This window comes from Stenotrophomonas sp. TWI809, assembly GCF_039673205.1.
Classification (GTDB): domain Bacteria; phylum Pseudomonadota; class Gammaproteobacteria; order Xanthomonadales; family Xanthomonadaceae; genus Stenotrophomonas.
In genome coordinates, this window is the sequence record NZ_JBDJLE010000001.1 from 172,310 (window position 1) to 229,980 (window position 57,671).

Consider the following 57,671-nt stretch of genomic DNA (forward strand, 5'->3'; position numbering starts at 1 on the left):
GCCGCCTATCGCCGCGCCCTGGAATGGATCCTGGCCGATGACGCGCAGCAGATGGAGCGCGCGGCATGAACACCGCGGGGGTCCTCGACGACTACCTGGAGCAGCTGCTCGGCGACGCGATGCCGGCGCCGGCCGAGGCGCCGGTGTCCGTCGCGGGGGTCGAGGTTGATGCACTCGCCGCAGTCGACGCAGTCGAAGCAGTCGAAGCAGTCGAAGCAGTCCAAGCCGAGTCTGCCACCGGCAACGCGGGCGTCGCCGAACTAGCCCCGGCGGCTGAAGCGAGTGCCGTCGCGCCAGGCTTCGACGACCTGCTGGATGAACTGCGCAACGATCCGCTGCTGAGCGGCGCGATGACGCTCCCCACGGAGGTGCAGACGCTGGACGCCGCCCCTGTGAAGGCTGCCCTCGCGGCGCCTGCGCCAGGCTTCGACGACCTGCTCGATGAGCTGCGCAACGACCCCCTCCTCAGCGGCGCGATGCCCGCGCCCGTGGACGAATCCCGCCCAAGCTGGGACGACCTGCCAGCCGAGGTCGTCTACGAAACCGATTCCGTGGATGCAGGCACCGACGCGCCTGCGACGGCACCCTCGCCGGCGGTGGCGCCCGCCCCGGCACCGGTCGCCGCGCTGCCAACCGCCCGCGCACCGATCGCCCGGCCGATGCCTTCCATGACGCCGATGCCGCCGATGCCGGCCGCCACCAGCGTCCGCGCCGGTACCCCCTCACTGGCGCAGAGTCGCCCTGGCAGCTGGGAGGAACTACAACGCCAGGCACGCGACCCGGCCTCCAGCCCGCGCGAGAGCCGCCGCGCCAGCGAGCGCACCTCGCGCTGGCTGCGCCTGCGCTGCGGCGCCCAGGCCTACGCACTGGAGCTGCTCAAGGTCCAGGAAGTGGTCCTGCCGGTGCCGTTGCTGCCGCTGCGCGGCACCTCGCCGGCAATGCTGGGCATCATGAACCTGCGCGGCCAGGTGGTGCCGGTGATGGACCTGGGGATCCACCTGGGCAGCAGCGCGGCCGGCAACGACGCCAATACCCGCATCGTGGTGCTGGAAGAGAACGGCGAGACGATGGGGCTGCGCGTTTCGGCCGTGGAGGATGTCGCCAACCTCACCGATTCGCAGATCGAACCCCCCGATACCGCCCGCATCTGCCAGATCTCCAACGACCTCTTCCGCGGCGTGGCCCGCGGCGGCGCCCAGCCGATGATCCTGCTGGATGCAACCCAGCTGCTGAACTGACCGCCGCAACGGCTAAAGCTTCCCGGGTTATTGCCGTTATAGACCTCGGAACCGTTTGTCCGGAGCAATGATGAGCACTGTGGCCCTGGGTGATGATCTCGGTATCGAGACCAGCACCGAGCTGAAAACACGTTTGGCCCCCCTGGTGGATCAGGCCGGCGATCTGATGCTGGATGCCAGCCAGGTCGGCCGTATCCATACCGCCTCGGTGCAGGTGCTGTGCGCATTCGTCGAGGCCCGCCGCAAGGCCGGGCATCCCACCGGATTCCACGGTTGCACCGCAACCTTCCGTGATGCCGCGCGCCTGCTCGGCGTCACCCAGGCCCTCGGCCTGGATGCACCCCATGACAACCTGAAATCTGTGGAGAACGCTGCATGAGCGCACGTATCTTGGTGGTGGACGATTCGGCGTCGATGCGCCAGATGGTCTCTTTCGCCCTCACCTCGGCCGGCTTTTCCGTCGAGGAAGCCGAAGACGGCGCGGTCGCCCTCGGTCGTGCCAAGGGCCAACGCTTCAACGCGGTGGTCACCGACGTCAACATGCCCAACATGGATGGCATCGCGCTGATCCGTGAGCTGCGCCAGCTGCCGGACTACAAGTTCACCCCGATGCTGATGCTGACCACCGAATCGGCCGCGGACAAGAAGTCCGAAGGCAAGGCCGCCGGCGCGACCGGCTGGCTGGTCAAGCCGTTCAACCCGGAACAGCTGGTCGCCACCGTCCAGAAAGTCCTGGGCTGATCCCGCTTCACCCTTCCCTCCCCTCGCAACTGGACACCCCGCACCATGAGCATGGATCTGCAACGTTTCCACGCCACCTTCTTCGAAGAAAGCCGCGAGGGGCTGGATGCGATGGAAGCTGGCCTGCTGGCGCTCGAATCGGGGCAGCAGGACCCGGAGATCATCAACTCGGTGTTCCGCGCCGCGCACTCGATCAAGGGCGGCGCCGGCACCTTCGGCTTCGATGCGATCGCCGCGCTGACCCACGTGCTGGAAACGCTGCTGGACGAACTGCGCGCCGGCAAGCGGGCGCTGGAGCCGGCCGCGGTTGATGCGATGCTGGCGTCGGTGGACGTGCTGCGCGCGCTGCTGCGCGAAGCCGAACACGGCCAGGCTGCAGATCCGCAGGCGGTCGCCGAGGTCAAGGCGCGCCTGGAAGCGGTGCTGTCCGGCCACGCCGCCGCGGCGGCACCGGTCGCGGCCGCCAAGGTCGATGACACCCCGGAGGCGTGGCAGATCGGTTTCGTGCCGGCGCCATCGCTGTTCATGAGCGGCAACGACCCACTGCGCATCATCCGCGAGCTCGAGCACCTGGGCTCGCTGCAGGTCGCCGCACGTCTGGATCGCCTGCCCGGTTTCGACCAGCTTGATCCGCTCGAAGCTCACCTTGCATGGGACCTCGGCCTGGTCGGCAAGGTACCGCGCAGCAAGATCGAAGATACCTTCGCCTGGGTCGTGGACGACTGCGAACTGGACATCCGTCCGGCCGCACCGCCGAGCCTGGCCACCAGCGCGCCGGTCGAGGCCAAACCCGCCGTCGTCGCCCCTGCGGCACCGGCGGCGGCCGCACCGCCCGCCGCCGCCGCTCATGAAGCCGAGACCTCGATCCGCGTCAGCGTGGACAAAGTCGATGCGCTGATCAATCTGGTCGGCGAACTGGTCATCACCCAGGCCATGCTCAAGCAGGTCTCGCACGCGCTGGATCCGGCGCAGGCCGAGCAGCTGCTGACCGGCCTGGATCTGCTGGAACGCAATACCCGCGATCTGCAGGAAGCGGTCATCGGCGTGCGCATGCTGCCGGTGGACGCGGTGTTCCGCCGCTTCCCGCGCCTGGTCCGCGATCTGTCCTCGCGCCTGGGCAAGCACGTGCGCCTGCGCACCATCGGCGAAGGCACCGAACTGGACAAGGGCCTGATCGAGAAGATCGCCGATCCGCTCGTGCACCTGGTCCGCAACTCGATCGACCATGGTCTGGAAATGCCGGACGTGCGTCGCGAGGCGGGCAAGGACGAAACCGGTACGATCACCTTGGCGGCCTCGCACCAGGGCGGCCACATCGTGATCGAAGTCAGCGATGACGGCCGCGGCCTGAACCGCGACAAGATCCTGTCCAAAGCGCTCGAACGCGGCCTGAGCGTGCCGGACAACCCCACCGACGCGCAGGTCTGGGATCTCATCTTCCAGCCCGGCTTCTCCACCGCCGATGCCGTCACGGATCTGTCCGGTCGTGGCGTCGGCATGGATGTGGTCCGCCGCAACATCCAGGCGCTGGGTGGCGAAGTACAGCTGGAAAGCCAGGCCGGCAACGGCACCCGCGTGCTGATCCGCCTGCCGCTGACGTTGGCGATCCTGGATGGCATGACCGTTTCGGTCGCCGGCGAAACGTTGATCCTGCCCCTGGCCTATGTGCTCGAAGCCCTGCAGCCGCAGGCCGACGATGTGCGCACCATGGCTGGCGAAGGCCGGGTGCTGCGGGTGCGCGGCGAGTATCTGCCGATCCTCTCGCTCAGCGAGTACTACGGCTACGGTGGCCGTGCCATGGACGATCCGCTGGTGGTGGTCGTTGAAGGCGATGGCCAGAAGATCGCGCTGGAAGTGGACGAACTGGTCGGCCAGCAGCAGGTCGTGGTCAAGAACATCGAGAACAACTACCGGCGGATCAGCGGCGTGTCCGGTGCAACCATCCTGGGCGATGGCCGGGTCGCGTTGATCGTGGACATCGGCGGCCTCGTGCGTTCGCTCAAGGTGCCGCAGGCCGCATAACGCCGCTGCCATCGCGTTGGTCCCGACGCCGCCGCTCCCCCGGGAGCGGCGGCGTTCGTTCGTGGGCGCGCGGTCCCATGCGCATGGGCCGGAAAGTGTGAACTTCATCCACCGCCTCGCCCTCGTGGTTGCCCTGCCAACCGTTCGCCACGGTATGGCCCATCTTCCCGCAACCCTTGCAACAGCAACCATCGGCGACCGATGAACCGCAGCTGCGCTCGTGAAAAAAATGTGACGTCGCACTATCAAGTTGCAACGGATCGACGCCGCTATCCGAAGTAGCGACCACGGCAACCGGCTCGCGCCTGCGCTCCACCCTCTCCTACCCCGCTGATTCCGCCCAGCACCCCACGGCTGTGCGCCACTGCCCTGCCCGGAGTTTCAACCATGAAGTGGTTCCACGACCTGCCCATCGCCCGCAAGCTGGCGGTAGGGTTCACCCTCACCACGTTGATGACGCTGGCCCTGGGCAGCTTCGCCCTGGTCCGCCTGGGCGAGGCCAACGCACAGCTGCGCGCGATGAGTACCAACGACATTCCCTCGGTGCAGCACCTGGGCGAAGTTCGCGCGCAGCTCGGCGAGTTCCGCACCTACGAAATGGCGCAGCTGACCGTGCTCGACAAACCCGAGTCGGTTGCCGACTACGACAAGCGCATGGCCGACACCGGCAAGGTCGTCAACGTCGAGCTGGCCGCGTATGCCGCCCTGCCGGCCGGCGACAAGGAACGCCAGTTGTATGACGTGGTCGCCGCGCGCACCGCCGATTACTTCAAGGCCAACGGCCTGATAAAGGAAGCGATCGCCGCCGGCGACGGCGTCACCGCCCAGCAGATTTCCGATGAGCAGTCCCGCCCGGCACGCCGCGCCCTGTTCGCCGCGCTCAAGGAGCTGGGGGAGTTCAGCAATGGCGTGATGGCCAGCCGCATCGAGACGGCCAACGCTACCCACCAGAACAGCGTCTACGCGATCATCGGCTGCATCGTGCTGCTGTCGCTGCTGGCCGCCGTGATGGGCGTGGTCATCTCGCGCGCCATCACCCGCCCGCTGGGCCAGGCCGTGCACGCCATCCAGTCGGTCGCCCGTGGTGACCTGTCGGTCAACATCCAGGCCACCAGCAAGGATGAAGCCGGCAAGATGCTGACCGCCACCCGCGACATGACCGTGATGCTGCGCCGCTTCTCCGAGCAGACCCAGCAGATGGTCGACATGCACGCCGGCCCGGACATCAGCCACCGCATCCCGGAAGATTTCCCCGGCGTGTACGGCCAGCTGGCCGTCGGCATCAATACGGTGATCTTCGAGCACCTGGATGCGATCAAGGACGCGATCAACGTCCTCAACCAGTACGCCGCCGGCGACCTTTCGCCCAATGCCCGCCGCCTGCCCGGCAGCCGCGCGATCCTGCACGAATCAATGGATGCGGCCAAAGCCAGCCTGCTGGCGATCAATACCCAGATCCAGGCGCTCGCCCAAGCGGCCGCGGCCGGTGACTTCACCCAGCGTGGCGATGCGACGCGCTTCGACCACGACTTCCGGGTCATGATCGAGCACCTCAACACCATGATGCAGGTCGCCGATGGCAACCTGTCCCAGCTGTCGCACCTGCTGCAGTCGATCGCCAACGGCGACCTGACCGCCCGCATGCAGGGTGAGTTCCACGGGGTGTTCGCCTCGATGCGCGACGATGCCAACACCACGGTCGCCCAGCTGACCCGGATCGTCGGCCGCATCCAGCAGGCCTCTTCCAGCATCAGCACCGCAGCTGGCGAGATCGCCTCGGGCAACAATGACCTGTCGCGCCGTACCGAGCAGCAGGCCGCCAACCTGGAAGAAACCGCCGCGTCGATGGAGGAACTGACCTCCACCGTGCGCCAGAATGCCGAACACGCCCGTCAGGCGAACCAGCTTGCGATCGGCGCGCATTCGGTCGCCTCGCAGGGCGGTGACGTCGTGGGCCGCGTGGTCAGCACCATGCACGAGATCGACGCCTCCTCGCGCCGCATCGCCGACATCATCACCGTGATCGACGGCATCGCCTTCCAGACCAACATCCTGGCATTGAACGCCGCGGTGGAAGCGGCCCGTGCCGGCGAGCAGGGCCGTGGTTTCGCCGTGGTCGCCTCCGAAGTGCGCACCCTGGCCCAGCGTTCGGCCGGTGCGGCCAAGGAGATCAAGGGCCTGATCGACGAATCGGTCGGCAAGGTTGCCGAAGGCTCGCAGCTGGTCAACCAGGCCGGCGCGACCATGGGCGAAATCGTGGCCTCGGTGCAGCGCGTGACCGACATCATGGCCGAGATTTCCGCGGCCTCGCAGGAACAGTCGGCCGGCATCGAGCAGGTCAACCAGACCGTAGTGCAGATGGATGAGACCACCCAGCAGAACGCCGCGCTGGTGGAAGAAGCCACTGCCGCCGCCCGTGCCATGGAAGAACAGGCCGGTCACCTGACCGACGCTGTCGCACTGTTCAAGCTGGACAGCCACGCGCACGCGGCACCGGCCACCGTGGTCCATGCACCGGCCGCGCCACGAGCCGTCGCAGCGGCCAAGCCGCGCAGCGTCGTTGCCGCACCGCGCCGGGTCAGCCCCCGCGAACCGGCCCTGGCCAACGACACCGAGTGGCAGGAGTTCTGATCGCGCCTGCCACGTGATCACGCGCCCTTCGACACCCCGCTCCGGCGGGGTGTCGTCGTTTCGGCAGGGCCATCGCGGATCGCCGCGCTGCAATTGCCCCTACATAAATGTGAACTACTGCCGATAAACGGACAGAGCCCCGGCATCTACGCCTGCCGGCACCCGCCCAACCCAGCAGATTCCATGTCCGAAGGCAGCCTCGACGCACACGACCGCCCCCATGGCATCCACGACGATGCCACGGATGACAGGTACCTGGTCCGCAACCCCCGCCAGATCCGGCAGTTGCTGCAGGCGCTGATCGACCAGCGTTCGTTGATCAACGCCCATCTCGGCGGCCGTGACCAGTCCTTCCCCACGGCCGTCCTGGAGCTGGACGAAGACGACGACTGGCTGCTGCTCGACGGCAGCCCGTCCGAGCCCTCCAACCGCGCCGCCGAAGAAGCCGGCCACCTGCTCTGCTTCGCCCAGCTGGACCGGGTGATGGTCCGGTTCCGCCTGGACGGGCTGGAGCGCGTGCGCAACGAAGGCCATGTCGCCTTCCGCGTGCCGTTCCCGCAGGAACTGGTGCACCTGCAGCGTCGTGAACTGTACCGGCTGGAAACGCCGATCACCGATTCCCCCCACCTGCAGTTCCCGGTCAACGAAGACCGCAGCGAAGCGCTCCAGCTGCGCGTGGTCGACATCAGCGGCGGTGGCCTGGCCGTCACGGTGCCGGTGGACTGCAACGTGTTCTCCCTGCAGAAACGCTACGCCGCCCGGCTCGACCTCCCCGACGGCAGCCCGCTGCACGTCTCGCTGATCGTCTGCAACCAGTTGGCGCTCAAACTGCCCAACGGGGCGGAGATGAAGCGGATCGGCATGCGCTTCGACGACCTCCCGCGCGGCGGCGACAGCGCGATCCAGCGCTACATCTTCCGTATCGACCGGCAGCGGAGTGCGCGGAAGAACGGGGAGAGTTGATCGCTGCTTCAACGGCATGGCGTCGCCGCATCCCTGCGGCTCATGGTCCCGACTGAAGGCAGGGTTTGGGTGGGTGGAAGCTAAAGTCGCCCCCGAGCAGGCCGATATCCAGCGTGACCCCCGGTTATTCGACCGCCACGCCCGACCCAGGACCCCTCGATGAACGACAAGAACACCAACGCCGCCAGCGACGGCGGCGAATACCTCAGCTTCACTCTCGGCGCCGAGCACTACGGCGTGGACATCCTCAAAGTCCAGGAAATCCGCGGCTACGACTCCGTCACCCGCGTCCCCGATGCCCCGGATTACATCAAAGGCGTCATCAACCTGCGTGGCACCATCGTCCCCGTCATCGACCTGCGCCTCAAACTGCGCCTGGAAAATGCCACCTACGACGCCTTCACCGTCATGATCGTCCTCAACGTCGAAGACCGCGTCGTCGGCATCGTCGTTGACAGCGTCTCCGACGTCATCCCGTTGGCTGCCGACCAGATCCGCCCGACGCCCGAGTTCGGCGCCGCCGTCGATACCCGCTTCATCTCCGGCATCGGCACCCAGGACGATCGCATGCTGATCCTGCTGGATATCGAAACCCTGCTCGACAGCGCCGACATGGGCCAGGCAGCGGTCATCGACGACGTCGCCGCCTGAGACATCCGTCACAGAAAAACGGCCGTCACGCCGCTGTCGCCACCGGCAGCGGCCACCGTCGAAAAAATTGCTTCAGTTCCCCGCTGACCGGCCGATAGCTGGTTTCAGAACCCGGCTGCACTGGATCGCCCATGGCCGGGCCACCTTGCCCATATCCCCGGAGAATTTTCCCGATGAAGTCCCTGCTTGCCCTGTTCTCGGTCGCCGTGATCGCCTCTTCCGCCTCTACTGCATTCGCCCAGTCCGGTGAAATGATTCCGCCGGAAATGGCCCCGCGCTCGGTCGGCAAGGACGGCATGGTCTGCGGCAAGGTCGAGAAGGCCCGCTACGCCGAAGGCTCTGAAGGTCAGCCGACCTTCCTGTACATGGGCGGCGCGTTCCCGCGCCACACCTTCTCGGCCCGCATCGCCGGCGCCAACCGCGACAAGTTCAGCTTCCCGCTGGAATCGCTGGAAGGCAAGACCGTCTGCGTGATCGGCAAGATCGCCCGCGATGCATCGCGCGCTGAAATCGAAGTCAGCTCGCCGGCCGGCCTCAAGCTCGCCAACATCAAGTAATTGCCCGTACGCCCTGCCACGCCGGCCCAGGCCGGCGTGGTCGCTGCAACCGGCCCCGACGGCCGGACGCGTTTGCCACTGGAGACCGCACCTGCCATGCCGTGGATCAACAACCTCAAACTGATGCCCAAGTTGATGCTGACTTTCGGCGTCCTCCTGCTGGTGATGCTGCTGCAGGGCATCGTGGCCTATCGTGGCCTGCACTCACTCAACAACGTCACCACTGAACTGGCTGGCCCCCGGATGGACAGCATCCGCATGGCCGGCGAACTGCGTGGCATGGTCGGCGAGTACCGCAACTCCGCTTACCAGGGCCTCATCCGCGCCAGCGATGACGTCAAGGCCGAAGCCAAGTCCCGCGCGGCGGAGCTTCGCACCCAGATCGACGCCTCGATCAAAAAATACCCCGCGCTGATCGACAATCCCCAGCAGAAGAAGCTGTTTGACACCTTCGCCAAGGATTGGACCGACTCGCTGGCGTCCTACGACGCCGTCACCGAAATGCTCGAGCTGGACCTGCCCGACGATGCCGTGGACACCTTCGTTGGTGAAACCCGCGCCAAGCATCGCAAGGCCTCGGCCGCGCTCGAAGCCCTGATCGCCGAAGACAACCGTCTCTCGCGCGCCTCGCGCGAAGAAGCCGAATCCACCTACGCCGCCTCGGCCATGCTGACCGTCATCACCCTGCTCGGCGGCGCCGCCCTGGGCCTGGTGCTGGTGTATCTGTTTGCCCGTTCGCTGGTGGGCAGCATGCGCGGCGCTGTCTCGGTCGCCAACGATGTCGCCAGCGGCAAGCTGGACGGCCATATCGACGTCAGCCGCAAGGATGAAGTCGGCGATCTGCTGCAGGCGATGCAGCGCATGCAGCGCGACCTGCGCGAGCGCACCGAAACCGACCAGGCCATCGCCCGCGAGAACCTGCGCATCCGTACCGCGCTGGATTACAGCTCCACCGGCGTCTACCTGACCGATGCCCACCACACCATCGTCTACAGCAACCGCGCCCTGCAGCAGACCCTGAGCCAGTACGAAGCCGACATCCGCAAGGACCTGCCGGACTTCGACGCCGCCGCTTCGCTGATCGGCAAGTCGGCCGCCGCGCTGGAACATGGCAGCGAAATCGATCCCAAGACCCTGGCCCAGCTGCAGCAGCATGGCGTCAGCCGCCGCCCGATGCAGTTCGGCCAGGCCCAGTTCGCCCAGGTGATCTCCTCCATCGCCAACGAGCAGGGCGAGACCGTCGGCCACGTCATCGAATGGCGCGACCGTACCCCTGAAGCCCTGGTGGAAGCCGAAGTTGCCCGCGTGATCGCCCAGGCAGCGGCCGGCGACCTCTCCGGCCGCATCGACAGCGACGGCAAGGAAGGCTTCTTCCTGCAGCTGGCCCAGCAGCTCAACGGTCTGCTGGATGCCAACTCGGCCAGTATCGAACAGGTCTCCAACCTGCTCGCCTCGCTCTCGCAGGGCGACCTGACGGTGCGCATGCACGGCGACTTCCAGGGCGTGTTCGCCCGGATGCGCGACGACGCCAACGCCACCGCCGAACAGCTCAGCGGCATCGTCACCCGGATCAAGCACTCCAGCCAGCAGATCAACTCGGCCGCCAGCGAGATCGCCACCGGCAACAGCGACCTGTCGCGCCGCACCGAGCAGCAGGCCGCCAATCTGGAAGAAACCGCCGCATCGATGGAGGAGCTGACCTCCACGGTGCGCCAGAACGCCGAGCACGCCCGCCAGGCCAACCAGCTCGCCATCGGCGCACACAGCGTCGCCTCCCAGGGCGGTGATGTGGTCGGCCAGGTGGTGACCACCATGAGTGCGATCCAGACATCGTCCAAGAAGATCGCCGAGATCATCTCGGTCATCGATGGCATCGCTTTCCAGACCAACATCCTGGCGCTGAACGCCGCGGTGGAAGCTGCGCGAGCCGGCGAGCAGGGGCGTGGTTTTGCGGTCGTCGCCTCGGAAGTGCGCACCCTGGCCCAGCGTTCGGCCGGTGCGGCCAAGGAGATCAAGGGCCTGATCGACGACTCCGTCGGCAAGGTCAACGATGGCTCGGCCCTGGTGCAGAAGGCCGGCGCCACCATGGGCGAAATCGTCGCCTCGGTGCAGCGCGTGACCGACATCATGGCCGAGATTTCCGCGGCCTCGCAGGAACAGTCGGCCGGCATCGAGCAGGTCAACCAGACCGTCGTGCAGATGGATGAGACCACCCAGCAGAACGCCGCGCTGGTGGAAGAAGCCACCGCCGCTGCCCGTGCCATGGAAGAACAGGCCGGTCACCTGACCGATGCGGTGTCCATCTTCAAGCTCGACGAGCAGGAGATCGCCCCGGCGCCGGTCGTGGCCGCACCGCCGCGCGCCGTGCGTGCACCGCTGGCGCAGGCCGCGGTACGTCGCCCGGCCTCGCGCCCGGTGGCCACCGAACTGGCCGACGGCGACTGGCAGGAGTTCTAAGCCCCGCCACGCACCACGCGGAAAGGCCCCGATGCATGCGCATCGGGGCCTTTTTTCTGCGCGTTCCACTGCGGCGCCGCCCGCAACCTGAATACGCTCAGTCGAGCGGACTCAATCGTGGCGACCTTCGGCCGATAACAGCATTGCCGCGACATGTCTGTCGATCAAAGACCCCTGCCCATGAATCTACTCAGCCGCTGGAACCAGTCCTTCTCCAACCTGTCCGTCAGGCGCAAGCTCAACCTGCTGACCGCACTCATCGCCGTCGGCGTGATCGCGCTGGCGATCATTGCTGCCCGCATGCAGTACCTGGACCTTGCCAAAACCCGCAAGGAAGCGCTGAAGACCCAGGTTGAACTCAGCTACGGCATCCTGGCGCACTACACCCGACTGGCCAGTTCCGGTGAGCTGACCGAAGAGGCTGCCAAGGCAGCGGCGTTGCAGGCGCTGGACGTGATGCGTGCCGACAATGACAGCGCGTACTACAACGTCCTCGGCACCGACTACACCCTGTTGATGCACCCCTTCGCGCGTGACCGCGTGGGCAAGGTGCAGAAGGACTACACCTCCAAGGACGGCGTGCCGATCTATCTGCAGCAGGTCGACATGGCCAGGACCGGCGGCGGCTACACGTATTACAAGACCACCAAGCCCGGCAATGACGACCTGATCGAGAAGGTCACCTACGCCGGCATGTACGCCCCGTGGCAGTGGGTCATCACCAGCGGCGTGTATATGGACGACGTGCAGCAGCAGGCACTGGTGTTCACCGCGATCATGGCGGCGACCGGCGGCGGCGTGGTGCTGATCGTGCTGGCGCTGAGCTGGCTGATCGGCAACCGCATCACCCTGCCCCTGCGCCAGGCCACCCATGTGGCCGAGAGCATCGCCCGCGGCAAGCTGGACAGCCGCATCGGCGAACAGGCCCATGACGAACCCGGCCGCCTGCTGGAGAGCATGGCGCGCATGCAGGAACAGCTGCACGCGGTGATCAGCGGCCAGCGCGAGATGGCCAGCCGCCACGACGCCGGCAACACCGGCTACCGGATGGATGAAACCGCCTTCCCCGGCGAGTACGGCCTGATGGTGCACGAGACCAACAGCCTGGTCGGCGCGCACGTGCAGACCATGGACGAGGTGCTGGCGGTGGTGCAGCGTTACGCACAGGGCGACCTCAGCGCCGATATCGCGCGCTACCCGGGCGAAAAGGCCGCCATCACCGGCACCGTCGATGCGGTCAAGCAGAACCTGGGCAGCATCAATGGCGAGATCCAGCGCCTGGCTGCGGCCGCCGCCGCCGGCGATTTCAGCCAGCGGGGCGACACCGCCCGCTTCGATCACGATTTCCGCCGGATGATCGGTCACCTCAACGCGATGATGCAGGTCAGCGATGAGAACCTGGGCAAGCTCTCGCAGCTCCTGTCGGCCATTGCCGAGGGCGATCTGACCGCGCGCATGCACGGCGATTTCCAGGGCGTCTTCGCCACCATGCGCGACGATGCCAACGCCACCGTCGCGCAGCTGACCCAGATCGTCGGCCAGATCCAGGAGGCCGCCAGCAGCATCAACCTGGCCGCCGGTGAAATCGCCACCGGCAACAGCGACCTCTCGCGCCGCACCGAGCAGCAGGCCGCCAACCTGGAAGAGACCGCCGCCTCGATGGAGGAACTCACCTCCACGGTGCGCCAGAATGCAGAACATGCCCGTCAGGCCAACCAGCTGGCGATCGGCGCACACACGGTGGCCTCCCAGGGCGGCAATGTCGTCGGCGAAGTGGTGACCACCATGGCCGCGATCCAGACCTCCTCGAAGAAGATCGCCGAGATCATCTCGGTCATCGACGGCATCGCCTTCCAGACCAATATCCTGGCGCTGAACGCCGCGGTGGAAGCCGCCCGTGCCGGCGAGCAGGGCCGCGGCTTTGCGGTGGTCGCCTCCGAAGTGCGGACGCTGGCCCAGCGTTCGGCCGGCGCGGCCAAGGAGATCAAGGGCCTGATCGACGACTCCGTCGGCAAGGTCGCCGAGGGCTCCCAGCTGGTCAACCAGGCCGGTGCCACCATGGGCGAGATCGTGGCCTCGGTGCAGCGCGTGACCGACATCATGGCCGAGATCTCCGCCGCCTCGCAGGAGCAGTCCGCCGGCATCGACCAGGTCAACCAGACCGTGGTGCAGATGGACGAGACCACTCAGCAGAACGCCGCCCTGGTGGAAGAAGCCACGGCCGCCGCCCGTGCGATGGAAGAACAGGCCACCCAGTTGGCCGATGCGGTGGCGATCTTCCGCCTCGACAACCAGGTCGCCCAGGCGGTCAGTGCCGTGACAGCCCGTGCGGTTGCCGAGCTGGCCCCGATGCGCCGCCCCAGCCGCCCGGCACCGCCGGCATCCCCTGCCCCGCGTGCCACCGCCCCGGTGCGCACCCCGCGCAGCACGTCGGCCGATGACGGCAACTGGCAAGCGTTCTGAGTTCCCGCGGCGATCCCACGATCGCCGCGCCCCCTTCCCCTGCGAGTCCGCCCGTGTCCACGCCCCCAGCCAACGCCGCTTCACCGAACGCTCGCGAATTCGAGTTCGCCGACCGTGACTTCCGCCGCGTCTGCGAGCTGATCTACCAGCGCGTCGGCATCTCGCTGGCCCCGGCCAAGCGCGACATGGTCTATGGACGGCTGTCGCGGCGGCTGCGTGCGCTCGGCATGCGCAGCTTCAGCGACTACCTGGACCAGCTCGAAGCCCACGGCGGTGACGAATGGCAGGCGTTCACCAACGCCCTGACCACCAACCTCACCGCGTTCTTCCGCGAACCTCACCACTTCGAGAAGCTCGCCGAGGAACTGCGCCTTCGCGCCGGCCATGGCACGCTGCAGCTGTGGTCGTGCGCGGCCTCGACCGGCGAAGAACCCTACTCGATGGCGATCACGGCCTGCGAGACCTTCGGCACGCTCAAACCGCCGGTGCGCATCCTGGCGACCGACGTGGACACCCAGGTGCTGGCCACCGCCAGCCGCGGCGTGTACGCGATCGACCGGGTCGCCGGACTGGATCCGGCGATCCGCAAGCGCTACTTCCAGCGCGGTACCGGCCCCAACGAAGGGCATTGCCGGGTCAATCCAGCCCTGCGTGACCTCATCGACTACCGTCCGCTCAACCTGCTCGCCAGCCGTTACGACGTCGGTGGCCCGTTCGATGCCCTGTTCTGCCGCAACGTGATGATCTATTTCGACAAACCGACCCAGCGCGGGATCCTCTCGCGTCTCATCCAGCACATGGGCGATGACGGCCTGCTCTATACCGGCCACTCGGAGAACTACTTGCACGCCGCCGACCTGATCCAACCCTGCGGCCGCACGCTGTACAAGCGCGCGCCGGGAGCACCGGTATGAGTCTGCCGATCCGTAACGACGAGGTGATGCGCTATTTCGACAGCCGCTTCCAGGTGACCGCCGCCAAGCTGCTGCCGACCCAGTACCTCGCCGTGGATGACAACACCGCACTGACCACCACGCTGGGCTCCTGCGTGGCCGCCTGCCTGCGCGATCCGGTGCTCAAGATCGGTGGCATGAACCATTTCCTGCTGCCCGAAGGCAACGTCGGTGATGGCGCGCCCGCGCGCTACGGCAGCTACGCGATGGAACTGCTGATCAACGATCTGCTCAAGCGCGGCGCGCACCGCAAGCGGCTGGAGGCCAAGGTGTTCGGCGGGGCCAACGTGCTCAAGGGCTTCACCAGCAACCCGGTTGGCACCCGCAACGCCGAGTTCGTGCGCCAGTACCTGCAGGCCGAGCACATTCCGATCATCGCCGAGGACCTGTGCGGCATCCATCCACGCAAGGTGTGGTTCTTCGCCGATACCGGCCGCGTGGTGGTGCAGCGCCTGCCGCACGCCCATGAAGCTGAAGTGGCCGCGACCGAATCGGCCGTGCGCGCCCGCCTGTCCAAGGCCCCGGTCACCGGTGGCGTGGAGCTGTTCGAATGACCCACGGCGTGCCCTGCAAAGTCCTGATCGTCGACGACTCGGCGGTCGTCCGCCAGATGCTGAGCGAGATCCTCGCCAGCGATCCCGGCATCGAGGTCGTCGGCACCGCTGCCGATCCCCTGCTGGCGCGCGAGAAGATCAAGCGCCTGGCGCCGGACGTGATCACGCTGGACGTGGAAATGCCACGGATGGATGGCCTGGCCTTCCTGGAAAACCTGATGCGCCTGCATCCGCTGCCGGTGGTGATGATCTCCTCGCTCACCGAGCGCGGTGCCGACACCACCCTGCAGGCGCTGGCGCTGGGCGCGGTGGACTTTGTCTCCAAGCCGAAGCTGGATGTCGCCCGTGGCCTGCAGGGCTACGCCGACGAGATCATCGCCAAGGTCAAGATGGCCGCGCGCTCGCGCGTGCGCCCGCTGTCCCGGCCCAATCCCCCGCGGATCACCCTGGGTGCCGTGGCGCCGGTGGCGACACCGCGCTCCATCCAGTTCCGCACCACCGACCGCCTGATCGCCATCGGCGCCTCCGCCGGGGGCACCGAAGCCCTGCGCGTGGTGCTCGAAGGCCTGCCGGCCGATGCCCCGGCCGTGGTGATGACCCAGCACCTGCCGGCGCAGTTCAGCACCCCGTTCGCCGAGCGCCTGGACCGCCATTCGGCAATGTCGGTGCGCGAAGCCACCGACGGCGAAGCGGTCCTGCCCGGCCATGCCTACCTGCCGCCCGGTGGCAAGCACCTGCGCGTGATCCGGGACGGTGCGCGCTGGCGGTGCCGGATCGACGACGGTCCGCCGATCAACCGGCACAAGCCGGCGGTGGACGTGCTGTTCCGCTCGGTGGCCGAAAGCGCGGGCGCCAATGCCATCGGCGCGATCCTGACCGGTATGGGCGACGATGGTGCGCGCGGCTTGCTGGATCTTCGCAACGCCGGTGCCCCGACCCTGGTGCAGGATGAAGCCACCAGCGTGGTCTGGGGCATGCCGGGCAGCGCGGTGAGGATCGGCGCGGCCGAGGAAATGGTGCCGCTGGAGCGGATTGCGGAGCGGTTGATGGCGTTGGCCCGCAGCTAGCGGCGGCGGGCCGGTCGACACCTACGCCCAGTACAGCCGCATCGGGTTGTCCACCAGCAGCCTGCGCTGCAGATCCGCGGTCACTGCGATACGCGGAATGACGTCCACCAGCGTACCGTCGTCGGGCATGTGCGAGCTCAGATTGGGGTGCGGCCAGTCCGTGCCCCACAAGACCCGGTCCGGGAATCTCTCCACCAGGTGGCGCGCGAACGGCACCACGTCGTCGTAATGCGGCGGCCCACTGCGCGAGAGGCGCTCCGGGCAGCTGACCTTGCTCCACACATTGGCGTGCTCATCCATCAGCCGCACGAACTGCTGGAACGCCGGACCTTCCACGGGCTGGGTCACGTCCGGTCGACCCATGTGGTCCACCACCACGGTGGTCGGCAGTGAGGTGAAAAAGTCCCAGCGCTCGGCCAGATCGGCCGCCTCGAAGTAGACCACCACGTGCCAGCCCAGCGGCGCAATGCGCTCGATGATCGCGCGGTAGTACCCATCCGGCTTGGGATCGACCAGCCGCTTCACGAAATTGAAGCGGACCCCGCGCACGCCCGCCGCGTGCAGCTCACGCAGTTCAGCATCGGTCACGCTGTCACGCACGGTCGCCACGCCACGGGCGCGGCCGCCCGCACTGCGCAGGGCATCGACCAGGGCGCTGTTGTCGGCGCCATGGCAGGTGGCCTGGACGATCACGCTGCGCTCGAATCCCAGCAGGTCACGCAGCGCGAACAGCTGTTCCTTGCCGGCGTCGCATGGGGTGTACTTGCGCTCGGGTGCGTAGGGGAAGCGGTCGCCCGGCCCGAAGACATGGCAATGCGCGTCCACGGCGCCCATGGGCGGCACGAAGCGCGGCACGCTCGGTGCGGGGCAGAAATCCAGCCAATCGGCGTCTTTCACGAAATCACTCATCACAGGCCCCTCGCCTTCAGCTGCGCATCCAGAAGCGGATAGACCCGCCGCGCGTTGCCTTCGCACACCTTGCGGCGATCGCTCTCGGACAGGCCCAGCGCGTTCACATACCGCAGCGTGTCGTCGAAGAACTGCCCCGTTTCCGGATCGATGCCGCGGACCGCGCCGACCATTTCCGAACCGAACAGGATGTTGTCGATGTCGATGACCTTGAAAAGAAGATCAATGCCCGGTTGATGATAGACGCAGGTATCGAAGAACACGTTCTTCATGACGTGCTCGTTCAGCGGCGGCTTGCCCAGCATGTCGGCCAGGCCACGGAAACGCCCCCAGTGATAGGGAACCGCACCGCCGCCGTGCGGAATGATGAAACGCAACGCAGGGAAGTCACGGAACAGGTCGCCCTGCAGGAACTGCATGAACGCGGTGGTATCGGCGTTGAGGTAGTGCGCGCCGGTGGCATGGAAGTTGGCGTTGCAGCTGCCCGAGACATGCACCATCGCCGGAACGTCCAGTTCCACCATCTTCTCGAAGAACGGATACCAGGCCTTGTCGGTGAGCGGCAGGCCGGTCCAGTGGCCGCCGGACGGGTCCGGGTTGAGGTTGCAGCCCACGAAGCCGAGCTCGTTGACGCAGCGCTCCAGCTCGGCGATCGAATGGGCGATCGGCACGCCCGGCGACTGCGGCAGCTGGCACACGCCGATGAAGGTCTCCGGATACAGCGCCACCACGCGGGCGATCAGGTCGTTGCAGCGGCGTGTCCATTCCGCGCTGACCCGTTCGTCGCCGATGTGATGGGCCATGGTGCTGGCACGCGGGGAGAAGATGGTCATGTCGGCACCACGCTCGCGCAGCAGGCGCAACTGGTTGGCCTCCACGCTCTCGCGCAACTCCGCATCGCTGATCTCCGGGTAGACCGGCGCCGGCAGCGAGGGGTCGTGGTAATGCGCGATCTGCTGTTTGCGGAAGGCGTCGTGGCTGGCGGGGGCGGTCGTGTAATGACCGTGGCAATCGATGATCATGCAGGGGCCTCGTGGGGGATCAATCACCAGCCGAACAGCTGGGCGAAGTGGATGTCCATGCGCAGCCCGACAATCAGCGCATCGGGAATGTCGGTGGTACGGGTAGGCGCGTAGAGGGGATCGGGGTTGATGACGTACTGCAGGTTGGGCATCAGGCGGATGCCCTTGTGCACGGCCCAGCCATAGCTGAGCTCGGCGATGATCTCGTCCGCATGCGGCGCACCGTTGCCGCCATTGCGGGTACGCCGGTCGCGCAGGAAGTCGATCTGTTCGTCACTGAAGTGGGTGTTGGAGACAAACATCGCCAACGTGTCCTGCTCGCGGCCGGCGAAGGTGCCGGTCTTGACGAAGCCGGCCGAGACGAAGGTGTCGACCGGCGCTTCGTTGCCCGTGTTCACGTACGCGCGCGCAAACAGCGCGAGGTTGCGCTTGCCTGTACCCCGCCAGACCGTCTGATCGGCCATGGCATACCCGCCCGACCGCGCACCGTCCTGCACCGCGGTCGGCCTGCCGGTCAGCGCTGCGGAGGTGCCGTTGGCATCGTAGTAGGAGCTCTTGCCACCATCGCTGTTGCGGTACATGCCCAGCCGAAAGGTCCGCGGCAGACGGTCATTGGCGAAGCTGGTCTGGTAGCCGACTTCATACGCGGTGATGGTCCCGGTACCCTCGCCCACCGAGAAGTCCAGGCCGTTCTTGCCGGCCTTGTTCAAGGCGTTGTTGTAGTCGAAGGCACCGGCCTGCGCATACCAGCGGTCATTCACGTCGTAGCGCACGATCCCGGCCCAGGACGCGTTCGGGTAGGCAGTGATGCCCAGATCGGTGATCGCCCCATACGGGGTCAGGCACATCGCGTTGCTCATGAACACGCAGTTGAGCGCGGAGCTGTTGAAGTAGCTGTTCACCGGGGCACGACCGGCAATGATGCTCAGGCCGTTGTCGAAGCGGTGGCGCAGGGTCAGCCGGGTCAGGCGCCCGCCGGCCACCGGCCGCCAGGTCTGCTGGGCACTGATCGAATTGCCGATTTTCTCGCGCGCCAGGTTGCGGCCGGCGAACCAGGCCCACTGCGCATCGACGTCGGTGTTGTGGATACCCCACAGCGTGTCCAGATCAAACCTGGACTGGGCCATCACCCAGTACGAGCCTTCGGTGCCCTGCTCGACACCACCGACCGGATTGGAGGCGACGTTGCCGACCAGGTCCAACGTGAGATCGACGCCATCGGGCAGACTGCCCTTGGGTGAAGCGGACGCGGCGAACGCCGGCGCCGCCAGGCTGGCAGCCACCAGCAGGCAAAGGGTATTGCGGGGAAAACGGGACACAAGCGCCTCCTGTGCGCGGCCGCAGCCGCGCAACGGATGGATGTCGGGAGGCCGCGGCAGCGCCGCGGCGGCAGGATCAGACGGTGGCGGCAGTCAGCACGCGGCGTCTCAGCCGCCGAGTGCCGATCTGCTCGGCCAGCACCTTCTCGTCGAGCTTGCCTTCCCACTTGGCGATGACCAGCACCGCGATCGCATTGCCGATCAGGTTCACGAAGGTCAGGCCCTCTGCCAGGATCCGGTGGATGCCCAGGATCAACGCGATGCTCGCCACCGGAATCGTGCCGGTGGTACCCAGCGTCGCCGCCAGCACCACGAATGCCGCGCCGGCCACACCGGCCGCTCCCTTGGAGGTCAGCAGCAGCACCGCGATCAGGCCCAGCTGGTGCCAGATGGTCAGCTCGGTGTTGGTCGCCTGGGCCAGGAACAGCGCGACGGTGGTCAGGTACAGGCAGGTGCCGTCGAGATTGAACGAGTAGCCGGCCGGGATCACGAAACCCACCACACCTTCTTCGCAGCCCAGCTTCTTCATTTTTTCGATCAGGCGCGGCAGGACGGTTTCGGTGGAGGTGGTCGCCGCGACGATGACGATCTCATCGCGCAGGTAGCCCAGCAGCCGCCACAAGCTGGCACCGGTCCACCAGCACACGCTGCCCAGCACCAGCACGGTGAACAGCCCGCAGACCACGAAGAACTCGATGATCAGCTCGCCCAGCGACAGCAGCGAGCCCGCACCGAACTGGCCAACGGTGAAGGCGATTGCACCGAAGGCGCCGATCGGGGCGAAGTACATGATGTAGCCGATGATCTTGAACAGCGCGCCCGAGGTGGACTCGATCACCTTCATCACCGGCGCGCCACGCTCGCCGATCGAGGCCAGCGCCACACCGAACAGCACCGCCACGAAGAGCACCTGCAGCACGTGCGCTTCGGTGAAGGCGCTCACCAGCGTGTTGGGGATGATCGCCATGATGTAGGACACGATCGACTGGTCATGCGCGCTGTGCACGTAGCCCTGGATGCTGGCCATGTCGATAGTGGCCGGGTCGATGTTCATCCCCGCGCCCGGCTTCCAGACATCCACCACCACCAGGCCCACGATCAGCGCCAGGATCGTGATGACTTCGAAGTAGATCAGCGATTTCAGGGCCAGGCGGCCCACGCTGCGCATGTCGCGCATGCCGGCGATGCCATGCACCACCGTGACGAAGATGATCGGACCGATCATCATCCGGATCAGCTTGATGAACGCGTCGCCGAAGGGCTTCATCGCCGAGCCGATGTCCGGCTGCAGCCACCCCAACAGCACGCCGATCACGGTACCTGCCAGCACCTGGAACCAGAGCTGGCCCACAATGCCGAAGCGGCTCGGCCGCTTCTCTACAACGGTCATATCAACCCTCCCAGGTCACAAGAATAAGGACGTCGTGCGTATTCAGTCGAACAGCACGCCGTCGAAGAGCTTTCGCGCGGTGCGCAGTACCGCGGCGCGGGTCACCTGCCCGGCCGCGTCCAGATCCAGCACGGCAGCGGTGCTTCCACTGGGGTGCTCGATCTCCAGCGTCTGATGCGGGCCGCCGGGCAGCGCCGCGAGGGCATGCGCGGGGGAATCTGGCAGCAGACAGGCCGTGGCGACCGTCACTGCCCCAAGCACCCCGATGGAGGCGTGGCAGCGATGCGGAATGAACGAACGGACGCTGATCGCCCCGCCTGCGCGAGGCGCCGCCACCAGCATCATCTTGGGGACGGACTGGGCACTGACATCACCCAACCGCATCAGCGGGCCGGCCTGCAGGCGGATCGCCTCCAACGTGGCCCTGAGCGCCTCATCAGCGTCCAGCGTGGCGCGGTCCTCATGGCCGGTGATGCCCACATCGGAGGCGCGCAGCACGACGCACGGCATGCCGTTGTCGATCAGGGTGGTCTCCACCCCGTCGATGACATCGACAGCATGGCCGGTCGGCAGCAGCGCGCCACAGCTGGAGCCGGCGATGTCGGCGAACGCCAATGGAACCGGGGCGGCGCTGCCGGGCACGCCGTCGATGCGTGCCTGGCCGTCATACGCCACCGTGCCCTGCGGCGTCTGCACGGTCGCCGAGGCGAGCGTGCCGGTGTTGCACATGAAGATGCGTACGTCGGTCTGCTCGCCCGTGGCTGCAACCAATCCACGCTCGATGGCGAACGGGCCGACGGCGGCCAGCATGTTGCCGCAGTTCTGCGCATCGCTGACCACGGCCTGGTCCACGAACACCTGCAGGAACAGATAGTCCACGTCGGCATCCGCATGGCGGGAGGGCGCCACGACCGCGACCTTGGAGGTCAGCGGATCAGCGCCGCCCATGCCATCGATCTGGCGCGGATCGGGCGAGCCGAACGCACGTAGCAGGAAGGCATCGCGCGTGGCCGGCTCGGCCGGCAGCTCCGAAGCGAGAAAGAACCCGCCCTTGGAGGTGCCGCCGCGCATCCACATCGCGCGCACGGCCTTACTCATAGCGCAGGCCCTTGGCCGCCAGGCGCTCGCGCATCTGGTAGATGTCCAGGCCCAGCTCGCCCTTGGCCAACCGTTCGCGCTTGTCCGCTTCACGGGCCTCGCGGGCCTGTGCCTCGCGGGCCACATGCGCCGCATCCGCACGCGGCACGATGCAGACCCCGTCGTCGTCGGCGATCACCACATCGCCCGGCCGGACCAGTGCCCCGCCACAGACCACCGGCACATTGACCGACCCCAGCGTTTCCTTGACCGTGCCCTGCGCGTGGATCGCGCGGCTCCAGACCGGGAAGCCCATCGCGGTGAGGTCACGCACGTCGCGTACGCCGGCATCGATCACCAGCCCGCGGCAGCCACGCACCTGGGCCGAGGTCGCCAGCAGATCGCCGAAGTAGCCGTCGGTGCAGTCGCTGGTCGGCGCCACCACCAGCACGTCGCCCTCGCGGAGCTGCTCGATGGCCACGTGCATCATCCAGTTGTCGCCCGGCGGCACCGACACGGTGATCGCGCTACCGGCGATGCGCCCACCGCCATAGATCGGGCGCAGCCGCGGATGCAGCAGACCGCTGCGGCCCTGCGCTTCATGCGCGGTGGCAACACCGGCCTGCGCAAGCACCTGGATCACCGCCGCATCGGCGCGTTCGATAGAAGAGACTACCCGGGACATCCATCCATCCTTCGTTGACGATGGCGCAGTCTGTCCTTGCGCCGCCCAACCCCTCAAGATCGTTTTTCGAAACAGCCATTGGGTTTGGTTATAGTTGATCCATGAGCACACCTCTGGACCTGAACCTCAAGCATCTGCATGCCCTCGCCGCGGTCTACCACCACGGCGGCATCAGCGCGGCCGCACCGCACGTGAATCTGTCCCAGCCGGCGTTGACGCAGGCCATCGCGCGGCTGGAGAAACAGTTGGACGCGCCGCTGTTCGATCGCCAGCCCGGCGGCATGTCGCCGACCGAGGCGGCCGGGCTGCTGGTGCCGCGGATCGAACGCGCGCTTGCCTACATCGCGCACGGTGTCCGCGGGGCCCGCCGGGCCCAGCGCCTGCCGGCGATGCCCGCTGTGGAGCGGCGGGTCACCTTGGGCCAGCTGCGCGCCTTGGCCGCAGTGGATACCGCCGGCAGCTTCACGCTCGCGGCGAGCCGCGCGGGCGTGTCCCAACCGGCCATCTATCGCGCGGTGCACGAGCTCGCCGAGGTGATTGAGACACCGTTGATGGTGCGCCGCGGGAAAACCGTGCAGCCGACTCCCGCGGCCACACGCATGCTCCGTCTGGTCCGCCTGGCGCTGTCCGAGCTGAGCGCCGGCGTCGATGAACTTGCCTCACTCCGCTCGCAACAGGGCGGCCGGGTCGCGCTCGGCGTCATGCCGTTGGCCCGGGCCATCCTGTTGCCCCAGGTGCTTGCCCGCTTTGCGCGCGCGCATCCGGGGGCGACGGTGAACGTGATCGAAGGCCCCTACGCCGAGCTGCTCGGTGACCTGCGCGAAGGCAGCCTGGACCTGTTGATCGGCGCGATGCGCGACAAGCTGCCGGTACGCGACATCGCGCAGGAAGGACTGTTCGACGACGACCCGGTCATTGTCGCGCGCAGCGGACATCCACTGGCTGCCACCCAAGGGATCCACTTTCCACAGCTGCTCGACTACCCCTGGGTGATCGCCGCGACGGGGGCCCCGGTCCGGGCGCGCTGGGAGCGGATGTTCCGCCAGCATGGCCACGAACCCCCGCGGCTGCGCATCGAGTGTGGTTCGGTGTTGATCACCCGCGGCCTGCTGCTCGAAGACGACTGGCTCACGCTGATGTCGCGCGATCAGTTCGTGTTCGAACGTCGGGCCGGCCTGCTCTGCGAGATCGGCCGGGCCGGCGATGACCTGCGCCGCCGTATCGGCCTGACCACCCGCGCTGACTGGCACCCTACCCGGCTGCAGCAGGCGTTCGTGGAGACGTTCCGGCAGGTCTGTACCGAACGCAACGATGCAGGCGACGAGGCCTGGCCATTCCGGTTTCCGACACCCTGAGCGTCGCGCATGAAAAAACCCCCGGCGTTCACCGGGGGTTCTTGTGTTCATCCATCGACCCACGGTCGATGGCTACCGAGGCCGGGCAGCGCCCGGCACCGGATCAGGCAGCCACCGTACCGGCGACTTCCTGATAATCCTCGATCTGGTCGAAGTTCATGTAGCGGTAGATGTCCTTGCTGCTGGCATCCAGCACGCCGATGTCGGCCATGTACTCTTCCTTGGTCGGGATGCGACCCAGACGCGAACAGATCGCGGCCAACTCGGCCGACCCCAGGTACACGTTGGAGTTGCGGCCCAGACGGTTCGGGAAGTTGCGGGTCGAGGTCGAGAACACCGTCGCACCCTCACGCACCTGTGCCTGGTTGCCCATGCACAGCGAGCAGCCCGGCATTTCCATGCGTGCGCCGGCGGTGCCGAAGGTGCCGTAATGGCCTTCCTTGGTCAGCTCCGAGGCATCCATCTTGGTGGGCGGGGCCACCCACAGCTTGGTCGGGATGTCGCGCTTGCCTTCCAGCAGCTTGGCCGCCGCACGGAAGTGACCGATGTTGGTCATGCACGAACCGATGAAGACTTCATCGATGGCCGCGCCGGCCACATCCGACAGCGTCTTGACGTCATCCGGATCGTTCGGGCAGGCCACGATCGGCTCGTGGATGTCGGCCAGGTCGATCTCGATGACGGCGGCGTACTCGGCGTCGGCATCCGGGGCCAGCAGCTCCGGGTTGGCCAGCCAGGCCTCCATCTTCTCGATGCGCCGCGCCAGCGAACGGGCGTCCTGGTAACCCTCGGCGATCATCCACTTCAGCAGCGTGATGTTGCTGGTGAGGTACTCGATGATCGGCTCCTTGTTCAGGTGCACCGAGCAACCGGCGGCCGAACGTTCGGCCGAGGCATCGGACAGTTCGAACGCCTGTTCGACCTTCAGCTCCGGCAGACCTTCGATCTCGAGGATGCGACCGGAGAAGATGTTCTTCTTGCCGGCCTTGGCCACGGTCAGCAGACCGGACTTGATCGCGTACAGCGGGATCGCGTTGACCAGGTCACGCAGGGTCACGCCCGGCTGCATCGTGCCCTTGAAGCGCACCAGCACCGATTCGGGCATGTCCAGCGGCATCACGCCGGTCGCCGCCGCAAAGGCGACCAGGCCCGAGCCGGCCGGGAACGAAATGCCCACCGGGAAACGGGTGTGCGAATCGCCACCGGTGCCGACGGTGTCGGGCAGCAGCATGCGGTTGAGCCAGCTGTGGATCACGCCGTCGCCCGGGCGCAGCGAGATGCCGCCACGGGTGGAGATGAACTCCGGCAGGGTGTGGTGGGTCTTGACGTCCACCGGCTTCGGGTACGCGGCGGTGTGGCAGAACGACTGCATCACCAGGTCGGCCGAGAAGCCCAGGCAGGCCAGGTCCTTCAGTTCGTCACGGGTCATCGGACCGGTGGTGTCCTGCGAGCCCACCGAGGTCATCTTCGGTTCGCAGTAGGTGCCCGGGCGCATGCCCTGGCCTTCCGGCAGGCCACAGGCGCGGCCGACCATCTTCTGCGCCAGCGAGAAGCCCTTGCCGGTATCCGGCGGGTCCATCGGCAGGCGGAACAGATCGGTCGGGGCCAGGCCCAGCGCTTCACGCGCCTTGGCGGTCAGGCCGCGGCCGATGATCAGCGGAATGCGGCCACCGGCGCGCACTTCGTCGAACAGCACATCGGACTTGACCTTGAACTCGGCAATGACCGCGCCGTCCTTCAGGGCCTTGCCGTCGTACGGACGCAGCTCGATCACATCGCCCATGTTCATCTGCGACACGTCGAGTTCGATCGGCAGCGCGCCGGCGTCTTCCATGGTGTTGTAGAAGATCGGGGCGATCTTCGAACCCAGGCACACGCCACCGAAGCGCTTGTTCGGGATGAACGGAATATCTTCACCGGTGAACCACAGCACCGAGTTGGTGGCCGACTTGCGGCTGGAACCGGTGCCGACCACGTCGCCCACGTAGGCGACCAGGTGACCCTTGTCCTTCAGCGATTCGATGAAGGTGACCGGGCCGCGCTTGCCGTCTTCTTCCGGCTCGATGCCATCACGCTTGTTCTTCAGCATCGCCAGGGCGTGCAGCGGGATGTCCGGGCGGGTGGTGGCATCCGGGGCCGGCGACAGGTCATCGGTGTTGGTTTCGCCGGTCACCTTGAGCACGGTGATGGTCAGGCTTTCGGGCACCTGCGGACGGCTGGTGAACCACTCCGCATCGGCCCAGCTCTGCAGCACGCCCTGGGCGTTGGCATTGCCGGCCTTGGCCTTTTCCTGCACGTCGTGGAAGGCATCGAACACCAGCAGGGTGTTTTTCAGCGCATCGGCGGCGATCGCACCGACGGCAGCGTCGTCCAGCAGCTGGACCAGCGGGGCGACGTTGTAACCGCCGAGCATGGTGCCCAGCAGTTCGGTGGCGCGCTCGCGCGTGATCAGCGGATTGACTTCGCTGCCCAGGGCGATCGCGGCCAGGTACGAGGCCTTGACCTTGGCAGCGTCATCGACGCCGGCCGGCACGCGGTGGGTCAGCAGGTCAAGCAGGAACTCGGCTTCGCCGGCGGGCGGGTTCTTCAGCAGTTCGATGACGTCGGCCGTCTGCTGGGCGCTCAGCGGCAGCGGCGGGATGCCAAGCGCGGCGCGCTCGGCTACGTGGTGGCGGTAGGCTTCCAACATGACAACTCCCGGGTGATTCTTTTGAAAGAATGCGGTTTAAAGAATGGGCTCAGGCTTGCGGCACGATCAGCTTCAGGCCCTTGAAGTAGTCGCGGTAAAACGTGTCGTTCCAGGTGATCAGGCCATCGCACTGCAGCAGTGCATGGGCCCCCACCATGAAGTCGTCCAGGCTGCGCCGGCCTTGGCCACGCTGCCGGTGGCGGCGCTGCATCTCGCCGGCGCGCAGGGCCGATTTGGCCTCCAGCGCGTTGAAATGGACACCCATTTCCTCCAGCGCTTCGAGCACTTCGGCGCCGCCGCGCAGCGAGGCGCACAGCTCGGCCAAGGTCGCGCCGCAGACCACCACGCGCCCGCCGACCAGGCTCTGGCGCAGGCAGGCCTCGACGGCATCGGCCTGCGGGCCGTTGCTGAGCAGTTCGATCAGCACCGGCGAATCGACGGCGATCATCGCGGGCTCAGTCTTCGTCACGGACAGCCTTCACGGCGGCCTCGGACGACTCGAAGCCATCCAGTGCGAATTTGCCGCGGGCGCGGGAGATCGCATCGTCCACGCTCTTGCGCAGGATGATGCGGCCGCCTTCCAGCTCCACGGTCAACTGGGTGCCCTTGGTCAGCCCCAGGGCGTCACGCACGGCCTTGGGCAGCGTGATCTGTCCGCGTTCAGCAACAGTAGCTTCCATGGGGTACGCCTCGAAAAGTATGTATAAATTGTACGTACTTTGACGTTCAGGGGCAAATCCAGGCGGCGCCCGCCTTTCGGGCGTCCCGGGCCCGTCAAGAAGGCTAGACTGAACGAGCAGCAACCGCTGATGCCGCCGAAGTGGGCAAAACCACCCAGGATGATGTGCGTGGCGCCTTCGGCGCCCCCAGCCGCCGCGAACAGCTCGGCGACACACAGGTCTGGTACTACGACTTCGTCAAGATCAAGTCGTTCGGCAAGAACATCCAGGAAGCCACCGTGTTCGAGTTCGGCAAGACCGGCAACCCCCTGATCGACGCCGCCAACGGCAAGTAAGCGGCCGCGGCCGAGCTACTTCCAGACGGGGCGCTCATGGCGCCCCGTCTGCATTCGGGATGCAGGCGATGACATCGGCACTACACATGCCTGTGTAACCTTGCGTCCTGAGCCCAAGGGCTGGCACGCCCCGGCCGCTGTCGCATACTGCGAGGGATCGGCGGGCGCAGCGAGCCCGACGGCAGCCGCAAGCAGGCGCGCGTTCCGGCGCAGCCGTTGCAAGCCATCAGCAAAGGAGTCATCTGCAATGAGCGATTCGTTCTCCACCCGCAGCCAGCTGGACGTCGGCGGCACCACCTACGACTACTTCAGCCTGCCCAAGCTCGGACAGACGTTCGACATTTCCCACCTGCCCTATTCGATGAAGATCCTGCTGGAGAATCTGCTCCGGCACGAGGATGGTGGCGTCACCGTCGGCAAGGACCACATCCAGGCCGTGGCCCAGTGGGACCCCAAGGCCGAGCCCGACATCGAGATCGCCTTCATGCCCGCGCGCGTGGTGCTGCAGGATTTCACCGGCGTGCCCTGCGTCGTCGATCTGGCCGCGATGCGCGATGCGGTGGTCAAGCTCGGCGGTCGACCGGAGCAGATCAATCCGCAGATTCCGTCCGAGCTGGTGATCGATCACTCGGTGCAGGTCGATGTGTTCGGCACGCCCGACGCGCTGGATCTCAACGGCAAGATCGAATTCCAGCGCAATCAGGAACGCTATGGCTTCCTGCGCTGGGGCCAGAAGGCCTTCGATGATTTCAAGGTGGTGCCGCCCAACACCGGCATCGTCCACCAGGTGAACCTGGAAAACCTGGCCCGCGTCGTCATGACTGCGGACAAGGATGGCAAGGCGGTGGCGTACCCGGACACCGTGTTCGGGACCGACAGCCACACCACCATGATCAATGGCATCGGCGTGCTCGGCTGGGGCGTAGGCGGTATCGAAGCCGAGGCCGCGATGCTCGGCCAGCCGTCGTCGATGCTGATCCCGCAGGTGGTCGGCTTCAAGCTGACCGGGCGCATGCCCGAAGGCGCCACCGCCACCGATCTGGTGCTGACCGTCACCCAGATGCTGCGCAAGCACGGCGTGGTCGGCAAGTTCGTGGAGTTCTTCGGTGAGGGCCTGCAGCACCTGCCGCTGGCCGACCGTGCCACGATCGGCAACATGGCACCGGAATATGGCGCCACCTGCGGCATCTTCCCGATCGACGAAGAATCACTGACCTACCTGCGCCTGTCCGGCCGCAGCGAAGCACAGATCGATCTCGTCGAAGCCTATGCCAAGGCCCAGGGCCTGTGGCACGACGCCAACACCGCGCACGCCAGCTACAGCGCCACGCTGGAACTGGACATGGGCGAGGTCAAGCCGTCGCTGGCCGGCCCCAAGCGCCCGCAGGACCGCGTGCTGCTGGAAGACGTCAAGCAGAACTACCGCGAGAACCTGGTCGGCCTGACCACCAACCGCGACAAGCGCAACGATGACGTCTCCAAGTTCGTCAACGAAGGCGGCGGTGCGGCGGTCGGCAACGAACAGCTGGCCAAGGGCTACAGCGATGTCGAGCTGGAGGGTCACAGATTCCGCCTGAAGGATGGCGCGGTGGTGATCGCCGCGATCACCTCGTGCACCAACACCTCCAACCCGGCGGTGATGATCGGTGCCGGCCTGCTCGCCCGCAACGCGGCCGCCAAGGGGCTGGACCGCAAGCCGTGGGTGAAGACCTCGCTCGGCCCGGGCTCGCGCGTGGTCACCGATTACCTGGAAAAAGCCGGTGTGCTTACCGAGCTGGAAAAGATCGGCTTCTACGTGGTCGGCTATGGCTGCACCACCTGCATCGGCAACTCCGGCCCGCTGCCGACCGAAGTCAGTGCGGGCATCGCCGCTGGTGACCTGGTGGTGGCCTCGGTGTTGTCGGGTAACCGCAACTTCGAAGGTCGCGTGCACCCGGAAGTCAAAATGAACTATCTGGCCAGCCCGCCGCTGGTCGTCGCCTACGCCATCGCCGGCACCACCGATATCGACCTGACCACCGAGCCGCTGGGCACGGGCAGCGATGGCCAGCCGGTGTACCTGCGCGATATCTGGCCGAGCAACAAGGAAATCGGCGACGTGATCGCCGCGACCATCGGGCCGGAGATGTTCAAGAAGAACTATGCCGACGTGTTCAAGGGCGACACCCGCTGGAACACCATCAAGTCGCCCGATGGCGATCTGTACGAGTGGGATGGCAACTCGACCTACATCAAGAACCCGCCCTACTTCGACGGCATGACGATGGACGTCGGCCACATCGAGGATGTGCATGGCGCGCGTGTGATGGGCCTGTTCGGCGACTCGATCACCACCGATCACATCTCCCCGGCCGGCAACATCAAGAAGGATTCCCCGGCGGGCCGCTTCCTGCAGGAGCGTGGCGTGCAGCCGGCTGACTTCAACAGCTACGGCAGTCGCCGCGGCAACGATGACGTCATGGTGCGCGGCACCTTCGCCAACATCCGCATCAAGAACCTGATGTTCGGCGGCGAAGAAGGCGGCAACACGCTGTACTTCCCGAAGGACGGCGGCGAGCCGCAGAAGCTGGCGATCTACGACGCGGCCGTCAAGTACAAGGCCGAGGGCGTCCCGCTGGTGGTGTTCGCCGGCAAGGAATACGGCACCGGCTCCTCCCGCGACTGGGCGGCCAAGGGCACCAACCTGCTGGGCGTCAAGGCGGTGATCGCCGAGAGTTTCGAGCGCATCCACCGCTCCAACCTGGTTGGCATGGGCGTGCTGCCGCTGCAGTTCAAGAACGGCGAGAACGCACAGAGCCTGGGCCTGGATGGCTCGGAGGTGGTCGACATCACCGGCCTGGAGGATGGCGCCAGCAAATCGGCCACCCTCACCGCGACCCGGGCCGATGGCACTAAGAAGACCTTCGAGGTCCATGTGATGCTGCTGACCCCGAAGGAAGTGGAGTACTTCAAGCACGGCGGCCTGCTGCAGTACGTGCTGCGCCAGCTGGCGGGGAAGAAGTAAGCGTCAGCCACTTGGCGAAGTACGCCGTCTCCATCCAGGGGATGACGTGACAGCAAGGGGGCGCAACGCCCCCTTGCTGCTTTCCGGATCCTCGCGAATCTGCGTCTTGGGCGTGCCCCGGACAGGCGTCCCAACGCCCCATCTTCTTTTTCATAAATTTCATAAATCACATATTTATCCCATTTCGTACGCAATGAGCTAGGCTGGAGGCATCCGTCAGGGAGCCACCGGCATGCGGCACGCGCTCAAGTTCGACCCGATCACCGAGCTGACCCGCACCACCGCCTCGACGGTGAAGGAGCACTGGCGAAAGGTCATGCAGGACGTCCGCGAACAACAGGCCGTGCTGGTGACCAATCACAACGAGCCCCAGGCCGTCATCCTCTCCGCCGAGCAATACCAGGCCATGCAGGCCGAAGTGGTATCGCTGCAGCGTGATCTGGCCTCCCTGCGCGAGCAGACCCCGGCCCTCCAGCACCTGCGGCAGCGCTTCGATGATCGCCTTGCCGTGCTGGACAGTGCTGCGGCGGGCACCAACGCGCGCGCGCTGCTGCGCAAGCCGGCAGGGCTCAAGGGCAAGGTAGCCGCAGGCAGCGGGTACTGATGGCGGCGCGCCCCTTCCTGTTCGTCCTGGCAGGGGTCAACGGCGCAGGCAAGAGTTCCATCGGGGGTCACCTGCTCCGCGAGGCCGGGCTGGACTGGTTCGATCCGGACGACTGGGCCCGGCAGCTGTGCCGCGGACTGGGCATGAGCCAGCGCGAGGCCAATGGTCAGGCGTGGCAGGAAGGCTTCTCCCGATTGCAGGCCGCGATCGCCGAACGTCGCAACCACGCCTTCGAAACCACCCTGGGCGGACAATCCATCGCCGCGACCCTGGCCGAGGCATGCGCCACGCATGACGTACTGGTCTGGTACTGCGGCCTGGCCTCTCCCGAGCAGCACATCGCACGGGTGCGCGCATGCGTTGCGGCCGGTGGACACCCCATCAGCGATGCGGACATCCACCGCCGCTATCCGTTGGCGCTGCAGAACCTGATCACCCTGTTGCCAGCACTGGCACAGCTGCAGGTGTACGACAACAGTGCAGAGGCCGGTCCTGGCCAGCCCGTTGCCGACCCGCAGCCTGTGCTGCAGATGGACGGTGGCCGTTTGACCTGGCCCGCCGCCGATGACGCCGCTCAATTGCGGCAGGCACCCGACTGGGCCGTGCCGGTGCTGGAAGCTGCACTGCAGTGTCACGACGCCTGCGCTGGCGAGCCGCCGCGATGAGCGAGCATAGGCGGATGAGCGAACACATGCGGCTGCAAACGTCATCCATCGTCGGCGCGACCCTGCCCCGCTGCCCCGCGTCCACCTTTCTTCACCGGCCCTTCGCGTTTCCCATTCGGGACGGTATGCTGCCGAGGCATGAAACGACGGATACTCTCCGTCATCGCATCACATCATCCACGTTTCCTGGAGGGGGAATATGAGTCTGGAACGACCCTGGCTGCAGAGTTATCCCAAAGGCGTACCCGCCGAGATCGACGTCAACGAGTTCCATTCGGTCTCGGCCGTCTTCGACACCTCGGTGGCCAAGTTCCGCGACCGCCCCGCCTACTCCAGTTTCGGCAAGGTTCTGACCTACGGGGAAACGGACGCACTGGTCGAACAGTTCGCCGCCTACCTGCTCGGTGAGCTGCAGCTCAAGAAGGGCGACCGCGTTGCCCTGATGATGCCCAACTGCCTGCAGTACCCGATCGCGACCTTCGGCGTGCTGCGTGCCGGCCTGACCGTGGTCAACGTCAATCCGCTGTACACCGCCCGCGAGCTCAAGCATCAGCTGGTGGATTCCGGCGCGGCCGTGCTGGTGGTGGTCGACAACTTCTGCGACACCGTGCAGCAGGTCATCGCCGACACCCCGATCAAGCAGGTGGTGACCACCGGCCTGGGCGACATGCTCGGCGCCAAGGGCATCGTGGTGAACTTCGTGCTGAAGTACATCAAGAAGATGGTGCCCAACTACAGCCTGCGCGGCGCGATCCGCTTCAAGCAGGCGCTCAAGCTGGGCAGCCGCCACACCCTGCCCAAGGTCGAGATCGATCACGACGACGTCGCCTTCCTGCAGTACACCGGCGGCACCACCGGCGTGGCCAAGGGCGCGATGCTGACCAACCGCAACCTGGTCGCCAACATGCAGCAGGCCTCGGCCTGGATCTCCGCCTCGGGGATCGAGATGGGCAAGGAGGTGATCATCACCGCCCTGCCGCTGTACCACATCTTCGCGTTGACGGCGAACGGCCTGGTCTTCATGAAGTTCGGCGGCTGCAACTACCTGATCACCAACCCGCGCGACATGAAGGGCTTCGTCAAGGAGCTGAAGGCAACCCGTTTCACCGCGATCACCGGCGTCAACACGCTGTTCAACGGCCTGCTCAACACCCCCGGCTTCGACGAGATCGATTTCTCCTCGCTGAAGGTCACCCTGGGTGGCGGCATGGCGGTGCAGCGCGCCGTCGCCGAGCGCTGGAAGAAGGTCACCGGGGTGACCCTGGTCGAGGCCTACGGCCTGACCGAGACCTCGCCGGCCGCCTGCATCAATCCGCTCAGCCTGGCCGAGTACAACGGCGCGATCGGCCTGCCGATCCCGTCCACCGATGCCTGCGTGAAGGATGACGCCGGCAAGACGCTGGCCGCCGGCGAAGTGGGCGAGCTGTGCATCAAGGGCCCGCAGGTGATGAAGGGCTACTGGCAGCGCCCGGAGGACACCGCACAGGCGGTCGATGCCGAGGGCTGGCTGCACACCGGCGACATGGCGCGCATGGATGAGCAGGGCTTCTTCTATATCGTGGATCGCAAGAAGGACATGATCCTGGTGTCCGGCTTCAACGTGTATCCCAACGAGGTTGAAGACGTCATCGCGATGATGCCCGGCGTGCTCGAAGTCGCCGCGGTCGGCGTGCCCGACGAGAAGTCCGGCGAAGTGGTCAAGGTGGTCATCGTCAAGAAGGACCCCAACCTCACCGCCGAGATGGTCAAGGAGCATGCGCGTGCCAACCTGACCGGTTACAAGCATCCGCGCATCGTGGAGTTCCGCAAGGAGCTGCCGAAGACCAACGTCGGCAAGATCCTGCGCCGCGAACTGCGCGATACGCCCGCGCCGTAACGGTTCCCCAACGGCTGCATCTTCACAGGGCCCCTGCCGGCAACGGCGGGGGCCTTTTGCATTGCGTGAGATGCCGGGGGTGTAGGATCGCGGCGTGTGGACCCGTCAGGCCCGCCGCCCACCGTCCTCCCAGCGGGCCAGCCTCCGAGGAAATCGCCATGAGCACCATTGAAAAGCTGCCCGTCAACCACCGCTACGCCACCATCCGCACCGAAACCACGGGTAACGACGATGCCCATTGGCTGTACATGCACGCCGATGCCGCCAGCGGCATCCGCCCGTGCTGCCGGAAGGACATGCTCGATGAAATGTGGAATTTCATGAGCGCCATCACCCGCACCCCGGCCGAGCGCAACAGCGGCAAGCTGCGGCATTTCGTGCTCGCCTCCGATGCGAACGCCTACAACCTGGGCGGCGATCTGGACCTGTTCACCCGCCTGATCCGCGAGGGCAACCGCGACCGCCTGCTGACCTACGCACAGCGCTGCGTGGAAGGCGTGCACCACCTGCACACCGGCTTCGGTGGCGACGTGCGCTCGATCGCGCTGATCCAGGGCGACGCGCTCGGCGGCGGCCTGGAGATGGCGCTGGCCTGCCACACCATCGTGGCCGAAGAAGGCTGCGGCATGGGCCTGCCGGAGGTGCTGTTCGGCCTGTTCCCGGGCATGGGCGCGTACTCGTTCCTGTGCAAGCGCGTGGCACCGCAGCTGGCCGAGAAGATCATCCTCGACGGCCGCGTGTACTCCTCCGAAGAGATGCATGCCATGGGCGTGGTCGACGTGCTGGTGCCCAAGGGCCACGGCGTCAAGGCCGTGGAAGATCTGATCCGCCAGCACCAGCGCATTCCGCATTCGTATCTGGCGATGAATGCCGCGCGCAACCTGGCCCAGGCCGTGCGCTATGACGAACTGCTGGAGATCACCAAGGTGTGGGTCGATTCCGCGCTCGCCCTGGGCGACAAGTCGCTGCGCACCATGGACCGCCTGATCAAGGCCCAGACCCGCCGCGCCACCCTCGACGTGGCCTGAGTCCTCCCCTCCCCTGTGTTGTTCAAGCCCGGCTGCCGCCGGGCTTTTTTTCAGCGCATGTCGCCGCCGTCGTCGGCCTGCCCCTGCGCCTTGCGCTGCGCACGCGCATCCAGCGCCTGCCGGCCTTCCTTGATGCCCGCCTGCAGCAGGGTCACGCGCTGCCGCCATTCGCTCTTGAGCTGCCAATCGGCCATGCGCATCAGGTCGCCCGCACGGTTCGCCACGCGGACCAGGCCCAGATTGCTGGCCACGCCCTTGATCGCATGCGCCTGCTCACGGAAATGCACCCAGTCGGCGCGCTCGCCGTCGGCCAGTGCGACGCCGACGCATTGCTCGGCATCGGCCAGGCATTGGCGGATGAACTCGCGTTCGAAGCCATCGCCCATGCCGAGCGAGGCCAACTCGTCCAGCACGCCTGGATCGAGCACCCCATCGAGCACGGTGGCGGTGCGCACGATCGGCGCGCTCGCCTTGAGCTGACCGTTGGAGGCGATGTCGGCCAGCACGTCCAGCAGCCGCACGGCCACCACTGGCTTGGCCAGGAAAGTATGCGCACCGGCCTGGGTACAGCGCTGGATCGCCTCTGGGGTGACATCGGCGCTGAGCACCAGCACCGGCGTGCGCGGACCGCCCCCGGCCTGCATCACGCGCAGCTCCTTGAGCATGTCCAGGCCACTCATGCCGGGCATGTGCAGATCGACGATGGCGGCATCGAAATCGCTCTCGGCCATCGCATCCAGCACCGCTTCGCCGCCGTTGACGCACAGCACCTTGTGACCGGCTTTCTGCAGCAGGCGCTGCAGTACCATCCGGTTGGCCTCGTGATCATCGGCGACCAGGATGTGCATGCTGCGCACGCGCGCGCGGTGGCGCAGGAACGGATCGGCGAAGGCGATGACATTGCCGTTGCGGTCCGGCAGCCCGTCGCCGACCAGGGCCGGGGTGACCGTGCCCAACGGCACGCGCGGCGGCGCAAACGGCAGCTCGAACCAGAAATGACTGCCCTGCGGCGGATTCTCTTCATAGCCGATGTCGCCGCCCATCGCCTCGACGAGGCCTTTGGCGATGGTCGTACCCAGGCCGGTGCCTTCGTGCCGGCGGGCCATGCTGACATCGGCCTGCTCGAAGGCTTCGAACAGACGTGGGCGCATTTCCGGCGCGACGCCGATGCCGGTATCGAGGATGTCAAAGCGCAGGCGCACCCCGCCATCGGATTCGGCATTGAGCACGGCGACGCGGATCTCGACCCGGCCATGGTCGGTGAACTTGACCGCGTTGCCGGCGATGTTGAGCAGGATCTGGCGCAGGTGACCCAGATCGCCGCGCAGCAACGGCGGCACGGTGTCGGCCACCTTGACCCGGTAATCCAGCCGCTTGGCCTTGGCCTGTGGCAGCAGGATCAGCCCGATCGCCTGGATGACATCGGTCAGGGCGAAGTCTTCGGCGGTCACGCGCAGCTTGCCCGCTTCGATCGCGGAGATGTCCAGCACCTCTTCCACCAGCGCCAGCAGACTGCGCGAGGAGGCCTGGATGGTATTGACGCACTCGCGCTGCTCTTCATCGAGCTTGGTCGTGGCCAGCAACTCGGTCATGCCCGACAGCCCGTTGAGCGGCGTGCGGAATTCATGACTCATGTTGGCCAGGAAGCGGCTCTTGGCCTCGCTCGCACGGCGCGCCTCGGCCATCGCCCGGGTCAACTGGCGCAGCAGCGTGGAGAAATACAGCGGCACCGCGGCCAGGCCCAGCCACAGCCCGAACGCCAGCCGGGCATTGCGTTCCCAGTACGGCGTCAGCAGCGCGGTGCTGCCGAAGCTGACCATGGCCATCGCCACGGCCACATAGAGATAGTTGTTGCCATAGCGCATGCCGTTGCCGACCGTCACCCACATCACCACGATGTAGACCCAGGCCAGCGGCTCGCCCATCTGCACCATCCCGGCGGCAATCAGCCCGTAGTCGGCCAGCATGCCGGCCACCCGGCGCGGGTCCGAGCGCCCCGGCCGCCACAGCAGCCAGCCGAACAGCCCCAGCGACAGCGTCAGGCCGGTCAGCACGATCGCCAGCACGCCGTGGTACTGCGCCGGCGGCAGATCGTGCCGCGGCCCCGGCATCAGTACGTACAGCAGGATCAGGGTGATCAGCACGATGCGCACGATCGCCTGGCCGTGCTCGGTATCCGGGCGCTGCGCCAGACGTTGCTTCAGCCGCGGGTACAGACGACGCATATCACATCCCCGGGCGGGATGACGCAGTGGAGTGCTGTGCGCAGATCTCATCAAGCTGGAGGCGGCCGCGCAGCAGGGCATCAACGCAACGCGGGTCGAACAACCGGCCACGCTGGGCGTACAGATAAGCCAGCGTGGCTTCCATGGTCCACGCTTCCTTGTACGGACGGGGTGAGATCAGGGCATCGAACACATCGGCCACCGCCACGATCCGCGCTTCCAGCGGAATGGCATCGCCGACCAGCCCATCCGGGTAGCCGCTGCCGTCGTAGCGCTCGTGGTGGCGCAGCGCGATCAGCGCACCGACCTGGATGAAACGGTTCTGGCTGCCACTCAACAGTTCATAGCCGATGCGCGGGTGCCGGCGCATGATCGCCTGCTCCTCTTCGCTCAGCTTGCCCTGCTTGAGCAGCACGGCATCGGGAATGGCGATCTTGCCCATGTCGTGCAGGGGCGCGGCCATCTCGATCAGCTTGACCTCTTCCTCCGGCAGCCCGAGCTGCTCGGCGATCAGGCCCGCCACGTGCGCCATGCGCTCCAGGTAGGCGCTGGTGCCGGCATCACGGAACTCGATCGCACGCGCCAGGCGCGAAAGCGTCTCACGCTCGCGCTCTTCCACCTCATGCATGCTGGCCAGCAGCCGCTGCTCCAGCGAGAGCGCGCGCTGCTTCACGTTCTCCGACTGCTGGCGCAGCTGCAACAGGTTGTAGCAGCGCGCGCGCAGTTCGCGCGGGCGGATCGGCTTGACCAGGAAATCGATCACCCCCGCTTCCAGCGCGGCCTGACGGATCGGCTCATCGCCGACCACGGTGATCAGGATCACGGGGATGTCGCGGTGTTTGGGCAGGCGGCGGAACCGGCGGGCGAACTCCAGCCCATCCATCTCCGGCATGCGGTAATCGAGCAGCAGCAGATCCACGGCATGCGACTCGCACCAGGCGAGCGCCGTCAGTGGATCGCCGAAGTCGTGCACGGACAGTTCCGGCGCGATGTCTTCGATGACATGGCGCAGCATGGTTCGCGCGGACGTCTGGTCGTCAACGATGACAATATTCAAGGCTGCTTCTGCCTTCTTCCTTGACCACACTGGAACATGCTGCGGAGAGGATACTCCGCCGCTCAGCACACTGGCACCTTGCATGGGTCCGCCTCCCGTCATGAACACCCCAGTTCATGATCGTGGTCACAGTGTGATGCCAATGTAAGCACCCGCTGCAACCCGTCATGGTCCGTGGCCATCACGCCATAGCACCTTGCTAAGGCCACGCAGAAACCATACTCGCGCGGCCACGGGAGCGGAACCCCCATCCGGACGAGCCCCAAGCACGTCCGGACCCAGGTCTCAGTTTTCGGGACGCATATACGGGAACAGCAGCACGTCACGGATCGAGCTGCTGCCGGTCAGCAGCATCACCAGGCGGTCGATGCCGATGCCCAGGCCGCCGGTCGGCGCCATGCCGTACTCCAGCGCGCGGATGTAATCGGCGTCGTAATGCATGGCTTCGTCATCACCGCCCTCCTTCGCCGTGACCTGGGCCTGGAAACGGGCGGCCTGGTCTTCCGGATCGTTCAGCTCGGAGAACCCGTTGGCCAGCTCCTTGCCGTTGATGAACAGCTCGAAGCGGTCGGTATAGCCCGGCTGGTCATCGTTGGCACGGGCCAGCGGGGACACCTCGACCGGGTGGTCGGTGATGAAGGTCGGCTGGATCAGGGTGTGCTCGACGGTGGCTTCGAAGATCTCCAGCAGCAGCTTGCCCCAGCCGTAGGACGGCTTGATGCGGATCTTCAGGCGCTCGCAATGGGCGACCAGCGCATCGCGGTCGGTACAGTCGGCCGCACTGATTTCCGGGTTGTGGTGGCGCACGGCTTCATCCATGCGCCAGCGGCGGAAGGCCGGGGCCAGATCGATCGTGGCGCCGTCCCACTCCACCGTGGTGGTGCCCAGCACCTTGCTGGCCACGTCACGGATCACGCCTTCGGTCAGGTCCATCACTTCGGTGTACGTGGCGTAGGCCTCGTACAGCTCCATCATGGTGAATTCCGGGTTGTGGCGGGTACTCACGCCTTCATTGCGGAAGTTGCGGTTGATTTCGTACACGCGCTCCAGCCCACCCACGACCAGGCGCTTGAGGTACAGCTCCGGGGCCACGCGCAGGTACAGGTCCAGGTCCAGCGCGTTGTGGTGGGTGGTGAACGGCTTGGCCGTGGCGCCGCCGGGGATGTAATGCATCATCGGCGTTTCGACTTCCAGGAAGTCGCGGCTGTCCAGCCAGGCGCGCATGGCGCGGATGATCCGCGAGCGCTTGATGAACACCTCGCGCGACTCCGGGGTCACGATCAGGTCCACATAGCGCTGGCGGTAGCGCTGCTCCACGTCGGCCAGGCCGTGCCACTTGTCCGGCAGCGGGCGCAGCGACTTGGTCAGCAGGCGGATGCTGGTGGCCTTGACCGACAGCTCGCCGGTCTTGGTGCGGGTGAGCCCGCCTTCCACGCCGATGATGTCGCCCACGTCCCAGCCCTTGAACGCCGTGTAGGCATCGCCCAGGGTGCTGCCCTGCAGGAACAGCTGGATGCGGCCGGACTCGTCCTGGATCTGGGCGAAGCTGGCCTTGCCCATCACGCGCTTGGCCATCAGGCGGCCGGCCATCTTGACCTGGCGGTCACTGGCTTCCAGTGCTTCGGCGGTCCACTGCTCGGCGTCGGCGAACTCGGCCTGCAGGGTGCCGGCGAAATGCTCGCGGCGGAAATCGTTCGGGTAGGCAATGCCCTGCCCGCGCAGGGCGGTCAGTTTCGCGCGGCGCTCGGCGATGAGGCTGTTCTCGTCGACGGGGGGCTGCGGCGCGGCGGTCTGATCGTTCATGGCGTGGGTCTATGTATGTCGGGGGGGAGGTACGGTCCCCGCCATCATGCCGATGGTCGGGGCGGATTGCGAAACCGGGCGCGGCCCGGGCACAACGGATCGGGGCCGCGCGTGGCGGCCCCGACGGTCAGGCGTCGGTGCGTTTGGCACCCACGGCCAGGCCGGACTTCAGGCTGGCTTCGACGAATTCGTCGAGGTCGCCATCCAGCACCTTCTGCGTATCGGAGCGTTCGATGCCGGTGCGCAGGTCCTTGATACGGCTCTGGTCGAGCACGTAGTTGCGGATCTGGCTGCCCCAGCCGATGTCGGACTTGGTGGCTTCCACCGCGTCACGCTCGGCGTTGCGCTTCTGGATTTCCAGCTCGTACAGCTTGGCGGCCAGCATCTTCATCGCGTTGTCGCGGTTCTGGTGCTGGCTGCGGCCGGTCTGGCAGGCCACGACCGTGTTGGTCGGGATGTGCGTGATACGCACCGCCGACTCGGTCTTGTTGACGTGCTGTCCACCGGCGCCGGAGGAGCGGTACACATCGGTACGCAGGTCGGCCGGGTTGATGTCGATCTCGATGTTGTCATCGACTTCCGGCGACACGAACACCGAGGTGAAGCTGGTATGGCGGCGGTTGTCCGAATCGAACGGCGACTTGCGCACCAGGCGGTGCACGCCGGTTTCGGTCTTCAACCAGCCGTAGGCGTAATCGCCTTCCACGCGCAGGGTGGCCGACTTGATGCCGGCGACGTCGCCACCGGACACTTCCATCAGCTCGGTCTTCCAGCCGCGCGATTCGCACCAGCGCAGGTACATGCGCAGCAGGATCTCGGCCCAGTCCTGGGCTTCGGTACCACCGGCACCGGCCTGGATGTCGACGAACGCCGCCGCGGTATCCATCTGCCCGGAGAACATGCGCTGGAACTCCAGCTGCTCCACGTGCTTCTGGTACTTGTCCAGGTCGCTGACCACGGCCAGGGCGGTTTCTTCGTCCTGTTCGCTTTCGGCCAGTTCCAGCAGTTCGCCCGACTCGGTCAGGCCGTCGAGGATCGTGGCGATGCCGCCGACGGTCTTGTCCAGATTGGCGCGTTCGCGGCCAAGATTCTGGGCGTACTCGGCGTTGTTCCAGATATCCGGGTTTTCCAGTTCCCGGGTTACTTCTTCCAGACGCTCTTTCTTGGCGTCGTAGTCAAAGATACCCCCTGAGCGAGAGCACGCGATCGGTGAGATCGGTGATGCGCTGGCGGACAGGATTGAGCTCGATCATGTCGGCGATTAATGCGTGCGAAAAGACTGTCCATCATAGCCTATCCGGGGCTTTCCGGCGGTGGCCGGGGTGGGAATCGCCCTGTTCCGGCCAGGAAAACGACATCGCTGAACACGGGCGCCCGGGCAGACGGTAGACTTCCGCCCCGCTGCGCGGCCCCCTGCCCGCGGCGTCCCCCAACGCACTACATGGAGCACTACCCCGATGAGGACGTCATCCTCCGCCCTGCTGCTGGCTCTCGCCTGCCTGACCGCTTCCACCACCGCCTCGGCCCTGGACCTCAAGCAGCTGGCCAGCACCGGCCTGAAGGCCGGCCAGGCGTTGACCCTGTCCGACCAGGACGTGGCCAAGGCCGCCGACGAAGCCTGCGTCTACATGGACCAGCAGAACAAGGTGGCCCCGGCCAACAACCCGTATGCCCAGCGTCTGGCCAAGATCACCCAGGGCCTGGCCAATGAAGACGGCATGAGCCTGAGCTTCAAGGTCTACCTGACCGAAGACGTCAACGCCTGGGCCATGGCCAACGGCTGCGTTCGCGTGTACTCCGGCCTGATGGACATGGCCTCGGACGATGAAGTGCGCGGCGTGATCGGTCACGAGATCGGCCACGTCAAGCTGGGCCATTCCAAGACCAAGATGCGCACCGCGCTGCTGGCCTCGGCCGGTCGTGACACGCTGGCCGCCTCGGGCAATGCCAATGTCGCCACCCTGACCCAGGGCCAGCTCGGCGAACTGGCTGAAGGCTTCGTCAACGCGCAGTTCTCGCAGAAGGAAGAGAGCGCTGCCGACGAGTACGGCTACCGCTTCATGAAGCGCCACCAGTACGACCCGGCCGCATTGGCCAGCATGTTCCGCAAGCTGTCCAGCGATGGCGGCCTGATGTCCTCGCACCCGGGCTCGGAAGCCCGCGCCGGGCGCATCGACGCGATGATCAAGAAAGACAGCAAGCGCTGAGTGCCCTGCCGGCACCCGGGTCCGCCCGGGTGCCGGTCAGCCAGGCAAGGTCAGGCCGGTGCCTGCACGGCCAGCGCCTGCCGGAATGAGGGCAGCTGCCGGCGGCTGCACGGCACCCGGCCGCCATCGTCCATGTGCAGCAGGGCCTCACCCCCCTCCAGCGGCTCGATCGAGACCAGGTGCCGCACGTTCACCAGCCAGCTGCGGTGGGCACGCACGAAGATCCCCGGATCCAATCGCTCTTCCAGCGCCGCCATGGTGCTGCGCAGCGGGTAGTCGTGCCCGCGCACCCGCAGATTGACGTAGTTGCCCGCCGCCTGGGCGTACTCGATATCACCGGTGGCGACCAGGAAGTCGCGGCCCAGCTTGCGCACCAGGAACCGCTCCGGACGCTCCACCGCGTCCACCGGGGGCGCATCGTCCGGCGCGGCCAGCAGATGCGCTTCGCCCTGCCGGCGTCGCCCGAACCAACTGAAGAAGTGCTCGATCGCCACGAAGCTGAAGAAGGCACGGACATCCTTGAGGTACTCGTACATCAGGCGTACCGGCCAGGTGGCATCGTCCTGATAGTGGTAGCCGAGCGCGGCATAGGCTAAATGGCGCAGCCCCATCATCCCGGTCACATGCACCAGCGACCACGCCACGCTGGCCAGCAGATACAGCGGCAGCCGTCGCTTCCAGGTATCGGCGTGCAGCGGCCAACGCTGGCAGCCCCACCACAGGACCGGCAACGTCAGCAGGATCATCGCGACGCTGCTCAACTCCCAGATCATCGGCTGCCACAGGCCCAGGTCTTCGCCACGGCGGCCCGCATCCATCACTTCCACCAGCGCATTGGCCACCGCGGTAGTCAGCAGGATCACCGACCACACCAGCATCCGCGCACCCGGCCGCCACCGCGCGGCACGTCCGTTCGCCATTGAATCATCCATTCGCAAAGGGTCGTCAGCCTGACTCATCACGCCATGGTAGTGCGCCCCGCCCGTCCCTTGGCGACCGCCATTGGTCACTTGGCACCCACGGCAGAGCCCTTTGGCGTGGCCGAACCCCGTGCCAGTGCGCACCGTGGAGGCTCCTGCCCTCCCTGCCCCGTCCATGCCACGCCGCCACGACATCGACGCCCTGCGCGTACTCGCCTTCGCCCTGCTCATCCTGTATCACACCGCCATGGCCTACGTGGACGGCTGGGGGTTCCATCTCAAGAGCGACCACACCGCCGAGTGGCTGCAATGGCCGATGCTGCTGGTCAACCGCTGGCGGATGCAGCTGTTGTTTCTGCTCTCGGGCACCGCCATCGCCTTGATGCGGCCGGAGGCAGGCATCGTGCGCTTTGCCGTGCTGCGCTCGTGGCGGTTGCTGCTGCCGCTGGTGTTCGGGATGTGGGTGGTGGTGCCGATCCAACCCTACTGCGAGGCAGTGACCAACGGCCGCATCGAGCCCGGCTTCGGCGCGTTCCTGCTGCGCTACTGGCAGATGCCGGCCTGGGCGCAGGACAGCTTTGCCGGCTGGCAGCTGCGCATCACCTGGAACCACCTGTGGTACCTGGCCTACCTGTGGGTCTACACGCTGGTGCTGGCCTTGCTGATGCCGGTGCTGGATACCGCTGCCATGCATCGCGCCGTGGAGCGCTTCGCCCGTGCGCCGGCGCCGCTGCTGATCGGGCTGCCCAGCCTGCTCTCCTTCGGCTGGGTAGCCTGGCTCGATCCCCGCTTCCCGTCCACCAACCTGCTGTTTGGCGATTGGTACCAGCACGCCAAGTACGGCACGGTATTCCTGGCCGGCTACCTGCTTGCCCGCGCCACCCCGTTCTGGGCGCGCGTGGTCGAGCTGCGCCGGACCACCCTGCGGGTGGCGGTCATTGCCGCGAGCTGGTACTTCGGCATCCGCCTCCTGGGGCGGGTGTTGCCGGCCGATTCGGTGCTGCGGCAGTGGCCGGACAGTGTCTGGACGCTGCAGGTGATGGCCAGCCAGTCGCTGTACCTGTGGGCCGTGCTGCTGACCCTGCTCGGCTGGGCCAAGGTGTATCTGGATCGCCCGTTCCGCTGGCTGCCGTACTGCAGCGAGGCGGTGTATCCCTGGTACATCCTGCACCAGAGCCTGATCATCGCGCTGCTGTTCTGGCTCAAACCGCTGCAGCTGGGGCCGTGGTGGGAGCCGCTGCTGGTGCTGGCCGGGACGATGGCCGGCTGCCTGGTGCTGTACGAAGGGCTGATCCGGCGCGTTGGCTGGCTGCGCCCACTGTTCGGACTGCGCCGGGAGCCGTTATCGTTGCCGGTCACGCGGGCGGTGGCCCGACACTGAGGAATACGGATGTTCCAGACCCATTTGCATGTGTGGCTGCAGTCGTTCTTCGATGCCGCATGGATGCTGCCGCTGATGAGCTTCGTCAGCACGCTCGGCTACGAGTGGGCTTACGTGCTGTTGATCGTGGTGTGCAGTTTCGGGGTGCGTCTTCGCGCGGGGCTGGGCATCATGCTGGCGGTACTGCTGATGTCGATGGCCACGCACGCGATCAAGCAGGGTGCCGCCCTGCCCCGCCCCAGCGATGTCGACATCCACGTGCTGGACAAGGGCCGGCCGGACCACGCGCTGGCCGCCGATGGCGCTGCCGGATCGTTCTGGACGCTGCCGACCGATGAAGCGATTGCCGCCCTGCGTGCGCAGCCAGATCCGGACTACGGATTCATCAGCGGTCATGTGGGGGTGGCGACGGCTGCGATGGCAGCCGTGGTGCTGTGCTTCGGCATCCGCAGTGTCGGGTGGCGGATCGCGCTGCTGATCGGCTGGCCGTTGCTGATGGCGCTCTCTCGGATGTACCTGGGGCGGCATTTTCTGTCCGATGTGCTGGGCGGCTGGCTGGTCGGGATGGCCTTGGGCTGGCTTGCCTGGCAGTGCCTGCCAGCGCCCGCGCGCCGTAATCGAACCCGCCACCTCATCCTCGCCACCCTGGGCATCTGCGTGACGGCAGCGGCGCTGACGACCGAGTTCGTCCCGGCAGACAGCGCGGGGCGGTATCTGGGGCTGCTGCTGGTCTTCGCCTTCCTGCACTGGCGCGGCTGGCCGCTGGATCCGTACACACCGTGGCAGCGGATCGGGCGCGTCATGGCCGTCATCGGGCTGTATCTCGTCATCAGCCCCGTGCTGGAGGCAGTCGCCGTCGCACTGGCACTCCCTGACGCAGCGGTGGTGGAGGTGGTGTTCAATGCCATCGGCAACGCGGCGATCTTCATGGGCGGCATTGCCTTGGCGGGGTACTGGCCGCAGGCGGCGCGCAGCCTGCCTCGGGCCGCCGCCGTCGAATAAACGGCGGCGGCCCTCACGGGGTCCGCTTGCGGGTGCTTACTTCACCTCGAACTCGCCGACCAGCACCGTCTCCGCGCGGTCCTTCAACCGCAGCGTGACCTGCTGGTCGCGCTGGTCGCGGCTGCCCCATCGGGTGCTCAGGCGCAGCATCAAGGTGGTGGCACCGGTGACCAGCTGCTCGCGGCTGCCGAAGTAGTTCGCTTCGATCCTGTAGATGCCCGGCTTGGCATCGCGCAACGAGAACTGCTCCGGGCCATAGCCGCCGGTGAAGTCCTGCGACATCTGCCCGCCCTGGTAGGTCAGCCGGTTGCCGTAGTAGGCGCGCTCGCCATTGGGATCGGTGACCCACAGGTCCATGTCGCTGTTGTCACTGTCCCAGCTCAGCACCACGCGCAGGTCCAGCGGCATCGCACGGCGCAGGCGTGCATCGATGGCCGAGGCATCCACACGCTCGCGCGCGATCAGCCGGGTCAGTTCGTCCAGCGCGATCAGCGAGATGCCGTCGAAGCGGCCATCCCACGGGCGTACCACCACTTCATACAGCGATGCCACCGCCGCCTGGTACTGCCCGGCCGCTTCCAGCGCCAGGCCCAGGTCACGGAAACTCTGCGGCTCTTCCTCGCCCATCGCCAGCACCTGGCGGAACACCGGCGCGGCCAGCGCCGGCGCCTTGGCCTGCATCAGGCGATAGCCGAGCACGCGCAGCACGTGGCGGTTTTCCAGGTCCATCTCGGCGAGGTTGGAGAGCACGCGCAGGGCCAGCTCCCGCTGTCCGCTGGCCAGCAGCAGATCGGCCACGTCCAGATAGAACGCGCTGCTGCCGGCGTGCTGTTCGCGCTCCTGCAGATACAGTGGATACAGCTGCGCGGGCGTTGCATCGCGCAGGCGGCGTGCATAGGCCGAATCCGGTGCCCACGGCGCAAGCGTCAGTGTGATCTGGCCGTTGTTGGCCCTGGGTGCCGATTTGGCGCGGCGCTCGGTGGTAGCTTCTGCCTGATCGGCAACCGCCGAGGCGGTCAGCTCTACACGGTCCAGCGCCATCGGCGCCGCAGGTGCCGGCGGTGGCGCGGCCATCGCCATGGCCACCGGCGCGGCGACGGATCGGGATTCCTGCTTGGGTTGCGGTGGCGCATCCTTGGGCCAGCGGGTATTCCACCACTGCTCGCGCTCGGCGAACTGGCGGGCGATGCCATCCAGGCGGCGCTTCCGCTCGCTTGCCAAGTCCGCCACCGTCAACGCATGGCGCTGGTCGTAGGCCGCGCGCAGCGGGGCCGGCGGGCGGATGCCATAGCGCAGATAGTCCTCCAGCGTCTCCAGGACCAGCAGCGACGTATCGGCCGTCACGATCCCGAACTGCCGGGCCAGCGCCTTGGCCTCCGGCGCCCCGGCGGGGGCCGCCGCCAGTGCTGCCAACCGGTCATTCGCCCACGCGTGAGCGACCAGGCCGCCGTCGACCGCACGCGCGTTCGCGACGTTGAGCGTAACCGGCTGCGGATCGCTGTCGCCACCACGCAGGGACAGCAGCACCGTCGCATCGGGACGCAGCACGCGGCCGGTGACGCGAATCCAGCCCTGCGCAGCCCGCGAGGCATCCACGCTCACGTCCTCCACGCCACGTGCCAGCACATCGCTCACTTCGGCGGGCTGCAGCAGCAGCAGCGGCATCACCGCCTCCACCTCCGCCTCGCTGCCCAGCTGCAGCAGCTGACCATGATGGGCGCTGGTCCACGCACGAAGGCGCGGCGCGTCGGTCTTCGCACCGGCGCTGCTCAATGCATACAGGCGCTGATCGGGCGGCAGGGTGGGCAACGTCTGGCGGCCATAGTTGGCCAGGCCATCGCTGACCAGCAGGTACTCGCCGATGGTGCGGTTCGGCGTCCAGTCGCCCAGCGCACTGGCGCCATCGTGGGGCAGCGCCAACAGATACTCGCGCAGCGCCGACCAGTCGCCCCGGGTGATCGGGAACTCACGCGGCGCTTCGCTGCGGTCACGCAGCACCGTCAGTTGGACCTGACCCGAGCCGAACGCCTGGAAATAGCGATCCAGCACGGCCAGCTCAGCCGCACGGTTGCGCGTACCGGCCGAACCGGAGGCATCCCAGAGCAGACCGATGCGCGCGGGCAGGACGCGCGCGGCGGTCGGGGTGCGGACCGGCACGCTGGCCAGCAGATAGCGCTGCCCATCATGCAGCCCGGTGACCAGGTCAGTGCTGCGCGCAAGCGGAAGGCTCCACTGCAGTTGGGCAGGCAGATCGGCGCCCCGCCCCTGCCACTGCGCCGCGTAGGCACCGGCCTTCAACGTAAACCCGAGAGGATTGACGCCCACGGCGACCGGCTTGCCGGTCCCGCTGGTCTCCAACCGCAGCGTCAGTTGCTCGGCCTGGCGTGCGAAGGACACCGGAAGTGACCAGTGCAGACCCTGCGGCACGAGCGGCAGGCTGTCACGCAGCACCAGCCGCACGCGCCGCTCGCCACGCGCCGGGATCGGATACAGGCGCAGCCGGAACTGGTTGCCGGCGGTCTGTTCCAGCAGACCCGGATCGACCTGGCGGCGTTCGATCGCCTCGAAGACCTGGCGTCCCTGCGCCTTGGGTACCGGCACCGCATCGCGAAGCTCGCCATTGATGTCCAGTGCGAAACCGGCCACCTGCTGGCCGTAGGCCAACGGGAACTCCAGCTGCCCTTCCAACACGCGCGCATTGGGATTGTGGAAGGTCAATTCGATCGTGGTTTCGCCGAGCCCTGCCACGACGCGGCTGTCGATGTGGGCCTCGGTCAACCGCACCGGCACCTCGGCACCGGCGACCTGCAGGATGGGTGGGCGTGGCGAGGGAAAACGCCGTGGCTGTGCGTGGGCGCTGGGCAGCTGCCAGCACAGCAGCGCGAGCAGACCGATACTGCGCAGTGCGAGTCCCATGTGACGCTCCTGATCCGATGACCCTCCATTGAACGCGCCGCGATCCACAACGGGGTTGAGCGGTGGCAATCGCCTGTTCCGGTCATGGACGCCTCATCCGCGCTGGGCCAAGATCGCTCTCCACGGATTGATGGACCAAGGATGCCGCATGCGCCTGTTGTTGACCGCCCCGTTGTTGATGGGGCTCGCCCTGCCCGGTTACGCCGCCGCCCCCATCGAGGGCGTGACGTTCACCCACCACGACTGGACGCTGGCCTGCGACAACACCCGCACCTGCCGCGCCGCCGGTTATCAGGCCGATGACAATGGCGGCGACCCGGTCTCGATCCTGCTCACCCGCGCGGGCGGGCCGGATCAACCGGTCCAGGCGGAACTGATGCTCGGCCAGTACGACGACAACACGGCCACCAAGCGGCTCAGCCTGAGTATCAATGGCACCTCGCTGGGCCAGATGCAGTTCGATGCCGCCGAGGGCACCGCCACCTTCTCCGCGAAGCAGCTCGCCGCCCTGCTCGCCTCGCTGACACGCAACAGCCGCATCGAATTGACGGGTGACGATGGTGCGCGCTGGACGGTCTCCGATGCAGGGGCTGCGGCCGTGCTGTTGAAGATGGATGCGTTCCAGGGCCGCCTGGGCACACCCGGTGCGCTGATGCGCAAGGGCACGCTGGCCGAGTCCTCGGTGCCGCCCGCACTGCCGGTGCCGGTCGTGCAGCTGGGCACGCCGGTGGCCACCCGCCCGGCGGATACGGCGCTCGCCGCGTCGCCCGCGCTGCGCGCCGCGCTGGCGGCGGTGACGTCGGCCGACGACTGCGAAGCGTTGGGCGCCGGCGGCAGCCCGTCACCGGACGGCGAACCCGAAGCGCTGACCGTACAGCGGCTCAGTGCCGACAAGCTGCTGGTGTCGCTGAGTTGCTGGCGCGGGGCCTACAACACCGGCGACGGCTACTGGGTGATCAATGACCGCGCGCCGTATCAGCCGCGGCTGGTCACCACGGCAGCGGTCGGGGATGAGGTGCGCACCATCCAGGAGGCGCAGAAGGGCCGTGGCCTCGGCGACTGCTGGTCCACCACCACGTGGGGCTGGACCGGCTCGCAGTTCGTGAAGACGGCCGATTCCAGCACCGGGTTGTGCCGCCTGGTCGCCGCCGGTGGCGCCTGGGAGATGCCGACGCTGGTGACCGAAGTACAGGAGTAGCGATCGCATCTGCAATACCCGACGTCGCCGTGACCGACCCTGACTGACCAGAGGGAACCGAATCGTACTCGTTGCATGGCCGTCGCGCTCGCCAGCAGGGACACTGTGAACCCCCGCACAGGCCCCCCCACGATGCGCCTGCTCGCCAGCCAGCCGACCCTTGCCCTGCTGCTCTGCTTTCTTTCTTCGCCTACTGCTCTGGCTGCCCCGCCCATCAAAGGCATCGCCTTTGACCACGGTGATTGGACTCTGGCCTGCGACAACACCCGGACATGCCGTGCCGCAGGTTATCAGCCTGACGATGGCGAGCATGCACCGGTATCGGTGCTGCTGACCCGGCGGGCGGGCCCGGACCAGCGGGTGAAGGCCGAGCTCATGGTTGGCCAGCTCGGCGAAATCAAGCTGCCCCTGCGGCTGTCGCTGCAGATCGACGACGCCAGGTTGGGCCCGCTGAGGTACAACGCAGCCGATGGCACCGCCACGTTGTTGCCTGCGCAGGTCAGCGCCATGCTCACGGCACTGATAGGCAACAGCCGCATCGCGCTGATCGGCGACGACGGCAGACGCTGGACGCTGTCTGGTCGCGGCGCTTCGGCGGTGCTGTTGAAGTTGGATGAATTCCAGGGACGGATCGGCACGCCCGGCGCGCTCGTGCGGAAAGGCACGAAAGCCGAGAGCACGGTACTGCCCGCCGTGTCGATGCCAATCATGAAACTGACCAACATAGTCGCCACGCGGCCGGCCGACAAAGCGCTGGCCTCGTCGGCCGCGCTGCGCGAAGCGTTGATTGCAACCGTCTCGGCCGACGATTGCGAAGCCCTGCAACCGACATGGAACGACACCTCCAATGAAGGCCCTCAAGACATGAAGGTGCAGCGTCTGAGCGCAGACAAGCTGCTGGTATCGCATCTGTGCTGGCGGGGCGCCTACAACAGGGGTGACGGATATTGGGTGATCAACGACCGCCCCCCGTACCGCCCCAGGCTGGTCACTAACTCGGGCAGCGGCGACAACGTGCGCTCCATCGAAGAATGGCACAGGGGCCGCGGCCTAGCCGACTGCATTTACTCCACTACATGGAGCTGGACCGGCACCCGCTTCGTACAGACAGCGGTGGCCAGTTCTGGACTGTGCCGATCAATCACGCTTGGCGGCCCATGGAATCTGCCGACCCTGGTGACCAAGGTGCAGCAGTAAGATGCGCGGCTGTTCATTTCCTTGCGGTCGAGGACCGATCAGCTGTGGGGCGCAACAACCACTGCCACGAACGCCCGCTGGACACCCTCCAAACGCGCATGCGGCAGGCCCAGGGCAACGGGGTTGGCACGGCGCGGGCAGGCTCCACACGCCCGGGGCGCTGCTGCGCAAGGGCAATCGCCCCGAGGCGACGGTGCTGCCGGCGGTGCCGGTGCCCGTGGTCAGGCAGGCCGCCCTGGTCGCTACGCGTCCCGGCGATGCCGCGCTGGCCGGAAGTGCGGCACTGCGCGCGGCCCTGAAAACCTCCCTGGCACCGGACGCCTGCGATGTCCTGGTGAGCGGCGAGCGCGTCGAACCGCTGACGGTACGCCGCCTCAGCGCGGACAAGCTGCTTGTTTCCACGCAGTGCTGGATGGGTGCCTACAACGTGGGCGAGGGTTACTGGGTCACCAACGATCGTGCGCCGTTCAACCCGCAACTGGTGGCCACGAGCGGCAGCGATGAAGACGAAGGCAGCATCCACGCCGCGCACAAGATCCGCGGCCTGGGTGACTGCTGGTCGAGCGACAGCTGGACCTGGGATGCCGCCGGTTCGTACATACCGCCGATGCCACCACCGGGGTGTGCCGGCTGGTCGCGGCCGGCGGCGCCTGGGACATGCCGATCCTGGTGACCCGGGTCGTCAAGTAAGTCGCGCCCGCGTGGAACGGCGGGCTCAGGCGTCGGCGCAGTGCTCCACAATCAACTGGATCGCGCCGCCGCCCCGGTAATCATCGCTGACCAGCCGGTAGGCGATATGCACCTGGTTGGCCGGTGCATTGCCGGTCCAGCCGCTGAAGTGGATGGCGCTGACCGGCTCGGGGCGGCCCGGCACGCGCAGGCTCAGCTTGAGGTGTTTCTCTTTGAGCACCTGCCAGCGCGCCACCTGGAAGTGACCATCGAACAGTGGCTCGGGGAAGCCCTGCCCCCACGGCCCGGCCAGGCGCAGCGCCTCGGCATGGGCGAAATCCAGTTCCTGCGGCAACAGCTCGCCATCGGTCAGCAGCAGCTGCTGCAACGACAGCGGATCGAGCGTGCGCTCCACCACCTCCACGAAGGCCTGCTCGAACGCGGCCAACTGCGCGTGCGGCAGACTGAGGCCGGCGGCCATGGCGTGGCCACCGAATTTATCGATCAGGCCCGGGTGCGCCGCGTTGACCAAGGCCAGCGCGTCACGGATATGGAAGCCGGGGATCGAGCGCGCCGAGCCACGCAGCGAGTCGCCGCCGGGCTCTGAAGGTGCGAACGCGATCACCGGCCGGTGCAGGCGATCCTTCATCTTGGAAGCCACCAGCCCGACCACGCCGGGATGCCATTCGGCATCGAACAGGCAGGCGGCGACCGGGCGCACGCCCTCGGCACTGAGCACCGCCCGCGACACCGCCAGTTCGGCGTCGTCGGTCATCAGCTGCTGGACGGCGCGGCGCTCGGTGTTGATCGATTCCAGCGTCGTGGCGATCTCACGCGCGTGGGCACGGTCTTCGGTGAGCAACAGCTCGATGCCCAGCGCCATGTCTTCCAGCCGGCCGGCCGCGTTCAAACGTGGGCCGAGCGCGAAACCGATGTCACTGCCGGTCAGCCGCGACGCGTCACGCCCGCTGGCCTCGATCAACGCCTGCAGCCCCACGCAGCCCTGCCCGTTGCGCAGCCGGCGCAGGCCGGCCGAGACCAGGGCGCGGTTGTTGTCATCCAGCGCGACCAGATCGGCGACGGTTCCGACCGCGACCAGGTCCAGCAGGGTCAGCAGATCCGGCTCTGGCGTCGTGGCAAACGCGCCCTGCTCGCGCAGGTGGCGGCGCAGGGCCATCAATACATAGAAGATCACCCCGACGCCGGCCAACGCCTTGCTCGGGAAGGCATCGCCGCTGATGTTGGGGTCGACGATGGCATCGGCCGGCGGCAGATGTTCGCCCGGCAGATGGTGGTCGGTGACCAGCACCTTCCAGCCGAGTGCCTTGGCCGCATTGACGCCAGCGTGGCAGGCGATGCCATGGTCGACCGTGACCAGCAGGCCCGGATTGAGCGGGGCCAGCTCGGCCACCAGCGATGGCGACAGCCCATAGCCATGCAGCATGCGGTTGGGCACCGCGTGCACCACATCGCGCGCGCCGAGCATGCGTAGGCCGCGCACCCCGACCGCACAGGCGGTGGCGCCATCGCAGTCGAAATCGCCGACGATCAGGATGCGTTCGTTGGTGGCGATCGCATCGGCCAGCAGCGCTACCGCGGCCTGCATGCTGCCCAGCAGATCCGGCGCATGCAGCTGGGCCAGCTTCGGCTGGGCCTGCGCGGCATCGGTCACCCCGCGCGCAGCGTAAAGGCGCTGCAGCAGCGGCAACATGGAGGACGGCCACTCGCCGACGGCGGCGGCAGGACGGCGCTGGATACGGGGTGCTTCAGACTGGGTCAAAACGGGCTCGATCGATGACGTGCGTGACCATGATACCGCCCTGCCATGGGTAGAGCCGGCCGCTGGCCGGCTGCCGATCGTCGCACTCAGAGGTCGTGCAACTGCACCGGCTTCTTCCAGAACCGCCAGCGCTGGGTCTTGTCGATCTCCACGCGGGCGCCGTCCTCGAAATCCAGCACCAGCCGCTTCAATTCCCCGCGAGCAATCGCCGCCAGCAACGGGCGGATCGCCTCATTGCCCAACTGTTCCAGCGAACGCAGCTGACGCAGGTCCACCAGGGCATCCACGGTCTGCTCGCCATCGGCTTGCAGACCCGCGGCCTTGGCCAGCGCCTGCAGCAGCGCATCGCGGCTGCGGACCTGGGCATGCGCGGTGGTCACGCGCTCCGGCAGCTCACCGCCGCCCCAGAACCACAACGAGTTGATCGCACGTTTGCCGTCGGCCACGCGCTGCTGGTTCCACTCGTGCTGGTGCAACACCACCTGCGCTTCGGTCAGCAGGGCGCGCCAGCGGCGTCCGGCATCGCCTTCGGGCAGATGGGCAAACAGATCATCGCCGAGCACTTCATCGGGCTCGGCGAAGACGGGCAGCGTGGTGCCTGGCGGCAGGCGCAGGTACCAGCGTGACGGCACCGGGGCATCCAGCACGAAACCGAACCCGGCAAACAACGGCTGCAACGCCGGCAGCAGGTGCATGACATCGGCCAGATCGGGACGCAGGGTATCCCCGTGCCCCATCAGGCGAGCACCGTGCATGTCCGGCACCACGTTGGCCGGATCGGCCCGCAGCCACACCGCCCCGTCGGCATCGCCGACATCCAGCTGGCGGGTCAGGGCGGCGGCAGACCACGCGTCCGGCTGCGTCTGGAAATGCCGACGCAGCTGGGCGCGTTCGCCCGCCTCGGCGCTGCGGCGCTGCGCACGCCCCAGCGCCTTGGCGACGTCATCGGGCAACGGCGCCGCCGGAAACCGGCTGCGCGCCGGCAGCAACAACGTCGCCGTGGCCATCGCCGTCAGTCCAGGTACTGGACGCTGACGATTTCGTACTCGCGCTGGCCGGCCGGTGCGTCGATGGTGACCGCATCGCCTTCCAGCTTGCCGATCAAGGCACGGGCCAGCGGCGAGGAGATCGCGATCAGGCCCAGCTTGATGTCCGCTTCCAGGTCACCCACGATCTGGTAGCGCTTTTCTTCATCGCTTTCCACGTCCGACAGCTCGACGGTGGCGCCGAACACCACCTTGCTGCCGGCGTTGAGCTTGGTGATGTCGATGATCTCGGCATGCGACAGCTCGCCTTCCAGCTGCTTGATGCGGCCTTCGATGAAGCCCTGCTCCTCGCGCGCGGCGTGATACTCGGCGTTCTCCTTGAGATCGCCGTGCTCGCGTGCCTCGGCGATCGCCGCGATGACCTTCGGGCGCTTGACCGACTTCAGGTGGTCAAGCTCTTCGCGCAGACGCTGCGCGCCCTTCAGGGTGATCGGTGCTCTCATGCGTTCAACTCCTTGTGCAGTTCCTGCAGCGACCAGACGGGGCCGGTACCGCGGAATTCCAGTGATTGCACCAGCGCCATGGCGCCGGCGATGGTGGTCGAATAGGTCACGCGATGCTGCAGCGCTTCGCGACGGATCGAGAAGGAGTCATTGATCGCCGCGCGACCCTCGGTCGTGTTGACGATGTAGACGATCTCGCCGTTCTTGATCGAATCGACGATGTGCGGACGGCCTTCGACGACCTTGTTGACGATCTCGCAGGCCATACCGTGCTCCTGCAGCCACGCGCCGGTGCCACGGGTGGCCACCAGGGTGTAGCCGCGCTCGAGCAGTGCCTTGGCGACCGGCAGCACGCGCTTCTTGTCCGGGTCACGGACCGAAACGAAGGCCTTGCCCAGCGGCGGTGCCTTGATGCCACCGGCTTCCTGCGCACGCGCGAAGGCGGCGCTGAAGCTGCGGCCCACGCCCATCACCTCACCGGTGGAGCGCATCTCCGGCCCGAGGATCGGATCGACGCCCTGGAACTTGGCGAACGGGAAGATCGCTTCCTTGACCGAGTAGTAGCCCGGCACGATTTCCTTGGTCGCGCCCTGCTCGGCCAGCGTCTTGCCAGCCATGCAGCGCGCGGCGATCTTGGCCAGCGGCATGCCGGTGGCCTTGGAGACGAACGGCACGGTGCGCGAGGCACGCGGGTTCACTTCCAGCAGGTAGACGATGTCTTCGCCGTTCTCGCCCGCCTGGATCGCGAACTGGGTGTTCATCAGGCCGACCACGTTCAGGGCCTTGGCCAGCTCCACCACCTGGCGACGCAGCTCGGCCTGGGTCTCGGCCGACAGCGAGTAGGGCGGCAGCGAGCAGGACGAATCGCCCGAATGCACGCCGGCTTCTTCGATGTGCTCCATCACGCCGCCGATCAGCACGTTGCCGTCCTTGTCGGCAATGATGTCCACGTCCACTTCCACCGCGTTGTCCAGGAAGCGGTCCAGCAGCACGGGCGAATCGTTGGAGACCTTCACCGCGTCACGCACGTAGCGGGCCAGATCGGATTCGCCGTAGACGATTTCCATCGCGCGGCCGCCCAGCACGTAGCTCGGGCGCACCACCAGCGGGTAGCCGATCTCGCGCGCCAGCAGCAGGGCTTCCTGGTCGTTGCGGGCGATGCGGTTCGGCGGCTGCTTCAGGCCGAGCTTGTCGACCAGCTGCTGGAAGCGCTCGCGGTCTTCCGCCAGATCGATGGAGTCCGGCGAGGTGCCGATCACCGGCACACCGTTGGCTTCCAGCGCGCGCGCCAGCTTCAGCGGGGTCTGGCCACCGTACTGGACGATCACGCCCTTGGGCTGTTCCAGCTCGACGATCTCCAGCACGTCTTCCAGCGTCAGCGGCTCGAAGTACAGGCGGTCGGAGGTGTCGTAATCGGTGGACACGGTTTCCGGGTTGCAGTTGACCATGATGGTTTCATAACCATCCTCGCGCAGCGCCAGCGCGGCGTGCACGCAGCAGTAGTCGAACTCGATGCCCTGGCCGATGCGGTTCGGACCGCCGCCCAGGATCATGATCTTGTCGCGGTTGCTCGGCGCCGCTTCGCACTCGTCCTCATAGGTCGAGTACAGGTACGCGGTGCTGGTGGCGAACTCGGCGGCGCAGGAATCCACGCGCTTGTACACCGGGCGCACCTTGTGGGCACGACGCAGCGCGCGCACGGCCGCTTCGTTGGTGCCGGTCAGTTCGGCCAGGCGGGCATCGGAGAAACCGGCGCGCTTGAGCTTGCGCAGACGTGCCGCATCCAGCGCGTCGATGCCGTCGGCGGCCACCTCGGCTTCGGCTTGGATGATCTCTTCGATCTGGTCCAGGAACCACGGGTCGATGTGCGAGAGCGCGAACACCTCTTCCACGCTGAAACCGGCGCGGAACGCATCACCCACGAAGAACAGGCGCTCCGGGCCCGGGGCCTTGAGCTCGCGCTTGATGGTGGTGATGTCGTCTTCGTTGGACAGGTCCAGACCGGTCGGGTCCAGGCCGATCTTGCCGGTTTCCAGACCACGCAGCGCCTTCTGCAGCGACTCCTGGAAGGTGCGGCCCATCGCCATCACCTCGCCCACCGACTTCATCTGGGTGGTCAGGCGCGCATCGGCCGCCGGGAACTTCTCGAAGGCGAAGCGCGGGATCTTGGTGACGACGTAATCGATCGACGGCTCGAACGAGGCCGGGGTCAGGCCGCCGGTGATCTCATTCTTCAATTCGTCCAGGGTGTAACCCACGGCCAGCTTGGCCGCGACCTTGGCGATCGGGAAGCCGGTGGCCTTGGAGGCCAGCGCCGAGGAACGCGACACGCGCGGGTTCATTTCGATCACGACCACACGGCCGGTGGTCGGGCTGATGCCAAACTGCACGTTCGAACCGCCGGTATCCACGCCGATCTTGCGCAGCACGGCGATGGAGGCATCGCGCAGGCGCTGGTATTCCTTGTCGGTCAGGGTCTGGGCCGGGGCCACGGTGATCGAGTCACCGGTGTGCACGCCCATCGGGTCCAGGTTCTCGATCGAGCAGACGATGATGCAGTTGTCGGCGGTGTCGCGCACCACCTCCATCTCGAACTCCTTCCAGCCCAGCACCGACTCTTCCACCAGCACTTCGGTGGTCGGCGACAGTTCCAGGCCGCGGGTCACGATATCGACCAGCTCTTCGCGGTTGTAGGCGATGCCGCCACCGCTGCCGCCCAGGGTGAAGCTGGGACGGATGATGGTCGGGTAGCCGACGCGGGTCTGGATGTCGATCGCTTCTTCCAGCGTGTGCGCGACCGCAGCGGACGGGCACTCCAGGCCGATCTCACCCATGGCCACGCGGAACAGCTCGCGGTCTTCGGCCATGCGGATCGCATCGCGCTTGGCGCCG

Annotated in this window: 46 protein-coding genes (2 of these 46 running past the window's edge); 27 read left to right on the top strand and 19 right to left on the bottom strand. The window is 66.8% G+C overall.

All coding sequences use genetic code 11. From position 1 onward, the window contains the following. From ABE472_RS00775 to ABE472_RS00840, 14 genes are all read left to right on the top strand, one after another. Window positions 1-69, top strand: partial view of a ParA family protein gene (locus ABE472_RS00775; RefSeq protein ID WP_346465051.1) — the 3' portion only. Its footprint begins 714 nt before the window's first position; only the last 69 of its 783 coding nucleotides appear in the window; its start codon lies off the left edge, out of view; the stop codon is at window positions 67-69. After that, complete coding sequence (locus tag ABE472_RS00780) at window positions 66-1,238, top strand: chemotaxis protein CheW (RefSeq protein ID WP_346465053.1); 1,173 nt, start codon at window positions 66-68, stop codon at window positions 1,236-1,238. The genes ABE472_RS00775 and ABE472_RS00780 overlap by 4 nt, the downstream gene beginning before the upstream one ends. A 70-nt stretch (window positions 1,239-1,308) precedes the next feature. Continuing rightward, a complete protein-coding gene (locus ABE472_RS00785) occupies window positions 1,309-1,617 on the top strand; it encodes an STAS domain-containing protein (RefSeq protein WP_313211878.1) in 309 nt (102 codons plus the stop codon). After that, on the top strand, window positions 1,614-1,979 hold the full coding sequence (locus ABE472_RS00790) for a response regulator (protein ID WP_088435039.1): 366 nt from the start codon (window positions 1,614-1,616) through the stop codon (window positions 1,977-1,979). Before ABE472_RS00785 ends, ABE472_RS00790 begins: the two co-directional genes overlap by 4 nt. Window positions 1,980-2,024: 45 nt before the next feature. Next, window positions 2,025-4,001, top strand: coding sequence for a chemotaxis protein CheA (locus ABE472_RS00795; protein ID WP_313211879.1), 1,977 nt, complete (start codon window positions 2,025-2,027; stop codon window positions 3,999-4,001). Window positions 4,002-4,388: 387 nt separating this feature from the next. After that, window positions 4,389-6,632: a methyl-accepting chemotaxis protein gene (locus ABE472_RS00800; protein WP_346465055.1), complete on the top strand. Its 2,244-nt coding sequence runs from the start codon at window positions 4,389-4,391 to the stop codon at window positions 6,630-6,632. A 183-nt stretch (window positions 6,633-6,815) separates the two neighbouring features. Beyond that, a complete protein-coding gene (locus ABE472_RS00805) occupies window positions 6,816-7,595 on the top strand; it encodes a flagellar regulator YcgR PilZN domain-containing protein (RefSeq protein WP_346465056.1) in 780 nt (259 codons plus the stop codon). Between the two features lie 159 nt (window positions 7,596-7,754). After that, entirely contained in the window at window positions 7,755-8,246 is a 492-nt protein-coding gene (locus ABE472_RS00810; protein ID WP_346465058.1) for a chemotaxis protein CheW, read from the top strand. Window positions 8,247-8,419: 173 nt separating this feature from the next. After that, on the top strand, window positions 8,420-8,803 hold the full coding sequence (locus ABE472_RS00815; protein ID WP_088435034.1) for a hypothetical protein: 384 nt from the start codon (window positions 8,420-8,422) through the stop codon (window positions 8,801-8,803). Window positions 8,804-8,899: 96 nt separating this feature from the next. Next, window positions 8,900-11,260 (top strand): methyl-accepting chemotaxis protein, encoded by a 2,361-nt coding sequence (locus ABE472_RS00820; RefSeq protein ID WP_346465059.1) that lies wholly within the window; start codon window positions 8,900-8,902, stop codon window positions 11,258-11,260. 180 nt (window positions 11,261-11,440) lie between these two features. Further along, window positions 11,441-13,723 carry a methyl-accepting chemotaxis protein gene (locus tag ABE472_RS00825; RefSeq protein ID WP_346465061.1) on the top strand — a complete coding sequence of 761 codons (2,283 nt, stop codon included), beginning with the start codon at window positions 11,441-11,443 and terminating at the stop codon, window positions 13,721-13,723. 53 nt (window positions 13,724-13,776) lie between these two features. Then, complete coding sequence (locus ABE472_RS00830) at window positions 13,777-14,637, top strand: CheR family methyltransferase (RefSeq protein WP_313212465.1); 861 nt, start codon at window positions 13,777-13,779, stop codon at window positions 14,635-14,637. Next, entirely contained in the window at window positions 14,634-15,230 is a 597-nt protein-coding gene (cheD, locus tag ABE472_RS00835; protein WP_121036713.1) for a chemoreceptor glutamine deamidase CheD, read from the top strand. Before ABE472_RS00830 ends, cheD begins: the two co-directional genes overlap by 4 nt. Continuing rightward, window positions 15,227-16,297 carry a chemotaxis response regulator protein-glutamate methylesterase gene (locus ABE472_RS00840; RefSeq protein WP_346462221.1) on the top strand — a complete coding sequence of 357 codons (1,071 nt, stop codon included), beginning with the start codon at window positions 15,227-15,229 and terminating at the stop codon, window positions 16,295-16,297. Before cheD ends, ABE472_RS00840 begins: the two co-directional genes overlap by 4 nt. A gap of 21 nt (window positions 16,298-16,318) precedes the next feature. On the opposite strand, the gene ABE472_RS00845 is transcribed toward ABE472_RS00840, so the two are convergent. The 6 genes from ABE472_RS00845 to ABE472_RS00870 form a co-directional block, all read right to left on the bottom strand. Further along, on the bottom strand, window positions 16,319-17,206 hold the full coding sequence (locus tag ABE472_RS00845; RefSeq protein WP_346465062.1) for an amidohydrolase family protein: 888 nt from the start codon (window positions 17,204-17,206) through the stop codon (window positions 16,319-16,321). Then, complete coding sequence (locus ABE472_RS00850) at window positions 17,206-18,228, bottom strand: amidohydrolase family protein (RefSeq protein WP_346465064.1); 1,023 nt, start codon at window positions 18,226-18,228, stop codon at window positions 17,206-17,208. The genes ABE472_RS00845 and ABE472_RS00850 overlap by 1 nt, the downstream gene beginning before the upstream one ends. 23 nt (window positions 18,229-18,251) lie before the next feature. Continuing rightward, a complete protein-coding gene (locus tag ABE472_RS00855) occupies window positions 18,252-19,547 on the bottom strand; it encodes a carbohydrate porin (RefSeq protein ID WP_313218243.1) in 1,296 nt (431 codons plus the stop codon). Between the two features lie 76 nt (window positions 19,548-19,623). Beyond that, window positions 19,624-20,937 (bottom strand): C4-dicarboxylate transporter DctA, encoded by a 1,314-nt coding sequence (dctA, locus tag ABE472_RS00860; RefSeq protein WP_346465066.1) that lies wholly within the window; start codon window positions 20,935-20,937, stop codon window positions 19,624-19,626. 42 nt (window positions 20,938-20,979) lie between these two features. Beyond that, window positions 20,980-22,035 carry a 4-oxalomesaconate tautomerase gene (locus ABE472_RS00865; protein ID WP_346465068.1) on the bottom strand — a complete coding sequence of 352 codons (1,056 nt, stop codon included), beginning with the start codon at window positions 22,033-22,035 and terminating at the stop codon, window positions 20,980-20,982. Continuing rightward, window positions 22,028-22,699: a 4-carboxy-4-hydroxy-2-oxoadipate aldolase/oxaloacetate decarboxylase gene (locus tag ABE472_RS00870; protein WP_313212473.1), complete on the bottom strand. Its 672-nt coding sequence runs from the start codon at window positions 22,697-22,699 to the stop codon at window positions 22,028-22,030. The genes ABE472_RS00865 and ABE472_RS00870 overlap by 8 nt, the downstream gene beginning before the upstream one ends. Before the next feature lie 101 nt (window positions 22,700-22,800). Here ABE472_RS00870 and ABE472_RS00875 point away from each other — a divergent pair, with 101 nt between their 5' ends. Further along, window positions 22,801-24,054, top strand: coding sequence for a LysR family transcriptional regulator (locus tag ABE472_RS00875; RefSeq protein ID WP_346462217.1), 1,254 nt, complete (start codon window positions 22,801-22,803; stop codon window positions 24,052-24,054). Window positions 24,055-24,157: 103 nt separating this feature from the next. Here ABE472_RS00875 and acnB read toward each other — a convergent pair whose 3' ends face one another. Genes acnB through ABE472_RS00890 form a run of 3 tightly spaced genes read right to left on the bottom strand, consistent with a single transcriptional unit; the run spans window position 24,158 to window position 27,423 of the window. Continuing rightward, on the bottom strand, window positions 24,158-26,743 hold the full coding sequence (gene acnB / locus ABE472_RS00880; RefSeq protein ID WP_313212475.1) for a bifunctional aconitate hydratase 2/2-methylisocitrate dehydratase: 2,586 nt from the start codon (window positions 26,741-26,743) through the stop codon (window positions 24,158-24,160). 49 nt (window positions 26,744-26,792) lie between these two features. Beyond that, the gene (locus ABE472_RS00885) at window positions 26,793-27,191 is read right to left on the bottom strand and encodes a type II toxin-antitoxin system VapC family toxin (RefSeq protein WP_313212487.1); all 399 of its coding nucleotides are present in this window, start codon (window positions 27,189-27,191) and stop codon (window positions 26,793-26,795) included. 7 nt (window positions 27,192-27,198) lie between these two features. Then, window positions 27,199-27,423 carry an AbrB/MazE/SpoVT family DNA-binding domain-containing protein gene (locus ABE472_RS00890; protein ID WP_123729167.1) on the bottom strand — a complete coding sequence of 75 codons (225 nt, stop codon included), beginning with the start codon at window positions 27,421-27,423 and terminating at the stop codon, window positions 27,199-27,201. A gap of 140 nt (window positions 27,424-27,563) precedes the next feature. On the opposite strand from ABE472_RS00890, the gene ABE472_RS00895 reads away from it, so the two are divergent. The 6 genes from ABE472_RS00895 (at window position 27,564) to ABE472_RS00920 (ending at window position 34,935) form a co-directional block, all read left to right on the top strand. Further along, the gene (locus tag ABE472_RS00895) at window positions 27,564-27,758 is read left to right on the top strand and encodes a hypothetical protein (protein ID WP_346465070.1); all 195 of its coding nucleotides are present in this window, start codon (window positions 27,564-27,566) and stop codon (window positions 27,756-27,758) included. 247 nt (window positions 27,759-28,005) lie between these two features. Continuing rightward, on the top strand, window positions 28,006-30,762 hold the full coding sequence (acnA, locus tag ABE472_RS00900; protein ID WP_313212477.1) for an aconitate hydratase AcnA: 2,757 nt from the start codon (window positions 28,006-28,008) through the stop codon (window positions 30,760-30,762). A gap of 232 nt (window positions 30,763-30,994) precedes the next feature. After that, on the top strand, window positions 30,995-31,366 hold the full coding sequence (locus tag ABE472_RS00905; protein ID WP_346465072.1) for a type II toxin-antitoxin system prevent-host-death family antitoxin: 372 nt from the start codon (window positions 30,995-30,997) through the stop codon (window positions 31,364-31,366). Further along, entirely contained in the window at window positions 31,366-32,031 is a 666-nt protein-coding gene (locus tag ABE472_RS00910; RefSeq protein WP_346462211.1) for a hypothetical protein, read from the top strand. The genes ABE472_RS00905 and ABE472_RS00910 overlap by 1 nt, the downstream gene beginning before the upstream one ends. Before the next feature lie 199 nt (window positions 32,032-32,230). After that, window positions 32,231-33,907: a long-chain fatty acid--CoA ligase gene (locus ABE472_RS00915; RefSeq protein ID WP_346465074.1), complete on the top strand. Its 1,677-nt coding sequence runs from the start codon at window positions 32,231-32,233 to the stop codon at window positions 33,905-33,907. A 158-nt stretch (window positions 33,908-34,065) separates the two neighbouring features. Continuing rightward, a complete protein-coding gene (locus tag ABE472_RS00920; protein ID WP_313212481.1) occupies window positions 34,066-34,935 on the top strand; it encodes a crotonase/enoyl-CoA hydratase family protein in 870 nt (289 codons plus the stop codon). A 50-nt stretch (window positions 34,936-34,985) separates the two neighbouring features. Here ABE472_RS00920 and ABE472_RS00925 read toward each other — a convergent pair whose 3' ends face one another. The 4 genes from ABE472_RS00925 to prfB all read right to left on the bottom strand — a co-directional run bounded on the left by ABE472_RS00925 (window position 34,986) and on the right by prfB (window position 41,273). Beyond that, window positions 34,986-37,160 (bottom strand): ATP-binding protein, encoded by a 2,175-nt coding sequence (locus tag ABE472_RS00925; protein WP_313212482.1) that lies wholly within the window; start codon window positions 37,158-37,160, stop codon window positions 34,986-34,988. Window position 37,161: 1 nt separating this feature from the next. Beyond that, window positions 37,162-38,301: a two-component system response regulator gene (locus ABE472_RS00930; RefSeq protein WP_313218230.1), complete on the bottom strand. Its 1,140-nt coding sequence runs from the start codon at window positions 38,299-38,301 to the stop codon at window positions 37,162-37,164. A 201-nt stretch (window positions 38,302-38,502) separates the two neighbouring features. Continuing rightward, window positions 38,503-40,020 (bottom strand): lysine--tRNA ligase, encoded by a 1,518-nt coding sequence (gene lysS / locus ABE472_RS00935; protein ID WP_313218228.1) that lies wholly within the window; start codon window positions 40,018-40,020, stop codon window positions 38,503-38,505. Window positions 40,021-40,147: 127 nt separating this feature from the next. Further along, a protein-coding gene (gene prfB / locus ABE472_RS00940; RefSeq protein WP_179459037.1) for a peptide chain release factor 2 occupies window positions 40,148-41,273 on the bottom strand; the annotation gives its coding sequence in 2 pieces (ribosomal slippage) (window positions 40,148-41,197 and window positions 41,199-41,273; 1,125 coding nt in all). A 204-nt stretch (window positions 41,274-41,477) separates the two neighbouring features. Between prfB and ABE472_RS00945 the strand changes: the two genes are divergently transcribed. Then, window positions 41,478-42,227, top strand: a complete 750-nt coding sequence (locus tag ABE472_RS00945; RefSeq protein ID WP_313212485.1) for a M48 family metallopeptidase — start codon at window positions 41,478-41,480, stop codon at window positions 42,225-42,227. A 50-nt stretch (window positions 42,228-42,277) separates the two neighbouring features. Here ABE472_RS00945 and ABE472_RS00950 read toward each other — a convergent pair whose 3' ends face one another. Continuing rightward, entirely contained in the window at window positions 42,278-43,147 is an 870-nt protein-coding gene (locus tag ABE472_RS00950) for a LytTR family DNA-binding domain-containing protein (RefSeq protein ID WP_313218226.1), read from the bottom strand. Window positions 43,148-43,322: 175 nt separating this feature from the next. Between ABE472_RS00950 and ABE472_RS00955 the strand changes: the two genes are divergently transcribed. Next, the gene (locus tag ABE472_RS00955) at window positions 43,323-44,528 is read left to right on the top strand and encodes an acyltransferase (protein WP_346465077.1); all 1,206 of its coding nucleotides are present in this window, start codon (window positions 43,323-43,325) and stop codon (window positions 44,526-44,528) included. A gap of 9 nt (window positions 44,529-44,537) precedes the next feature. Beyond that, complete coding sequence (locus ABE472_RS00960) at window positions 44,538-45,530, top strand: phosphatase PAP2 family protein (RefSeq protein ID WP_346465078.1); 993 nt, start codon at window positions 44,538-44,540, stop codon at window positions 45,528-45,530. 36 nt (window positions 45,531-45,566) lie between these two features. On the opposite strand, the gene ABE472_RS00965 is transcribed toward ABE472_RS00960, so the two are convergent. Then, the gene (locus ABE472_RS00965; protein ID WP_346465080.1) at window positions 45,567-48,446 is read right to left on the bottom strand and encodes a VIT domain-containing protein; all 2,880 of its coding nucleotides are present in this window, start codon (window positions 48,444-48,446) and stop codon (window positions 45,567-45,569) included. Between the two features lie 148 nt (window positions 48,447-48,594). On the opposite strand from ABE472_RS00965, the gene ABE472_RS00970 reads away from it, so the two are divergent. The 3 genes from ABE472_RS00970 (at window position 48,595) to ABE472_RS00980 (ending at window position 51,514) form a co-directional block, all read left to right on the top strand. Further along, complete coding sequence (locus ABE472_RS00970; RefSeq protein WP_346465082.1) at window positions 48,595-49,644, top strand: DUF1176 domain-containing protein; 1,050 nt, start codon at window positions 48,595-48,597, stop codon at window positions 49,642-49,644. A gap of 132 nt (window positions 49,645-49,776) precedes the next feature. After that, window positions 49,777-50,841, top strand: a complete 1,065-nt coding sequence (locus tag ABE472_RS00975) for a DUF1176 domain-containing protein (RefSeq protein ID WP_346465084.1) — start codon at window positions 49,777-49,779, stop codon at window positions 50,839-50,841. 1 nt (window position 50,842) lies between these two features. Next, on the top strand, window positions 50,843-51,514 hold the full coding sequence (locus ABE472_RS00980; protein ID WP_346465086.1) for a DUF1176 domain-containing protein: 672 nt from the start codon (window positions 50,843-50,845) through the stop codon (window positions 51,512-51,514). 42 nt (window positions 51,515-51,556) lie between these two features. Here ABE472_RS00980 and recJ read toward each other — a convergent pair whose 3' ends face one another. The 4 genes from recJ to carB all read right to left on the bottom strand — a co-directional run. After that, complete coding sequence (gene recJ, locus ABE472_RS00985; RefSeq protein ID WP_346465229.1) at window positions 51,557-53,221, bottom strand: single-stranded-DNA-specific exonuclease RecJ; 1,665 nt, start codon at window positions 53,219-53,221, stop codon at window positions 51,557-51,559. 155 nt (window positions 53,222-53,376) lie between these two features. Further along, window positions 53,377-54,297 carry a phosphoglycerate mutase gene (locus ABE472_RS00990; RefSeq protein ID WP_313218219.1) on the bottom strand — a complete coding sequence of 307 codons (921 nt, stop codon included), beginning with the start codon at window positions 54,295-54,297 and terminating at the stop codon, window positions 53,377-53,379. A 5-nt stretch (window positions 54,298-54,302) separates the two neighbouring features. After that, window positions 54,303-54,767, bottom strand: a complete 465-nt coding sequence (gene greA, locus ABE472_RS00995; protein WP_026069738.1) for a transcription elongation factor GreA — start codon at window positions 54,765-54,767, stop codon at window positions 54,303-54,305. Between the two features lie 8 nt (window positions 54,768-54,775). Continuing rightward, window positions 54,776-57,671, bottom strand: the 3' portion of a protein-coding gene (gene carB / locus ABE472_RS01000) for a carbamoyl-phosphate synthase large subunit (RefSeq protein WP_313218218.1). It continues 347 nt past the right edge of the window; 2,896 of the gene's 3,243 nt are visible here — the last part of the coding sequence; the start codon falls outside the window, past its right edge; the stop codon is at window positions 54,776-54,778.

Coding starts and splice junctions, on each gene's coding strand:
- ABE472_RS00870 (WP_313212473.1), bottom strand. CDS start 22,699: ATGTCCCGGGTAGTCTCTTCTATCGAACGCGCCGATGCGGCGGTGATC.
- ABE472_RS00810 (WP_346465058.1), top strand. CDS start 7,755: ATGAACGACAAGAACACCAACGCCGCCAGCGACGGCGGCGAATACCTC.
- ABE472_RS00885 (WP_313212487.1), bottom strand. CDS start 27,191: ATGATCGCCGTCGATTCGCCGGTGCTGATCGAACTGCTCAGCAACGGC.
- ABE472_RS00820 (WP_346465059.1), top strand. CDS start 8,900: ATGCCGTGGATCAACAACCTCAAACTGATGCCCAAGTTGATGCTGACT.
- ABE472_RS00915 (WP_346465074.1), top strand. CDS start 32,231: ATGAGTCTGGAACGACCCTGGCTGCAGAGTTATCCCAAAGGCGTACCC.
- ABE472_RS00975 (WP_346465084.1), top strand. CDS start 49,777: ATGCGCCTGCTCGCCAGCCAGCCGACCCTTGCCCTGCTGCTCTGCTTT.
- lysS (WP_313218228.1), bottom strand. CDS start 40,020: ATGAACGATCAGACCGCCGCGCCGCAGCCCCCCGTCGACGAGAACAGC.
- ABE472_RS00960 (WP_346465078.1), top strand. CDS start 44,538: ATGTTCCAGACCCATTTGCATGTGTGGCTGCAGTCGTTCTTCGATGCC.
- ABE472_RS00890 (WP_123729167.1), bottom strand. CDS start 27,423: ATGGAAGCTACTGTTGCTGAACGCGGACAGATCACGCTGCCCAAGGCC.
- ABE472_RS00845 (WP_346465062.1), bottom strand. CDS start 17,206: ATGAGTGATTTCGTGAAAGACGCCGATTGGCTGGATTTCTGCCCCGCA.
- ABE472_RS00905 (WP_346465072.1), top strand. CDS start 30,995: ATGCGGCACGCGCTCAAGTTCGACCCGATCACCGAGCTGACCCGCACC.
- ABE472_RS00970 (WP_346465082.1), top strand. CDS start 48,595: ATGCGCCTGTTGTTGACCGCCCCGTTGTTGATGGGGCTCGCCCTGCCC.
- ABE472_RS00990 (WP_313218219.1), bottom strand. CDS start 54,297: ATGGCCACGGCGACGTTGTTGCTGCCGGCGCGCAGCCGGTTTCCGGCG.
- ABE472_RS00930 (WP_313218230.1), bottom strand. CDS start 38,301: ATGCAAGGTGCCAGTGTGCTGAGCGGCGGAGTATCCTCTCCGCAGCAT.
- acnB (WP_313212475.1), bottom strand. CDS start 26,743: ATGTTGGAAGCCTACCGCCACCACGTAGCCGAGCGCGCCGCGCTTGGC.
- recJ (WP_346465229.1), bottom strand. CDS start 53,221: ATGTTGCCGCTGCTGCAGCGCCTTTACGCTGCGCGCGGGGTGACCGAT.
- ABE472_RS00910 (WP_346462211.1), top strand. CDS start 31,366: ATGGCGGCGCGCCCCTTCCTGTTCGTCCTGGCAGGGGTCAACGGCGCA.
- ABE472_RS00865 (WP_346465068.1), bottom strand. CDS start 22,035: ATGAGTAAGGCCGTGCGCGCGATGTGGATGCGCGGCGGCACCTCCAAG.
- ABE472_RS00920 (WP_313212481.1), top strand. CDS start 34,066: ATGAGCACCATTGAAAAGCTGCCCGTCAACCACCGCTACGCCACCATC.
- ABE472_RS00955 (WP_346465077.1), top strand. CDS start 43,323: ATGCCACGCCGCCACGACATCGACGCCCTGCGCGTACTCGCCTTCGCC.
- ABE472_RS00795 (WP_313211879.1), top strand. CDS start 2,025: ATGAGCATGGATCTGCAACGTTTCCACGCCACCTTCTTCGAAGAAAGC.
- ABE472_RS00815 (WP_088435034.1), top strand. CDS start 8,420: ATGAAGTCCCTGCTTGCCCTGTTCTCGGTCGCCGTGATCGCCTCTTCC.
- ABE472_RS00950 (WP_313218226.1), bottom strand. CDS start 43,147: ATGGCGAACGGACGTGCCGCGCGGTGGCGGCCGGGTGCGCGGATGCTG.
- ABE472_RS00825 (WP_346465061.1), top strand. CDS start 11,441: ATGAATCTACTCAGCCGCTGGAACCAGTCCTTCTCCAACCTGTCCGTC.
- ABE472_RS00790 (WP_088435039.1), top strand. CDS start 1,614: ATGAGCGCACGTATCTTGGTGGTGGACGATTCGGCGTCGATGCGCCAG.
- dctA (WP_346465066.1), bottom strand. CDS start 20,937: ATGACCGTTGTAGAGAAGCGGCCGAGCCGCTTCGGCATTGTGGGCCAG.
- ABE472_RS00925 (WP_313212482.1), bottom strand. CDS start 37,160: ATGCGTCGTCTGTACCCGCGGCTGAAGCAACGTCTGGCGCAGCGCCCG.
- ABE472_RS00850 (WP_346465064.1), bottom strand. CDS start 18,228: ATGATCATCGATTGCCACGGTCATTACACGACCGCCCCCGCCAGCCAC.
- ABE472_RS00780 (WP_346465053.1), top strand. CDS start 66: ATGAACACCGCGGGGGTCCTCGACGACTACCTGGAGCAGCTGCTCGGC.
- ABE472_RS00800 (WP_346465055.1), top strand. CDS start 4,389: ATGAAGTGGTTCCACGACCTGCCCATCGCCCGCAAGCTGGCGGTAGGG.
- ABE472_RS00785 (WP_313211878.1), top strand. CDS start 1,309: ATGAGCACTGTGGCCCTGGGTGATGATCTCGGTATCGAGACCAGCACC.
- ABE472_RS00875 (WP_346462217.1), top strand. CDS start 22,801: ATGAGCACACCTCTGGACCTGAACCTCAAGCATCTGCATGCCCTCGCC.
- ABE472_RS00805 (WP_346465056.1), top strand. CDS start 6,816: ATGTCCGAAGGCAGCCTCGACGCACACGACCGCCCCCATGGCATCCAC.
- ABE472_RS00980 (WP_346465086.1), top strand. CDS start 50,843: ATGCGCGGCTGTTCATTTCCTTGCGGTCGAGGACCGATCAGCTGTGGG.
- acnA (WP_313212477.1), top strand. CDS start 28,006: ATGAGCGATTCGTTCTCCACCCGCAGCCAGCTGGACGTCGGCGGCACC.
- ABE472_RS00945 (WP_313212485.1), top strand. CDS start 41,478: ATGAGGACGTCATCCTCCGCCCTGCTGCTGGCTCTCGCCTGCCTGACC.
- ABE472_RS00840 (WP_346462221.1), top strand. CDS start 15,227: ATGACCCACGGCGTGCCCTGCAAAGTCCTGATCGTCGACGACTCGGCG.
- ABE472_RS00965 (WP_346465080.1), bottom strand. CDS start 48,446: ATGGGACTCGCACTGCGCAGTATCGGTCTGCTCGCGCTGCTGTGCTGG.
- cheD (WP_121036713.1), top strand. CDS start 14,634: ATGAGTCTGCCGATCCGTAACGACGAGGTGATGCGCTATTTCGACAGC.